We start from the raw sequence: 56253 nt of genomic DNA on the forward strand, positions 1-56253 counted from the left end.
GTCTACAGCCCGGACGGCTCCACGCTGGTCAGCGGCAGCGACGACGACACGGTCCGGCTGTGGAAGGTCGCCGACCCCCGCGAGGCGACCGAGGTCGGCGCCCCCTTGACCGGTCACACCGAAGCGGTCATGTCGCTCACCCTCAGCCTGGACGGCCGCACCCTGGCCAGCGGCGGCAACGACAACACCGTCCGCCTCTGGAACGTGGCCAACCCCTCCGAGGCCGCCCCCATCGGGCAGTCCATGAGCCCCAACGCCAAGACCGGCAACTTCCTGTCGTTCAGCCCCAGGAGCCATCTGCTGGGGGTGTCGAGCGGCTCCGACACCGTGCGGCTGTGGAACCTGGACACGGACGACGCGATCCGGCACATCTGCTCGACCACACAGGGCGTGCTGACACCGGAGAAATGGCACGAATATCTGCCACGTCTCTCGTACAAACCTCCGTGCGGCCCCTAGTGCGACCCGGTGGAAGCCCTGGTGGCACCCCCTGGTCAATGGGGCCGACCCAGTGATCCCGGCCACATCCCGGCGACGCGGCAGAACAGTCGACTCCCGTCGGGCCCTCGGCCTTGTTACGCTTGGCCACAGCCCGATCGCTGGTGCATCCCCCGTCGCCAGCGGTCGGGCATTCTCATGCCCTCCCGGCGGTCAGCCACTGGGCGACCTTGCGCACCGTGGTCTCGTCGAGCCGCTCGACGAGGGCCTGTACGGCTGCGTGGTCGTCGGGTGCGAGGTCGTAGAGCCCTGCCTTGCTCAGCCCGGCCATGAGCACCTGCTGCCGCCGGCCGCTCATCCGTTCCGTCAGCGTCGTCGGCTCCTCGGGGCCGGCGGACGGCGGCCCCGCCACAGTGGCGTTCGTGGCCGCGGCCGACACGTCGAACCGCTGCCACGCCCCGTCCTTCGGACCCCACAGGCTGACCGCGAAGTCGCCGCCGCGCGCCCGCACGGTGTGGGCCATCTCGCCGAGCGCGTACTGCACGGGAGCACGGTGCGGGGCCTCGGCACACACCTCCCAGGAGGCCGTGGAGGGCCGGTAGAACTGCGCGACCCAGCGGGGAGCCCCGGTCGGCTGCGGACTGGCGGGACGTGTCGTGGTCTCCACTGCGCTCACCCCTTCATTCACCCGTTTCCCTCACCTGCTGTCACGCTGCACAGCAGGCGACGGTAACTGACTGACCGTCAGATATCCAGGGCCGGTTGTTCGGGGTCAGTTGTTCGGGGTCAGTTGTTCCAGGACTCGTCGTACGGATCCTTCGGCGTCGGCACGGGTGTCGCCGCCGTGACGCGGAAGTACGGTATGGGGCCGTTGTTGACGGGGTCCTTGGTCTGCTTGGCGGTGTAAGTGCCGGTCACCTGGAGCCACTTGTCCGGCTGCAGGACCGGCGGGATCGTGCCGGTCAGGGCGATCTTCACGGGCTGGGCGTCCGCGGCACAGCAGTTGAGGGCCATGCGCACGAGGTAGGGGGCGCCGGTGCGGTCGAGAGCGACGAAGCCGGTGATCCTGATCGGGCGGCCCGCAATGTGCCGGCCGCGGTCGTAGACGGCGCGGGTCGCGTAGTCGACCACGTTGAGGTCGAGCGGACCGGAGGCGGGCAGCTTGTTGAAGCCGTACGGCTGCTGCAGGGCCGTACCCGTGCGCATCGCGCTGTAGGAGCCGAGGGCGGGCGGGGCCACCAGGATCAGGGCGAGGAGGGGGAGGACGAGGAGCCAGGAGATACGGGGTTCGCGGTGGACGTGACCCTCTCCATGGTCATGGGCCTCGCGGCCGTGCTCGTGGGTTTCGCCGCTCTTGCGGCTGCGCCACTCGTACCAGACCGTCGCCAGCGCCGTCACGATCAGTACCGCGCCCGAGGCCAGCAGCAGCGGTTGCAGTCCCGCCTTGACGTAGCGCAGGTAGAGGTTGGTGAAGCCCGCGTGCAGCAGGGCCGCGCCGGTCAGGAACAGGATCGCCGCCTGTGCCTGCCGGTTCACAGGAGCACCGCCCCGGTCAGGACCGCGCCCGTGATGGCGAGGGCGAAGGTGGCGGGGGCGAAGCGCAGGGCGAAGCCTCGGCCGAAGGTGCCGGCCTGCATCGCGAACAGCTTGAGGTCGATCATGGGGCCCACCACCAGGAACGTTAGCTTGGCCGTGAGCGAGAACTGGGTCAGCGACGCCGCCACGAACGCGTCCGCCTCCGAGCAGATGGACAGCAGGACGGCGAGGATCGCCAGGGCCAGGATCGCGACCAGCGGGTTGGCCGCCGCCGTGCGCAGCCAGCTCGCCGGGGCCACGGCCTTGAGCGTCGCGGCGGCCATCGCGCCCAGCACCAGGAAGCCGCCCGCGTGCATCACGTCGTGCCGGACCGAGTTCCAGAAGGCGGCGCCTTTGCTCGGGCCCTCGTAGTGGGAGCGTTCCGGTGTGCGCAGCCAGTCCGTGCGGCCGAGACGCTGCCACAGCCAGCCCATCACGCACGACACCAGCAGACTGGCGACGAAACGGCCCACGACCATCTCGGGGTTGCGGGGGAAGGCCACCGCGGTCGCCGTCAGCACGATCGGGTTGATCGCCGGGGCGGACAGGAGGAAGGCGAGGGCCGCCGCGGGGGTCACGCCCCGGCGCACCAACGCTCCGGCCACCGGCACCGACGCGCACTCGCAGCCCGGTAGCATCGCGCCCGCCATCCCCGCGACCGGCACCGCGAGGGCGGGCCGGCTGGGCAGGGCACGCGCGAAGAACGCCGGCGGCACGAACACCGCGATCGCCGCCGAGAGCAGCACCCCGAGCACCAGGAAGGGCAGCGCCTGCACGAGCACGGCCACGAACACCGTCATCCAGCTCTGCATGACGGGTGCGGAGAGCGCTCCGCGGATGGGGCCCTGCAGCAGCACCAGCAGGAGCAGCAGCATGGTGAGGACCAGGGGGGACTTCGAGTCCTGGCTGCCGTTGTCCCGGCTGCCGTTGTCCTGGCTGCTGTGGTCCTGCGCGGTCCCGGTCGGCTCTTCCGGCTCCGGGGCGCCGCGCACCGGCTCATGGCTGTCCGCCCCCGTGGGGGCTGCTTTGGTGATGGCCACGGGCGTGGTACCTCCGGTGGTGCGTAAGGGCGCTGGTTTCCCTCCCCATCGATACGGCGGGGAAGGGGCGTTCGTTCAGTGACCGTTCGGTGACTGCGCTCGGTTGCTGCTGGAACCGCCTCTCCCGGTGAGGCACTCTTCTCACTCGTGGGGAGCGTTCCGAATCAAGGTGTGGCGAGTGGTGACGTGTCGGCGCACATGGTGGTGTGCGGTGACGACGGACTGGCGCATCGGCTGGCCGCCGAACTGCGGGGGGTGTACGGCGAACAGGTCACGCTCGTCGTCCCGCCCGCCGACCGCGGGGTGCGCCCGCCGGTGGTCGGGCGCGCGCGGGCGACGACAGCGGCACTCCTCGACCGGGTGGTGAACGCGGCCGTCAACCGGGCGAACGGCGCCGCCGCCGAACCCGTCGCCGCAAACGCCCAGGTCGTGGAGGCCGCCGAGGCGACCGAGGAGGTGCTCGGCGCGGCGGGCGTGGAGCGGGCCGCCGCGCTGGCGCTCGTGTACGACGACGACGAGACCAACATCCGTGCCGCGCTCACCGCCCGCCGGCTCAACCCCCGGCTGCGGCTCGTCCTCAGGCTCTACAACCGTCGGCTCGGCCAGCACATCGAGGAACTCCTCGACCAGGCCGCCGCGTTGGCGACCGGCGACGGCGCATCCCCCGGCAGCGACACCTCCACCACCGTGCTCTCCGACGCCGACACGGCCGCGCCCGCGCTGGCAGCCACCGCCGTCGCCGGCACCAGCAAGGTCGTACAGACCGACGGGCTGCTGCTGCGGGCGGTGGAACGGACGCCGCTCGTAGGACAGTTGGCCCGGCCGGGGCTGGCCACGCTGGCGCTGCTGTCCGCGGACGGCGCCGACAGCGGCGGCGAGCAGGGGCCGGAGCTGCTGCCCGACGCGGCGGCCGTCCGGGCCGCGACCGGCCGCGGGACCGTCGTCCTGGAGCAGGTGTCGTACGCCGGGCCCCAACTGCCCCCGGCCCGCGGGTCCGTGGCGTTCTCCTCGCTGTTCTCGCGGCGGCTGCGGTGGTCGCTGGCAGGCATGGTGGGGTGCGTGGTCGCGCTCGCGGTGGCGTTGTGGCTGGTCACGGGGGTGCATCCACTGAGCGCGTTCTATCTGACACTGCTCGACCTCTTCGCCATCGACAACCCCGCCATCGGGGAGCCCGTTGGGCGGCAGATCCTTCAGCTCCTGTCCGGGCTCACGGGGTTGCTGCTGCTGCCGGTTCTGCTGGCCGCGGTGCTGGAGGCGCTCGGCACCTTCCGGACCACGTCCGCGCTGCGGAAGCCGCCGCGGGGGCTGGGTGGGCATGTGGTCCTCCTCGGGCTCGGCAAGATCGGTACGCGGGTGCTGACCAGGCTGCGGGAACTGCACATCCCCGTGGTGTGCGTCGAGTCCGACCCGGATGCCCGGGGGTTGGCCACGGCGCGGCGGCTGCGGGTTCCTGTGGTGCTCGGGGACGTCACCCAGGAAGGCGTTCTGGAGGCCGCCAAGATCCACCGTGCGCATGCGCTGCTGGCGGTGACCAGCGCGGACACGACGAATCTCGAGGCCGCGCTGTACGCACGGTCCGTGCGGCCCGATCTACGGGTCGTGCTGCGGCTGTACGACGACGACTTCGCGACCGCCGTGTACCGCACGCTGCGGGCTGCTCATCCGCGTGCCTCCACGCGGAGCCGCAGTGTGTCCCACCTGGCGGCGCCCGCTTTCGCCGGGGCGATGATGGGGCGGCAGATTCTGGGGGCGATTCCGGTGGAGCGGCGGGTGCTGCTGTTCGCCGCGATGGATGTGGCCGGGCATCCGCAGCTGGAGGGGAAGACGGTGGCGGAGGCGTTTCGGGCGGGGGCTTGGCGGGTGCTGGCGCTGGATACGGGGGTGTCCTCCGGCGGGCGGCGGGAGGAGCCGGCCGCCGAGGAGGCGTATGACGAGGTGCGGGCGGTCGCGGGGTCGGGGCTGGTGTGGGATCTGCCGGACGGGCGGGTGCTGAAGGGGTCGGATCGGGTGGTGCTGGCTGCTACTCGACGGGGGTTGGCGGAGCTGTTGGGGCGGCGGCCGCGGGAGCGGGCGGGGGCCTGAGCGGCCCCCGGCGCCGGGGCGGAGGCGGGGGCCGGTTCACTTGCCGGCGCTAGCCGGGTGCCGCTCTCTTTGGGTCGGGTGCCGCCCCTGGGGGCACCGCCCAGGCCCTTAAGGCACTGGGGGAGGCACGACTGCCCGCAGGCTACGGCGGCACGACTGTGCGCAGCTACGTCAACTGGGAGGCACCGCCCAAGTGGCGCTCCGCGAACTCCAGTTCAAGCCGGACCTGCTTGATTCTCTCGTCCACCACCAAGGAACCGTGACCCGCGTCGTAGCGGTAGACCTCGTGGGTGGCGCCGCGGGCTTCGAGACGTTTGACGTAGTTCTCGATCTGGCGGATGGGGCAGCGGGGGTCGTTGACGCCGGCCGAGATGTAGACCGGGGCTCTGACCTGGTCGACGTAGGTCAGGGGGGACGAGGCCTCGAAGCGTTCGGGGACCTCCTCGGGGGTGCCGCCGAGGAGGGTGCGGTCCATGGCCTTCAGGGCCTCCATCTCGTCGTGGTACGCCGTGACGTAGTCGGCGACCGGGACCGCCGCGATGCCGAGCGTCCAAGCCGTCGGCTGGATGCCGAGGCCGAGGAGGGTGAGGTAGCCGCCCCAGGAGCCGCCGGTGAGGATGAGGCGGTCGGGGTCCGCGAGGCCGGAGTTCACCGCCCAGGCGCGGACCGCCTCGATGTCCTCCAGTTCGATGAGGCCGACCCGGTGCTTGAGGGCGTCGGTCCAGGCGCGGCCGTAGCCGGTGGACCCGCGGTAGTTGACGCGGATCACCGCGTACCCGTGGTCGACCCAGGCCGCCGGGCCCGCCGCGAACGCGTCGCTGTCGTGCCAGGTGGGGCCGCCGTGGATGTCGAAGACCGTGGGCAGGGGGCCCAGGGCGCCCTGCGGCTTCTGGACCAGGGCGTGGATACGGCCGCCGGGGCCGTCCACCCACACGTCCTCCACCGGAACCGAGCCCGGGGACTTCATGCCCGGCGGGTCGAGGACCACCCCGCCCGTGGTCGAGCGGACCGCCGACGGTTCGGCGGCCGAGGACCAGAGGTACTCCACGCTGCCGTCGGGGCGGGCCGTCGCGCCGGAGACCGTGCCGGTCGGGGTGGGGATCTGCGTCAGGGCGCGGCTCGCCAGGTCGTACCGGAACAGCTCGCTGCGGGCCTCGAAGCTGTGCACGATGAGCAGGCCGGTGCCGTCCGGGTACCACTCGGCGCTCACGTCGCCGGGCAGGTCCAGGGCCAGGTCGGTCTCCTCGCCCGTCGCCACGTCCCAGACCAGGGGCTCCCAGCGGCCGCGGCGCTGGTGGCCGATGAGCAGCCGGGTGTCACCCTCGACGGGGGCGAAGCCCAGGACTTCCAGGCCCAGCTCGGCCGTGCCGCCCTTGGTGTCGTCCAGCTCGGCGACCGCCGTGCCGTCGGGGCGCAGGACGCGCAGTGCGGAGTGCATGGCGTCGCCGTGCTCCGTGTGCTCGATGGCGATCAGCGAACCGTCGTGGGAGAGGTCGCCGACACCCGCCGACTCGCGGTGGCGGTAGATCTCCACCGGGTCCTCGCCGGAGCGTGCGAGATGGATCGTCGTACCGTCCTCGTCCGTGGAGCGGCCGACGATCGCCGTGCCGCCGTCCCGGGCGAGGGCCAGGCCCGCCGGGTAGGAGGCCTCCAGGCCGGGCGCCGCGAGCTCGTTCTCACCGCCTTCGAAGCGCTGTCTGCGCCAGACGCCGAACTCGTCGCCGTCCTTGTCGTCGAACCACCAGATCCATGCGCCGTCGGGGGAGAGCAGGCCCTCCGTCGTGCCGTTCGGACGGTCCGTGACCTGGCGTTGTACGCCTGTGGCCCGGTCCCAGGCGTACAGCTCGTACGTCCCCGTCGCGTTCGACACGAACAGGGAGCGGTCCGGTGCGTCCTCCGCCCAGTCGGGCAGCGACACCCGCGGCGCCCGAAAGCGCTTCTCCCAGTCCGGCATGTCCTCGTTCCGCTCCGGCGCGGCGGAGGCGTTGCTCTCAGTCATGGCCCCATAGTGCCTGCCCCCACAGACAATTCGCTGGCGGGGCCCCCAGCCTGTGGATAACTTCTACCGGGCATTTACCGAACACGCGTCCAAGCAGGTCAGGAAGACCGACGCATGTCCTCCCCCATCCCTTCCTCCGCTTGTGCCGACTGGCCCGAGACGTCGGCGATGTGACCGGCAAGTCGCTGCTGCATCTGGAGTGCCACCTCGGCACCGACACCCTCTCCTGGGCCCGGCACGGCGCCGCCCGCGTCGTAGGCCCGGGCTTCTCCGAACCGGCCGTGGCGGTCGCCCGTGATCTCGCCGCCGCGACCGCTTCGACCGCGAGCCGCAGGTCTACGACCTCCCGGCACATACGCGGCGGAGAGCACCGCCACCGTCCACAACCGGACCGTGGAGTGGACGCACCCGCTCGGCGAGGTCGTCTCCGCGCTCGCGGCGGCGGGGCTGCGCATCGAGTTCCTGCACGAGCACGACGTCTCGCACCCCCGCGGCGAGGCCTCCGTGGCCGCCCCGTACCGTTGACAGCGTGTACCGGTTTCTGCTGACGCCCCGTTGGTGGGGGATCAACGTCTTCGTGCTGCTCGCCATCCCCTTCTGCATCTTCATGGGGTCCTGGCAGCTGAGCCGGTTCGAGGACCGGGTGCAGGCCCACCGGGACGCGACCGAGCAGGTCACGACGGACCGGCACGAGGCGGCGCGGCCGCTGCGGGAGCTGTTGCCGGTGAACAAGGCGACCTCCGGCAGGCAGGCCACCGCGACCGGGCGGTACGGCAAGCAGCTGCTCGTGCCTGACCGGCAGCTCGACGGCAAGCGCGGTTTCTATGTGCTGACGCTGCTGCGCACCGACGGCGGCAAGGCGCTGCCCGTGGTGCGGGGGTGGCTGCCGGGTGCCGCCGACGCGGCGAAAGCGCCCGCCGCGCCGAGCGGTGAGGTCACCGTCACCGGTGCGCTGCAGGCGTCCGAGACGCCGGGGGACAACGGGGTGAGCGCGCAGGGTGGGCTGCCGGGCGGGCAGACCGCGGCGATCAGCTCGGCTTCGCTGGTGAATCTTGTGCCGTACGAGGTGTATGACGCGTGGGTCACGCTGGACAAGGCCGACGGCGGGATGACTGCCGTGCCGGCGACGGCGCCTGCGGACTCCGGGCTGGATCTGAAGGCGTTCCAGAACCTGGGTTACACCGGGGAGTGGTTTGTCTTCGCCGGGTTTGTGGTGTTCATGTGGTTCCGGTTGCTGCGGCGGGAGGCGGAGTTCGCCCGGGACGCCGAGATGGGGTTGGTGGCCGAGGAAGAGGGCGTTGCCGTCTGACCCGGATTCGGCTGCACCGGCGCTGCGGCCTGGGGGGCGGCGTCACTTGCCCGCGCTTGCGGGGTGCCGCCTGTCCTTGGGAAGGGTGCCGCCCTTGGCGGCACGATTGCCCGCAGACTACGGCGGGCGGAGCAGACGACTCTCCCCACAAGCCACAGCGAGGTGACACGGCTGGCCGCAGGCCGAGAGGCTGGAGGGTCTACGCCCCCGTCAGCACTCCGGTGTAGATGACCGTCCCCGCGCACGCGTTGGAGACCGTCGCCGAGACCGTCGGGGAGCCCGCCGCCGTTGTGTGGGACACGATCACGCTGCCGTCTGCCGTACCGTCCGCTGTCATCATCTGGGTGGTGACGCCACTGTCCGTGCCGGTGGAGGTGGTGCCGGAGGAACTGCCGGCGTCGGGGGTCGGGGTCGGGCTGGGGGTGGAGCCGCCGTCGGTGGTGCCGCCCGTGGACCCGCCCGTGGTGGGACAGGTCGCGGAGGGGATCCAGGCGAACTTCACCTCGTAGGCCGCGCCCGGCTGCAGCTGCAGCCCGGTGATCTCGGTCGACGGTGCGGGCAGGCCGGCCGCGGCGTCCCCGACCACATGCCGTGCCGTGGAGATCTTGGTGGCGTCCGCGGCGCCCTGCGCGAGCGCGCTCACGGTGCCCACACCGCCGACGGTACAGGCGGAGCTGGAGATGTTGACGACGCGGAAGGTGCCGTAGACCGCACCCCCGGCGTCGGGCGCGGCGACGGACTCGGTGGACGAGCCGAGCTGGTCGGACGTGCACACGGGGGCGCTGGAGGCGCTGGTGGCCGAGGGGTCGGTGCCGGCGCCGCCCGTGCCCGTACCGGTGCCCTTGCTCTTGCCGTCGCCCTTCGAGTCGCCCCTGCCCTTGCCCTGGGACTTGCCCTGGTTGCCGCCGGCAGTGCTCTCACTGCCGTCCGCGTTTTTTCCCTGGCTCGCCCCGCCCTGGGCCTGCGAGGCCTGGCCGGCGACGGACGGGTTGACGTCGGAGCCGGTGGAGTTGGAGACGTGCAGCAGGGCCGGGACGGCGGTGCCGAGGAACAGCGCGGCGGCCGCCATGCCGACCATCGCCTGCCGCTTGCGGGCGCGCCGTGCGGGCACGGCCCGCCGCAGGTGGTCCAGCGTGCCGTCGCGCGGTTCCACCGTCTGCACCGCCTGGTGCAGCATCCTGCGCAGAGCCAGCTCGTCCGAGTCGAGCCCGTCCTCGGGGCTCTGGTCGTCGGGGCCGTGTTTCACAGTTCCGTTCCCAGCGTGCGATTGCCTGTGCTCTTGCTCTTGCGTTGCCGTCGGCTCGTGCCATGCGAAGGGCTCATGGCGGTCACGGGAATCACGTCCCTCGCCGTACTTGTTCATGCCGGTGTCTCCATCGCGAGGCGCAGGGCCGCGATGCCGCGGGAGCCGTACGCCTTCACCGAGCCCAGCGATATCCCGAGCGTCTCGGCGACCTGCGCCTCGGTCATGTCCGCGAAGTAGCGCAGTACCAGGACCTCGCGCTGGCGACGCTGCAGTCCCTTCATCGCCTTGATCAGGGAGTCGCGCTCCAGCTGGTCGTACGCGCCCTCCTCGGCGCTCGCCATGTCGGGCATCGGCTTGGACAGGAGCTTGAGGCCCAGGATGCGGCGGCGCAAGGCGGAGCGGGAGAGATTGACGACCGTCTGACGCAGATAGGCGAGCGTCTTCTCCGGGTCGCGGACCCGTTTGCGTGCCGAGTGCACGCGGATGAAGGCCTCCTGGACGACGTCCTCGCAGGAGGCGGTGTCGTCGAGCAGGAGGGCGGCGAGCCCCAGCAGCGAGCGGTAGTGCGCACGGTAGGTCTCGGTGAGGTGGTCGACGGTCGTACCGGCCGCCGCCGTGTCCTCGGCGTAGTCGGCGCCGTCACGCTGATTCGGAATGCGGGCGGGCCGCGCTGCGGGCATGGGCGCGATCACCGGCATGCCGCCGGGCGCGCCGGGCATGCGGGGTCGGCCGCGAGTCGCGGCAGGGAAGTCGAGAACCTGAGCCACGCCAGTTGGACACGTTTCCCTCCATGAGGGTTGTACGTGCCGGGCGTCACTTTCGCGTCATGTGCCGCAGCCGGCCGTCTCGCGTCAGGCAGCACAACTGACCGTGCGTCAAACGCCCTCATGCCTACCCGCTCTTCCCCTATATCCGAATGGCCGAGGCGTCCCCACGCCTCGCCGCGCATCCCCGCACCCCGAAGGGCGTTCGCAAAGACGCTCCCCGCCCTTCGCGCGGTTGCGGAGAGCGGGGAGGAAAATCTTCGGATGCCGAGGGGGTCCGCAGCAAGTGGTCCGGACCATCTACCGGCTCACACTTCGTACACCGATCTTACAAAGTCTCCCGGGACGGGCCGACAGCCTTCCTTTGCGTACAACCGCGTACGACTACGTACAACCGTGTACGACGCCTTTGCCCCCGTGGGGTGCGTCACGCGAACTCGGTCGCCACCAGTTCCGCGATCTGTGCGGTGTTGAGGGCCGCGCCCTTGCGGAGGTTGTCGCCGCAGACGAAGAGTTCGAGCGCCGTGGGGTCGTCGAGCGCGCGACGCACCCGGCCCACCCAGGTCGGGTCGGTGCCCACGACGTCGGCGGGTGTGGGGAACTCGCCGGCGGCCGGGTCGTCGAAGAGGACGACGCCGGGGGCGGTGGCGAGGATCTCCCGGGCCCCGTCGACGGTGACCTCGCCCTGGAAGCGGGCGTGGACGGTGAGGGAGTGCGTGGTGACCACCGGTACCCGTACGCAGGTCACGGCGACGGGCAGCCGGGGCAGGCCGAGGATCTTGCGGGACTCGTCCCGCACCTTCATCTCCTCCGAGGACCAGCCGTCCTCGCGCAGCGAACCGGCCCACGGTACGACGTTCAGCGCGACCGGCTCCGGGAACGGCCCGGTGTTGTCGCCGACGGCCCGCCGCACGTCCCCGGGGCTGGTCCCCAGCTCCGTACCGGCGACGAGGGACAGCTGCTGCCGCAGGGTCTCCACCCCGGCCCGGCCCGCCCCGCTGACCGCCTGGTACGAGGAGACCACCAGCTCACGCAGCCCGAACTCGGCGTGCAGCGCGCCCAGGGCCACGATCATGGACAGGGTCGTGCAGTTCGGGTTGGCGATGATCCCGCGGGGCCGGCGGCGGGCGCAGTGCGGATTGACCTCCGGGACCACCAGCGGTACCTCCGGGTCCATCCGGAAGGCGCCCGAGTTGTCCACCACCACCGCGCCCTTGGCCGCGGCGATCGGCGCCCAGTGCGCGGACACCTCGTCGGGTACGTCGAACATGGCGACGTCGACCCCGTCGAAGGCCTCCTCGGTCAGGGCGACCACCTCGACCTCCTGACCGCGCACGGCCAGCTTGCGGCCGGCCGAGCGCGGTGAGGCGATCAGACGGATCTCGCCCCAGATGTCCGCGTGCTGGGACAGGATCTGGAGCATGACCGTGCCGACGGCTCCGGTCGCTCCCACGACCGCGAGCGTCGGGCGTACGGGCCCGGGCATCAGCGTCCGGTGCCGCCGTAGACGACCGCCTCGGCGGTGTCGGAGTCCAGGCCGAAGGCGGAGTGCACGGCACGCACGGCCTCCGGCACGTCGTCGGCGCGGGTGACGACCGAGATACGGATCTCCGAGGTCGAGATCAGCTCGATGTTCACGCCGGCGTCGGACAGCGCCTCGAAGAAGGACGCCGTGACACCCGGGTTGGTCTTCATACCCGCTCCGACCAGCGAAATCTTGCCGATCTGGTCGTCGTAGCGCAGTGAGTCGAACCCGATGGCCGTCTTCGCCCGCTCCAGGGCGTCGATGGCCTTGCGGCCCTCGGTCTTGGGCAGGGTGAAGGAGATGTCCGTCAGCCCGGTGGAGGCGGCGGACACGTTCTGCACGACCATGTCGATGTTGATCTCGGCGTCGGCGATGGCACGGAAGATCGAGGCGGCCTCGCCCGGCTTGTCCGGGACGCCGACGACCGTGACCTTGGCCTCCGAGGTGTCGTGCGCGACACCGGAGATGATGGCCTGCTCCACCTTCTTGTCCCCTTGCTCGATCGGCTCACTGCTGACCCACGTGCCCTGCAGCCCGCTGAAGCTGGAGCGGACGTGGATCGGGATGTTGTAGCGGCGGGCGTACTCCACACAGCGGTGGAGCAGCACCTTGGAGCCGGAGGCGGCGAGCTCCAGCATGTCCTCGAAGGCGATCCAGTCGATCTTCTTCGCCTTCTTCACCACGCGCGGGTCGGCGGTGAACACGCCGTCGACGTCGGTGTAGATCTCGCACACCTCGGCGTCGAGTGCGGCGGCCAGCGCGACGGCCGTCGTGTCGGAACCACCGCGGCCGAGCGTGGTGATGTCCTTCTTGTCCTGGCTGACGCCCTGGAACCCGGCGACGATGGCGATGTTGCCCTCGTCGAGGGCCGTGCGGATACGGCCGGGCGTGACGTCGATGATGCGGGCTTTGTTGTGAACGGAGTCGGTGATGACGCCTGCCTGGCTGCCGGTGAAGCTCTGGGCCTCGTGACCCAGGTTCTTGATCGCCATGGCCAGCAGTGCCATGGAGATCCGCTCTCCGGCGGTCAGCAGCATGTCGAACTCACGCCCGGCCGGCATCGGGGATACCTGCTCGGCGAGATCGATCAGCTCGTCCGTCGTGTCGCCCATCGCGGAAACGACCACGACCACTTGGTGGCCGTTCTTCTTCGCTTCCACGATCCGCTTGGCGACGCGCTTGATGCCCTCGGCATCGGCTACGGAGGAGCCTCCGTACTTCTGCACGACAAGGCCCACGTGCGCTCCTCGCTCAGTCCGTGTCTTTCCGCACGTACGCATGAGTACGGCGGTCGGTTCAGTCTAACGAGCGTCCGAAAACGACCTTGGGGATACCAGATGGTGAGATTCGGGCGCTCCGGGAGGGCATCTGCCCGGTCGCGAGCCCCGTACGCGGGAAGTGGTGCAGGTCACCTCGCCACTCCCTGCACCTTTGGATCGAACGAAATCGAACAAGGCTGGATCTTGGCCGGAAATACACCCGTACTCATGATCGAAAATCTGTATCGTGCGTTGCCGACCACCACTGAACGGGGGAGATCTCCATGATTCGTCGTTTCTCGCTGGCCGTCGCCGCGTCTGCGGCCGTCGGCTTCTCGCTTCTCTCGGTTCCGGCTCACGCAGCCGGCACCCAGGCGCCCAACCCGGTGGCGCAGAGGTCGGGGGACCACGTCAAGTGCACCTCTCTGGACAACGGGCAGCTCTGTATCGTCATGGACAACAGTCCGCAGTCCATCACCACCATCTACACGAAGAAGGACGGCGACTCCATCAAGGCGCACCTGGGGTACCGCATGCGCGGTACGTCGACGTACGACAAGCTGGAGAAGATCGACAAGAACGACCGCGCCACCAGCACCTGGACCATGAGCTGGCCCTGCAACTCGGCCGTCGGCCTGCTCAAGCTCGAGAACGGCAAGGTCTACGAGACCCCGTCGGCGACCTTCCCGGGCTGCTGACGAGGTAACACGGTCGGCCGGGGCCGGCATACGCCGCCCACCACGCCACCCTTGAGGGGCCCGCCCAAAGCGGGCTCCTTTCGCGTCCCCGCACCGGGGCCATGGGCGTGCGCCTCTTGATCGGCAGGAGGCTCCTCCACCATCGTCTTTAAGTTTCAACCACTAGGGTTCGGCTGTGCGCGTACTGCTGGTGGAAGACGACGAACCGGTCGCCGAGTCGCTCCGGCGAGGACTGCTGCGTTACGGCTTCGAGGTGGCGTGGGTCACCACGGGCGGCGACGCGCTGCGCCACAAGGACCCCTACGACGTCGTCCTGCTCGACCTCGGTCTGCCCGACACCGACGGACTGGACGTCTGCAAGGCGCTGCGCGAACGCGGCGACGTGCCGATCATCGTGATCAGCGCGCGCAGCGACGAGACGGACCGGGTGGTGGGCCTGGAGCTCGGCGCGGACGACTACGTGTCCAAGCCGTTCGGGGTCCGGGAGGTCATCGCGCGGATACGGGCGGTGCTGCGACGGGTGCAGGCCCGTACGCCGGAGATGGCCGCGGGCGGTCCGGACCGGTACGGGCCCCGGCTGACGATCGACCGCAAGGCGGCCCGGGTGCACGTGGACGGCGCGGAGGTCGCCCTCGCACCCAAGGAGTACGACCTGCTGGCCTTCCTCACCGAGGAGCCGGGCGCGCTGATGTCCCGGGAGCAGATCATGGAAGCGGTCTGGGACGCGAACTGGTTCGGGCCGACCAAGACGCTCGACGTCCATGTGGCGGCGCTGCGGCGGAAGTTCACCGGGGTCCTCGCCATCGAGGCGGTGCGCGGGGTCGGCTTCCGGCTGGAGATCGTCAAGGAGGCCAGGGACGTCAAGGACGTCAAGGACGCCGGGGCGTCATGAACCGCCGGCTCATCCGCAGTTACATCCTGCTCGTCGCCGTCGCCATCCTGCTGTTCACCGTGCCGGTGGCCTTCACGCTCACCCAGCAGTTGCGCGACGACACCGAGCTGTCCGTGCTGCGCGAGGCCAGGACGATGGCGCTGCTGCTCGGCGGCGGCGACCGGATCTCGTGCGACGCCCTGGAGAAGGTGGCCAGGGCGTACAGCGACGAGACCCCCGGCACCGTCCAGGTGACCCCTACCGGCAGTTGCTCCCCGGACATCCCCAGGCCGACCGCGAACGCGGCGCTGACCCGGGCCGTGGAGCAGAACCGGTCCACGACCGACTGGGGCTCCGACTTCATCTGGGGCAAGCGGCTCGAGGTCACCGTGCCCGCTCAGGGGCGGGCGGCCGTGCGGGTGGTGTACCCGACCTCGCATCTCACCCACAGGCTGTGGACGATCTGGGGCTTCCGGGCGGGGCTCGCGGTGGCGGTGCTCGGGGTGGCGGCGCTGATCGGCGCGGTCGCGGCCCGCCGGATCACCGCCCCGCTGCGCGAACTCAACGACATGGCCAGCAAGTTCGGCGACGGCGACCTCACCGCCCGCTCCCCGGTGACGGGCCCGCCGGAGACCCAGACCCTCGCCCGCACCCTGAACCAGGGCGCGGAACGCCTGGACACGCTGGTCGCCTCGCAGCGGATCTTCGTGGCGGACGCCTCGCACCAACTCCGCACGCCCCTCACGGCGTTGAGGCTCTCGCTGGACAACATCGCGGATTGCGTGGACGACGAGTTCGTACGGGAGGACGTGGAGCAGGCGACCGCCGAGGTGGTCCGGATGAGCCGCATGGTCAACGGCCTGCTGGTGCTCGCACGGGCCGAGGCGAAGGTGACGGCCGCGGAGCCGCTTCCCCTCGGGGAGATCGTGTCCGAACGGCTGTCGGTGTGGAGACCGGCCGCCGACGAGCGCGGAGTCACCATCGCGCTCGGGGGGAGTGGTGTCGACGGCCGGCCGTCTGTGCTGGCCAGCCCCGGTCATCTGGACCAGGTGCTGGACAACGTGCTCTCGAATGCGCTGGAGGTCTCACCGGACGGCGCCACGATCACCGTGCGGGTCGAGGAGAAGGGCGCGGAAGTGGTGCTCTCCGTCCTCGACCAGGGCCCCGGCATGACCGACGCGGAGAAGTCCCGCGCCTTCGACCGCTTCTGGCGCGGCCAGGGTCTGACCGGGCGCTCCGGTTCGGGCCTCGGCCTCGCCGTCGTCAAGCAGCTGGTGACCGACGACGGCGGGACCGTGACCCTGCGGGACGCCCCCGGGGGCGGGCTGGAGGTCAGGATCAGCCTTCGGGCATCTTCGAGGAGTGGTGGTTGACGATCAGCCACTTGCCGTCCCGCTTCTCGTACTCGTACGTGTAGCGGGCCTTGACGACGCTCTTCTTCCCGGTCGTGTGGTCGGTGAGCGTGAACTGGTACACGCCGGTGTCGATGGCGGAGTTGTCGTCGAGGACATTGACGATGGTCCGGATCTTCTTCCCGACCGGCTTGTTCTCCAGGAAGTGCTGGAAGTAGTCGACGATCCCGGCGCGGTCGGTACGCACCTCGTTGGAGACGGTGGGCAGCAGGACCGCGTCGTCCGCGTACAGGTCCGCGACCTTCTCCGGGTCACCGGTCTGCAGCGTCTTGTTCCAGGTGTTGAACAGCCCGGCTATCTGCTTCTTGCTCGCCTTCGGGGCGGGGTCGGAGCCGGCTACACCGACTCCGGCAGCGAAGGTACCGACGGCGGCGAGGGCGGCGGCGACGACGATGGCTACGCGCTTGCTGAGGGAACGACGGGTCATCGCTGTCTCCAGTTTCGGTGCGGTTCCGGGTCTTCGACCTCCCTGCCGGGGAAGTGACTCCAGACTCGCTTTTCACTGGTTAGGGCCCGTGCAACGGTCGTACAGCGCTGATCCAAGACCCACCCAACTCACATGGAGTGACCGCGTGATCACGACGGACCTACTGCTGGCGGGCATCGTGCTGCTCGGATCCTCCGTGCAGTGGCTGACCGGCATGGGGTTCGCGCTGGTCGCCGTGCCCGCGCTGGTGCTGCTGCTGGGGCCCGCCGAGGGTGTCGTGCTCGCCAACTGCGCGGCGGGGGCCATCAGCGTCGTGGGCCTGGCGGGCGGCTGGCGGCGGGTGCGGCCGGGCGCGATGCTGCCGCTGTGCGCGGCGGCGGCGTGCACGGTACCGGCGGGGGCCTGGCTGACCCGTCAACTCCCCCCGCCTGTGCTGCTGTTGGTTATGGGCGGGCTGGTGACGGTCGCGGTGCTGCTGGTGATGCGGGGTGCGCGGGTGCCTGCGTTGCGGGGCACGAGGGGTGCGGTCGTGGCGGGCGCGGTGGGAGGGTTCATGAACTCGGCGGCGGGCGTGGGCGGGCCACCGGTGTCCTTGTACGCCGTCAACGCGGGCTGGACGGTACGGGAGTTCGTACCGAACGCCCAGTTCTACGGGGTGGTGGTGAACGCGTTCTCGGTGGCGGCGAACGGGGTGCCGGAGCTGGGCGGGGCGCGCTGGGGATGGGTCGTCGCCGCGATGGTGGTCGGGGCGGTGATCGGCAGGGGGCTCGCCGAGCGGATACCCGAGAGACGAGCCCGACTGCTGGTGTTGTTGCTGGCGTTGACCGGTGGAGTTACGGCTGTGGGGAAGGGCGTGTGGGGGCTGTGACGGGTGGGCGACTCAGTCCACGAACTCCTTGAGGGGCTCGGTGTCGAGGGTGATGTTCACCGGCTCGGGGAGCTTCAGGGTCGCGCCGAAGGGAAGCTTCTCCTCGTGCCGGTAGCGGCCGTCCTGCGGCTGATTGAACACGATGAGCGAGCAGTCGTCGCGGTCGATGAGGAGGTAGACGGGGATGCCTGCGGCCGCGTAGCCGTCGGGCTTCTCGACTCGGTCACGCTTGTTCGTGTCGGAGTCGTAGGAAGTGACCTCCACAGCCATCAGAGCGGCGCCCGCATCCGACCACTCGCCGTGTCCTTTCAACCCGCCCACGCGCACGAGAACCCCGTCGGCGCGGGCGCGTCCCTTGCGGTAGCGCTCCGTCTTCAGGCCACTCTCCGAGTGAAGCCAGAGGTCAGGGCGATGCTGCATGCACACCCGTTGCAGCCACGCGATCATCTCGCGATGGTTGCCGTCCGCCATGGGCTTGACCACGACCTTTCCGTTGATGAACTCCAGCCACACGGTCTCCGGGGCATGGCGCTCCAGCTCCTCGAACTCCTCGACGGACATCTGCGGCCGGTTCTCGATCCTGGGGGTCATGGCGTCGCCTCCTCGACACCATGGTGCCCTGACCGGCACGTCCTGCACGCTCATACGCTGCTCCCGTCCCGAGCGTCGTGCTGGCCGTCGTCCGCGGTATCGAAGAGCCGGTCGATCCGCGCATCGGCCTCCGCGCGCTCCGCCTCGGTGAAGGCACCGAACTCCGCCTCGTACTCCCGCATGGCCGCGAGCCCGGCGGCACGCAGCTGCTCGTGGTCCGGATGGGCACCGAGGTATTCCTCCACGGCGTCCGCCACCACGGCACAGACCGACCGCCGCGAGCCCTCCACGTATGACCGCAGCCGGGCGGTGAGGTCCTGGCCGAGGTCCACGGACAGGCGCCCGGCCTCTTCGTTCAGCCCGGTCACATCCGCCGCCCGGCCCTCGACCGCAGACCGCCGGCCGCGCGGACCTCCGCGGCCCAGCGCGTGACGTCCACCACGTCGGGTGCCGGGCCGGACAGGAACGTCTCCGGGACCACCGGCATCGGCGCTGCGCCCTGGATCTCCAACTCGATCTCCGCACGGCACTCGCGGCACAGGCCGTCGACGATCTCCGCCGTCCGTTCATCCGCGTCGCAAAGGCCGCACGCCATGATCACGCGGGTGACACGAGCACGAGCCGGGGCGGCCTTCTGGCGCACCTTGGCCTTCTTCGGGGGCATCTTGCTCTCCAATCGGTTGCGGGCGAGTCCGCCCGGGTTGGTGACGGCGGGCGGCAGCCCGTCGGTCAGGGCCTTCGCGAGGTCGTACGTCGTCGCGCCGCACGCCAGCCATTCCGCGGCCAGGGACTCGAGTGCCCGGCAGTCGCGGTCGGACAGGGACATACGGGCGTCGAAAGCGCGGAGTTCGGCGAGGGCGAGATAGGCGGCGCTGGGCTGCTCGGCGGCCTCTTCGTCCGACTCGGGCTGTTCGGGCTGTTCGGGCTGCGGGGCGGGCTCAGGTTCGTCCTCAGCGGCGCCGGGGAGTTCCTCGACCCGGGCCAGCCCCGGCTGGTAGTGCGCGGTCACGTCCTTGCCGTCGCGCGCCCGTGCGAAGTCGGCCCACCACTGCGGCGACCTGCGGGTACGCGACCAGTACGTCCGCGTCACCCACCGCATCGAGCCGTCCTCGGCGGTGATGTGCTCCTTGATCCAGCGCAGGTGGCCGACGACGACGAGGACTCCCAGGGAGACGCGGGTCGCCTGCTGGCCGTAGCGCGGATGCTCGGCGGCGATGACTTTGTAGCCCATCGCGTGGCCGTCTTCGAGATGGTCGACGAAGACGGCGATCTCACGGTCCCGCTGGCTCAGATGTGCGAAGTCCGGGTCGGCGTGCGGGTCTTCGTCACCCACGGCGCGTTTTCCGTAGCCCGATTTGGCCATGGGGTGCGACGGGGACGGCAGGGCAGGACTAGGCTGGGCGTAAGCCACGGTCGAAGCTCGCATTCGATCGGTGGGTCAGGCCCCGGAGCCGGTGTTGGCGCACCGACCGGGGCCGAACTATTTGCTTGTTTGCCGTGAACCTAGAGCGGCTTTACGTTCCGAAGCAAGCCGATCACGGAACGTCACTCATTCGAGGTACGACGCCCCAACTCACGTACAGACTTGGTTGGTTGGGTTGGATTTCAACCAAACCAGAACCCAGAAAACCCATTGGAGGAGCTCGAAGCCCGAGGCTCAAGCTCCGGGCTGAACTGCGGAAACGAACGCCGCCCAGGCGGAGGCCGTGACGTGGAGCTCGGGGCTCGCGGGGAGCTTGGAGTCACGAACGTGGATGGCGGTGGCGAACGCTACTTCGACGCAGGCGCCGCCCTCGCTGTCGCTGTAACTCGACTTGAACCAGGCGAGCGCGACCTCAACGCAGTTGCCACCTTCGCTGTCGCTGTAGCTCGACTTGAACCACTTCAGGGGGTCGCTCACGGCTGATCCACCATCCGTTCGATGAAGCGGGCCGACTCATCGGGGTCGAGAGCCTGCGTGCGGATCATGCTAAGCCGCTCGGTCACACGGCTGACAACCCCCGGATCGGCCGAAAGCTCGCTGGCGAACGACCCCTCCGTGAAGGCGCATCGCTCGTGGTCCCGGGTCTCCAGCAGCACCATCGGTCCCATGAGGGCCGCAGGAATGGCCCGTTCGAAGGGAAGTACCTGCACGACGACATTCCGGGGGCGCGCCACCTCCAAGAGACGGCGCAGCTGCTCGTCGTCCACCTGCGGGCTGCGCAGAACCGCCTCGTAGAGAACGAAGCTCAGCCCCACCGGCGGCTTCCGGTCCGTGAGGATGGCCTGTCGCTCCATCCGAGCCGCGACCCGCTCCTCCACCGTCTCGTCGTCCAGAGGCGGAACGTGGTTGTCGATGAGTGCGCGCGCGTACCCCTTCGTCTGCAACAGACCAGGGATGTACGTGACTTCGTACCACCAGATACTGGTCGCCTCCTTCTCCCGCTCCATGAAGTCCTGCGCACGCGCAGGGAACCGCTCCCGGTTCATGAACTCCTTGGCGGCGCTCAACATCCCCCGCGCATCGCACAGTTCGTCCGCCACGTCCAGCACACGGGAGGTCGGCCTGCGGACGCCGCGCTCCATCGACGTGATGGTGTCCGGGGAGTAGTTGGCTGCGGAGGCGAGTGTCTCGCGCGTGACGTCCGCCTTCGCACGCCACCGCTTCAGCTGGTCGCCGGCATACCGCCACGCAACAGGCGGTTGGGAGCTCGAGTTGCTGGACTGGCCCGCCACTGCACGCACCTCCGACCGGTACACCCCGGCGTGTATCACCTCAGCCACTACCGAGCGTAGCTCCGTGAGCGCCGCCGCGTGACCGGGACGAACGCGATTCACCGCTCGATTCGATTCCGGCCTTGGGCAACCAACTCCGCGTGGTCGGCACGCCCTTCGAAGCCGTACGGATCGAAGGCAAACGCCAGGACGCGTCGCCGCCCGTCTCATCAAAGTGGCCGAGGGGAAATCGGCCGCGAAACAGTGGTCGGCTTCCGGTGGATGTACTTCCTGCCAGCAGTCGCCTTGATCGAGCCTGATTGGTCCAGAAGACTGCCAGGCCGCGACCGGAAGACACCTCCTCGTACTCCTGCTGACCCTCACGGGAGGGTCCACCCTCAGAAAGGAGCTTTGGCAACGTGCCCGAAGGCTTAGGCCCTGGGTTCGACGCCTGGTGGCAGGACATGGGCCAGGGTCTTGCGCATGAGGCCGACCGCGTGTGTCTCCGCGAAACCGCGTTCCCAGTCGGTGAGCAGCAGATCTGCCAGAATGCGGGCACGATCGGTCTCGCCGAACTCGTGCAGCATCTTGACCTGGACGGTCCGGTAGAACAGTGAGGTCAGGCTCAGAGGCCCATGCGCCTCCGTGGCCGCCTCGATGCCCACCTCCACCACCTTCAACGCGTCCTCGGGTTCTCCCATTTCAGCCCTGAGCCGTATCAGCCCCAGCATGAGAGCGACGAACTTTTCGCTCAGCGGTCCCTCGGCACGCTCAGCGATCTGATCGTGGCGACGCATGAGTTCCGCGACAGCGTCCGGCCCGTACCGGGTAAAATCCGAGGCCGCCAACTCCGTCAACATCGCGGCCAGCGTGACGCCGGCCTCCAGTGCCGCGGGATGGCCGGACCCCAGCACCCGATCGGCCCGCCGCGCGTTCTTGCGCGCCAGGCTCACCGCGGCGGTGACGTCACTGCACCGCCGTAACTCGTAGGCGAGATGAGCACGGATCTCGAATGTCTGCGGATTACGCCTCCCATACACACGCGCGGTCGTGGACCAGTCCTCTCGAAGGAGCCTGGTCGCCTCGCCCTCTACACCCACCGCCAGAAGTGCCTGTACGAGCAGCATGCGTGCGTGAAGGGTGATCTCGTGGCGTCGGCCGCAGGCCGCCTCCGCGGCCCGTACTGCCTGCCAAGATCTGGCGACCGCCTCCTCGTCGTCGATCCCCATGTGCCAGTTGGCGACGTGGACGAGCAGCAGCGCCGACTCGGGCGTCTTCGGTTCCGTACCGATGTGTCCGCACAGTGCCTCCGCATGCGCGAACCAGCCGCTGTGGACGCTGCTCTCAAAGTTCTCGGCCGCTCTGTTCAAGAGGTCTGCCGCGGTCTCGCGTGCTGCCGCAACCGCCTCCGTCGTGCGGTGCGGATTATCCGGATCGCCGGTCCGCGAGACCGCCTGGACCAGGCGGTGCACCGAGATGGTGTCGTCGTGCAGGGTGATCATGCTGTGCGCGGCGAGCAGCCGTAGTGCCTCTGTCACCTCCGTCGGCCCGCCGAGCGGTTCGAGGTACGAGCGGGGTATGCCGTCCGGCGCCCACCAGGCGATCACACGAAGGATCTCAACCGTGAACGGTGCATCCACCAGCCGGTCCAGCGTGACCTGCCAAACCCGGGCGATGGTCCGCCCGCCCTCCGGGACGTAGCTGAGGAGGTACTCGGGATTGGCTGTCCGCAGCTCCAGGTAGTCCTGGGGCGTCAGGCTCGCCTCCCGGCAATAGGCGCCCGCCTGCTCCACCGCCAGCGGAAGGCAGCCAAGTTCACGGCACAACTCCTCCGTACTGGATGTGGATTGCCCGTATACCTGCTCGAACAGTGTCACTGCCTCCGGCAGTTCGAGCACATTCAGCGAAAGCGTCTCCGCGATGCGCTGCCAGCCCGCCGCCTGCCGGGTGGTGATCAGGAACCGTCCGCCCGTCGCCCGCGCCAGAATCGGCTTCACGTCCGCGGGGTCGGAGACGTTGTCCAGTACAAGCAGCCAGCCCTCGTTGTCCGACAGCCATCTTACGGCCAGATCGCGCAGCACTTTCCGGGACAGCAGGTCGGCCAGGGCCGGCTGGAGAGCCAGCGCGAGGTCTGCGAGCCCCGCGTCCAGGTCGTCCCCCGTCTCCGCACTAATCCACCAGACCGGGTTGCATACACCAGCCTGGGCCGACGCCCAACGCGCTGTCAGCGTGGACTTTCCGATGCCGCCCAGACCGTGCACCGCATGGACAACAACTCCGCCCGTCTGCCTGAAAGCCGCGTCCAGCATGGCCAATTCATCTTCGCGACCCACGAACAGCCGTGCTCGCTCCGGCAGGCTGACCACCGGCGATGTGGCCGCGGGCAGGTCGAAGGCCTCATCGGGCAGCGGAGGCAGCATTCTGCCGACAAAACGTCGGCGCAGCGCGGTCTCCGGTGAAGGCCATGCCGATCGACTGACCCGCGGCAACCGACCGCTCCCCCGAGGCCTTGATCCGATCGGTCATCAGGGGCCGGTGGACGCCGAACCGATGTCGCCGCCGGCTGCGATGGAGCCGGGGCCGGAGGCGGACACGCTGCCCGGCGCCGTCGTGCCGCCCGACGGTGGCGGTGGTGTGGGCGCGGGCGGAGCCGTCGTACCGCCCGTGGACGCCATACCGATGGTGCCGCCCGCGGCGATCGCGCCCGCGCCGGAAGCGGTGACACTCGGCTGCGGGGCCGACGGGGTAGTGGTGCCGCCGAACTGTGCGACGAGAGCCAGCGCGAGACCGACGAGGCCGACAACTCCTCCTGTCACGCTCGCCACTTGATCCGCCTTGCCGAGGTCCACGACAGCCACCGCGACCAGCGTCGCCGCGCCCGCCCCGAAGAGACCGACTCCAGCCCATGCCCAAGGTTTCAGCGCCATGCCCCGCATTGTGGCGGACAGCTGGTCAGGGGTTCTCGTCTTCTGTGGATTCCGGCGGTGCTTCCAACGGCAGCTTCAGCGAGTCAGGGGCCAGTTCGACCAGCGTCTGCATCGCCCGGTTCAGCATTTCTGCCATGTCCGAACGCTTCAGGGTCCCGTTCAGGGCCGACTCGCGGAGACTCTCGAAGTAGGTCAAGACCGGCTCGATGTCCTCCGCCGTCGACGCGACCGACCCCGGGGAGGAAGGCGGCTCCATCTGCCGTGCCCTGGCGGCGAGTTCCTCCAGCCCGCCCGGCAGGTTGGTCTGGAAGAGCGGGAACTGTTTGAGCATGTCTCGCAAGCCGCGGAACGTCGCGACGATCGAGTCATCGGTGCCGAGCATCCTCGACGCGTCCGACACCACCTGGTCCACCGCCTCGGACAAGTTGCCACCCTGTCCCACGAACGCGTACGCACCAGCGAGTGTGATCCGCGCGGTCAAGGTCCTGGGATGTTCCCTCCCGTACACACGCTCACACGCGGCGGCATACCGCTCGGCTTCCTCCGAATAGGTCGCAGAGCCCAGCATGTTGCGCGTTCCCGAGGGGCCGAGGGCCTTCACGGCCGCGACCATGTCGGGCATCACGTCGGGGGAGGGTGCGGCGGAGTCGTAGAAGCCGAACTTTTCGAACAGCTCCCCCAGGCCGTTCTTCATGAGATGCACTCCCGGAGCCAGCATCAGCCGCTCCCCTTGGATCGAGAGAGTCACGGGATGGTCCGCTCCCAGAGCCGTCCGGCACTCCTCGAACAGCTTGTCCAGCAGGTCCATTGCGGAGTGGGCGTCCGGGTGCGAGAGGTGGCCCGAGGCATTCAGGACAAGCAGCTTGCGCGCCTGGAAGGTCCGCGGGTGGTGTTCCCCCAGAACCCGCGCACGCCTCGCCACCACGTCCTCCAGCAACGCAGCGGCCCGCTCGTTGCCCCGCGCGGGCCGGAGCATCCGTGCCAGTCTCAGGCGGGCGGTGAGCGTCGCAGCGTGGTCATCCCCGAGCGCTCTCACGCAGTCGGCGAGGACCCGCTCGGCGAGCGGGACCGCGCGCTCGTGGTCGTCCGCCCGATACAGCGCATCTGCAAGTGCCGCGCGCGTTTCCAGCGTCTCGGCGGACTCGGCGCCGAAGAGCCGGATCCGGGCGGCCTCGGCGCGTTCGAGCAGAGCGACGGCCTTCGGCGCCAGCCCTGGTCCGGTGAAAATCAGCTGGTCGGCCGTCCATGCCAGCAGACGCGCCATCGTCTCCGTGTCCGTATCCGGCCCCGCGTGCTCGATCAGGGCCTCGACATGCGGGAGCAGCAGGCGCATGGTCGACCAGGCGCTCGGGTCGTACGGGTCCTCGGGAATCGCCGCCGCCAGTGTCCGCACCGCACTCTCGCGCGCGGACTCGACGGCGGCCGTGTGGCGGTGGTCGTCCCCATCTGCCGGGGTCCGGGACACCGCCTGCACCAGCCGGTGCACGGACAGGGTGTCGTCGTACAGCGTGATCATGCTGTGGGCGGCGAGGCGGCCCAGCGCGCCCCTTACGGCGGGTGGTTTGCCGAGGGACGCGAAGAGGAAGCGCGGGATGACCTCGGGGGCGTACCAGCCGAGCATCAGCAGCAGCCGCACCGCCAGGGGATCGTCGGCTAGGCGGTCGAGGGTGAGGTGCCAGATGCGGGCGATGGTGCGTTCACTGTCGCCGCCCTCGTCGGTGGCCGCGTACATGTCCGCCGGATAGGCGGCCAGGTCGTCCAGGTACTCCCGGGGCGTGCAGTGCGTCTGGGCGCAGTAGGCCGCGGCCTGGGCGACCGCCAGCGGGAGGCAGCCCAGTTCCGTGCAGAGCGCGGCCACGTCCACGGGCTCCGCGCCGCCGCGGATCTGGTCGAAGAGGTCCACCGCCTCTTCATTCGTCAGCACGTCCAGCTCGATGCGTTCCGCGATGCCCTGCCAGCCCGTCGAGCGCCGGCTCGTGATCAGAAAGCGGCCCGAAGTAGCCTGGGAGAGAAGGGAATCGACGTCTGCCGGGTGGGAGACGTTGTCGAGGACGAGCAGCCAGTCGGAGTGGGACGCGAGCCACTGCCGGGCCCACTCGGCGAGCTGCTCCTGGGCAAGGAGGGTGACCAGGGACGGGCAGAGGGCAGCGGCCAGTCTGGCCAGGCCGGCGTCGACCGACTCCCGGCTGTCCGCAGTGATCCACCAGACCGGGAGATTCTTCCCGACGCGGCCCGAGGCCCAGCGGGCGGCGAGAGTGGACTTGCCGATACCGCCGAGGCCGTGCATGGCATGCACAAGCGCCTGCCCCGGAGCGGCCAACGCCTCGTCCAGCAGCGCCAGTTCAGGGTGGCGGCCCACGAACAGGGCGGCCCGGGTGGGGAGGTGGAACAAGCCCGCCGGGCAGGCAACGTCGGCCGCAGGAGGACAGGCGTCCGGCGACAACAGCGTGGCGTTCTCGACGTGCATGCCCACTGCGCCGGGGGCCGTGATCGCCTGCCCGATGTCCCGTCCGGCAGCGACCGCGGAAGCGGCGGAGGCCTCGACGGAGGCGTCTACCGCGGGACGGCGGTCGAACAAGGCACTCATACGTCACATGATGACCACGTTGTCCGCCGGCTGTCAGGAAAGTGCGGGGAATCGGCCGTCCAGGCGGCTCCGGGGAGCCCGCTACCCCCGCTTGATTCCCAGCGGCCCCCCGATCTCCTCCTGCATCACCTTGCCCGCCTCGAACTCCAGCGTCTCGTCGCCCATCGGCGTCTGGTCCGTGTCCAGGCCGTCCAGTTCCTCCAGGGGCTGGTTCAGGCGGACGTGGGCCACCACCGACTGCAGGGCGCGCAGGGTGGCCGAGGCCGTCGAGCCCCAGTTGGAGAAGTAGGAGAACTGCCACCACCACAGGGCCTCCGTGGTGCGGCCCGCGCGGTAGTGGGCCATGCCGTGGCGGAGGTCGGTGATGACGTCGGTGAGGTCGTCGGAGATACGGGCCGGGACCGGGGCCTTGCGCGGCTCGTAGGGGTCGAAGACCTCCGAGTAGACGTCGATCGGGTCCAGGAGGCGGGCGAGGTTCTCGCGGAGTTCGTCCACGTCGACGTCCGGGCCCGTGTCGGGCTCGTAGCGCTCGTCGGGGACGATGTCCTCGTGCGCGCCGAGGCGGCCGCCGGCCAGCAGCAGCTGGGAGACCTCAAGGAGGAGGAAGGGCACGGCGGAGTCGGGCTCGTCACCCTTCGCCACCTCCGTCACCGCCACCAGGAAACTCTCCACCTGGTCCGCGATCTGGACCGCGAAGTCGTCCGGGTCCTGCGTCGCGTCATGCAGCGTGGCGTCAGACATCTAGGAGTCGTCTCCCCTCGAAGGCGCGGCCGAGGGTCACCTCGTCCGCGTATTCCAGGTCTCCGCCCACCGGGAGGCCGCTGGCCAGGCGGGTGACCTTGAGGCCCATGGGCTTGATCATGCGGGCGAGGTACGTCGCTGTGGCCTCGCCCTCCAGGTTCGGGTCCGTGGCCAGGATCAGTTCCGTGACCGTCCCGTCGGCCAACCGCGCGAGAAGTTCCCGTATACGCAGGTCGTCGGGACCCACGCCCTCGATGGGGCTGATCGCCCCGCCCAGGACGTGGTAACGGCCGCGGAACTCGCGGGTGCGCTCGATGGCCACGACGTCCTTGGGTTCCTCGACCACGCAGATCACCGACGGGTCGCGGCGGCTGTCACGGCAGATGTTGCACAGCTCTTCCTGTGCGACATTGCCGCAAATCGCGCAGAAGCGGACCTTCGCCTTGACCTCCATCAGGGCCTGCGCAAGCCGCCGTACGTCCGTCGGTTCCGCCTGCAGGATGTGGAAGGCGATCCGCTGGGCGCTCTTGGGACCGACGCCGGGCAGCCGCCCCAGCTCGTCGATCAGGTCCTGCACCACGCCTTCGTACACGGACTGCCGTCCTTCCCGGGGTTCCTTGCAAGTACGTACGGTAGTTGGCGGACGCCTCTCTTAGAAAGGCAGGCCCGGGATACCGCTGCCGCCGCCCAGGCCCTGGGCCAGCGGGCCCAGCTTCTGCTGCTGGAGGTTCTGGGCGTTCTCGTTGGCCGCCTGGACCGCCGCGACGATCAGGTCCGCGAGGGTCTCGGTGTCCTCCGGGTCCACCGCCTTCGGGTCGATCTTCAGCGCGCGCAGCTCGCCGGAGCCGGTGACGGTGGCCTTCACCAGGCCGCCGCCCGCCTGCCCGTCGACCTCCGTCTGCGCCAGCTCCTCCTGCGCCCGCTGCAGGTCCTGCTGCATCTTCTGGGCCTGCTGGAGCAGCTGCTGCATGTTGGGCTGGCCACCACCGGGAATCACGATCAGCTCCTGGTTTCGTACGGCTGTATGGGCGAGGTTTTCCCGCCTGGCACGAGCCTACGTGGTCCAGCCAGGCATCGCCCCAGCACTCTTTCGAGTGAGGTGTTGCCGAGTCCTATACCTGATCAAGACCCTCTTCCGGGCGGAATAGAGGTGAATTCCGGGGCCGAGCCACCCATTGGGCGGTAGGAAGGTCGGGCACATCAGGATCGGGTGTCACGCAACGTGTTCGGTCGTGGTCAGCCTCGTGATCAGTCTCGTGATCAGCGTCATGATCAGTAGGGAGTGCCGTGTGGGTCAGCCGGAGATGCAGCCCGAGGGGCCGGCTCAGGACGGGTGGGGCGAGGGTGCGGCCGGGCTGCGGCCGGGCGATCTGATCGGGCGCTCGTTCCCGCTCGGGGACTGGGGTCAGCCGGCCGAGCGGCTGCACGAGCTGTATCTGTGGGTGGAGCGCGGGGCGCTGCAGACGGCGGCCTGGTATCTCGCGGACCGGGTGTGGAAGCGGCGGGGTGCGCGGGCTCTGCGCACGGGGGCCGCACTGGGGGCGGTGACCGGGGCCGCACTGCCGCTGCTCGATCTGACCGGGGTGATCGCCGGGATGGCCGCCTGGGGGTATCTGGCGCTGCTGTTCGCGGTGGCGTGTGTGGCCGTCGACCGGTTCTTCGGTGTGACCTCGGGCTGGATAAGGGATGTGGCGACCGCGCAGGCGGTGCAGCGGCGGCTGCAGGTGCTGCAGTTCGACTGGGCCTCGGAGAGTGTGCGGGAGGTGCTGGGCCCCGCGGAGGGCACGGCGAGCGAGGCCGCCGAGCGGTGCCTTGCGGTACTGCGGCGCTTCTCGGAGGACGTGACGGAGCTGGTGCGGGCGGAGACGGCCGACTGGATGGTGGAGTTCCGCACCGGAGGCTCGGCGCCGATGGGGGTCCAGGCCGCGTCGGCCGGGGCGGCGCGGCAGGAGACGGGCAGTGCGCAGGGGCGCTTCCCGCTGCCTCCGGGGGCGGGCTCACGGCCGAACATGCCGCGTCAGCGACCGCCCGAGCCGCGGTGACCCGGCAGGCGCCCCGCACTCGGTGACGGTACGGGGGTGAGCCTGGCGGGCTAGGACTGCGGGGCCGGGAACGCGACCGGGCTTCTGTTGCCCGCCCGGTTCACGGCCCGTACGCCGAAGAACACGTTGTCCTTCGAGAGGTCCACCTCGTACGTGGTGACGTCCCCGGCGGGGATCACATGCGTCCACTCCGGTGCCGTGGTCTCGCGCCAGACGATCTCGTAGCCCGCCAGGTCGGGTTCCGTGCCCCGTGTCCACACCAGCCGGGTGGAGTTGGTCAGGGCGGAGGTCACGATCTTGGCTCCGCGTGGCGTGCCCGGTGCCTGGGCGAGGGTCCACAGGGCGGCCGCGTTGACCCTGGCGACCCGCTCGACGAAGTCGAAGTCGCAGAACTCGGGCAGGTCGCCGTACTGCTTGCCGGTCTCGTCGACGCGGACGTCCTGATGCTGGTGGGCGAAGTCCTCGGCCGGTTCGGTGAAGCGGGCGGCGGGATAGCCGCGTTCGAGGAAGGGGATGTGGTCGCCGCCGCGGAGGTAGCGGTCGCGGCGGTAGACGACCCGGACGTGCATGCCGGTCGCGTCGTTGTCGGCGACGTCCCGCACGAAGCGGGCGAGCTGGCGGGACGGGGAGTCGTTCTCGCCGCCCACCGACCTGCGGATCGCGGCCTGTTCCGCCGTCTCCGAGGTCGGGACGCCCTCCGCGAACAGCCGGACGGTGTACGGGTCCTCGGTGCCGTCGTCCGCCGTGGAGCTGCCGACGATGTCGTTGGTGAACATCCCCTGCACGTCCGTGCCGGCCGCCTTCAACTGCTGGGCCAGGTACGTCGATCCGTACAGCCCCTGCTCCTCCCCCGCCACCGCCGCGAACACGATCGTCGAGGCCGGCCGGCGGGTCGCCATCACCCGCGCCAGCTCCAGTACGACGGCCACCCCGGACGCGTCGTCGTCCGCGCCCGGCGCGTCGGAGGTGGCGTTCATGACGTCCGTGACCCGGGAGTCGTAGTGCCCGGAGACGACGTACACGCGCTCCGGGGTGACCGATCCGCGCAGGGTCGCGAGCACGTTGGTGATCTTCGTGGGGGCCGGGATGCGGGAGGCCGGTTCCTGGACGTACGACTGGAGTTCGGCCGTCATCCGCCCGCCCGAGGTGGCGGCACAGGAGCGCAGCTCGGCGAGGAGCCAGTCGCGGGCGGCGCCGATGCCGCGGTCCGGGTCGTCCTGGGCGGAGAGGGTGTGGCGGGTGCCGAAGGAGACGAGCTTGCGGACGGTCGTTTCGATGCGTGCGGCATCCAACTCCCTTAGCAGCGCGCGGAGTTCGCGGCTCGGGGGCTGTGCGGTGGCGGGCGCGTGGTGGCCCCGCGTGGCCGCTTCGGCGGGGTTCGCCGCCGCCCCGAGCGCCGCGGCGCCGGCCGCCGTCGCGGTCAGGACCGTTCTCCTGGTGGGGCTGGGACGCATGTGTCCTCCCGGGGCTGCCGATGCCGACGCTCCCCTCATCGTCATGGACACGCCACTACGACACAAGGGCGCCCGTCAGCCCCTCGCCCGCCTCATTGCCTGGTGTACTTCAGCTTCTCGCCGTTGCTGGTGTTCTCGCGCTGCAGACTGCCGTCCGGCAGCAGGCTGAGCTCGGTGGCGTCGCCCGGCTTGCAGTAACCGGGGTCGCCGGAGGTCACCGTGGACGGGCCGATCTCCAGGGGGCCGCCGCTGCCCGGTGCCGCGGTCAGGTCGGCCTGGAACACGCAGTGGTAGGTGCCGCTGCTGGTGGGGCCGTCGGCGACCAGGGAGAGGACCGAGTCGCCCACCTTGCCCTGCTGGATGGTCAGTTCGCGGGTGTTCTGGCCGTCGGCGTTGGTGATGGTGGCCGTCCAGGTGCCCAGATAGCCGGTGGGGATCGCGCCGTCCGCGGGTGCGGAGGTGGTGGGCTGCGCGGTCGTCGGGGCCGTGGGACTCGGCTCCGGCTGTGAGGGTGCGCTGCTGGTCGGGGTCGGGCTCGGCTTGTTGTCGGCCTTGTCGCTGCCGCCGTTCATCAGGGCGTAGACCGAGCCGCCGGCGCCGAGCGCGACGACCAGGGCGACCACGATCAGCGCCGCGGTGGAACGGCCGCTCCGGCGGGGCGGCTCCTGCGGGGCCTGCGGGACCGGGCCGGTGTAGGACGGGCCGTAGGGCGGGGTGGAGCCGAGGCCGCCGGGTTGCTGGGGGTAGCCGTAGGCGCCGGGCTGCTGCGGCGGGTAGCCGTAGGCGGGCTGCTGCTGGGGGTGCTGCTGCGGATAGCCGTAGGCCGGGGGTGTCTGCGCGTGGGCGGGCGGGGGTGTCGGTGGGGCCTGGCCCGCGACCATGGTGGGGAGGTGGTTCAGCGGGGCGGCGCCGCCCGGCTGCCCCGGCGGGGGCGGCCCGGCGGGGGTGCCGGCTTCCGGTGCGGAGTCGTCGGCGGCGGGGGCGTGCTCGGGCGGGGCCTCGGGTGCCGCCTTCCGCAACGAAGGCCCGCCGGGTGCCGCCGCGCCCTCCGCCCCCTCCTCGGGATCCTCCGCGTCCAGCAACTGCACGGCGTGACGGCCGAGTTGGGCGACGAGCGCGCTCGGCAGCCAGGGGTCGCGCGAGCGGCCGCCGAGCACGGTGTCCTCGGCGCCCGTGCGCTCCAGCACCTGGTCCAGCGTCGGCCGCGCGCCCGGGTCCTTCTTCAGGCAGTCCCGTACGAGGTCGGCGATGCCCTCGGGCACCCCCTCCAGGTCGGGTTCCTCCTGGGCGATGCGGAACATCAGGGCGTGCACACCGCTGTTGGCGCTGCCGAAGGGGAGCCGTCCGGTGGCGGCGTAGGCCAGCACGGAGCCCAGGCAGAAGACGTCGCAGGCGGGCGTGATGCGGTCGCCGCGCACCTGCTCGGGGGCCATGAAGCCGGGCGAGCCGACGAGCGCGCCGGTCCGCGTCAGGCCGCCGTCCGTCACCGTCTCCAGCGCCCGCGCGATGCCGAAGTCGATGACCCGCGGCCCGTCGATGGTGACGAGCACATTGGACGGCTTCAGATCCCGGTGGATGATCCCGGCGGCGTGGATGTCCTGCAGCGCGTGCGCGAGCCCGGCCGCGAGGATGTTCACCGAGCGCTCGGGCAGCGCCCCGTGGTCGTGCCCGACGACCTGCTGCAGGCTGGGCCCGGCGACGTACCCGGTGGCCACCCACGGCACCGCGGCCTCCGTGTCGGCGTCGAGGACGGGCGCCGTCCAGTGCCCGCCGACCTGCCGCGCGGACTGCACCTCCTGCCGGAACCGCGCCCGGAACTCCTCCTGTGCGGCCAGCTCCTCCCGCACCAGCTTCACGGCGACGGTACGGCCCCGGTCCGAGCGGGCGAGGTACACATGCCCCATGCCCCCGGCACCGAGCCGGGCCAGCAGCCGGTAGGCCCCGATGCGCTGCGGGTCCCCCGCTCCGAGCTTCTCCATGGCCGCGCCGCCTTCCCCCCGTGTGTGCAACAGACCGAGAATAGTGCGGTCGCGGGAGTAGTCGCCCGGAGCGGTGTCTACGGTTCCGTAACGCCGCGGGCGGCACCCCCGCCGAGCCGTCCGGCCCGACAACCTGTCGCAGAAACCGCCACATGCCCGACAGGAAGCCGATACCGAGCGGGCGCCGCGGGCTCCTACGCTCGCCGCCATGACCCCTCAGCCAAACCCCCAGGCCGGCGCCGCCGTGAAGGCCGCGGACCGTGCTCATGTGTTCCACTCCTGGTCCGCGCAGGAGCTCATCGACCCGCTCGCCGTCGCCGGTGCGGAGGGGTCGTACTTCTGGGACTACGACGGCAGGCGGTACCTGGACTTCACCAGCGGGCTCGTCTACACCAACATCGGCTACCAGCACCCGAAGGTCGTCGCCGCGATACAGGAGCAGGCCGCACACCTGACGACGTTCGCGCCCGCCTTCGCGATCGAGGCCCGCTCCGAGGCGGCCCGGCTGATCGCCGAGCGGACACCGGGCGACCTCGACAAGATCTTCTTCACCAACGGCGGCGCGGACGCCGTGGAGCACGCCGTACGGATGGCGCGGCTGCACACCGGGCGGCCGAAGGTCCTGTCCGCCTACCGCTCCTACCACGGCGGCACCCAGCAGGCGATCAACCTCACCGGGGATCCGCGCCGCTGGGCCTCCGACGGCGCGGCCGCCGGTGTCGTGCACTTCTGGGCGCCGTACCTCTACCGCTCCCGGTTCTACGCCGAGACCGAGGAGCAGGAGTGCGCGCGGGCGCTGGAGCACCTCGAGACCACGATCGCCTTCGAGGGACCGGCCACCATCGCCGCGATCATCCTGGAGACCATTCCGGGCACCGCCGGGATCATGGTGCCGCCGCCCGGCTACCTCGCCGGTGTGCGGGAGCTCTGCGACAAGTACGGCATCGTCTTCATCCTGGACGAGGTCATGGCCGGGTTCGGGCGGACCGGTGAGTGGTTCGCCGCCGACCTGTTCGGTGTCGTGCCCGACCTCATGACCTTCGCCAAGGGCGTGAACAGCGGATATGTGCCGCTCGGCGGTGTCGCCATCTCCGGCGCGATCGCGGAGACCTTCGGCAAGCGGGCCTACCCGGGCGGTCTGACGTACTCCGGGCACCCGCTGGCCTGCGCCGCCGCCGTCGCGACGATCAACGTCATGGCGGAGGAGGGCGTCGTCGAGAACGCCGGGCAGCTGGGCGAGACCGTCCTCGGTCCTGCGCTGCGGGAGCTCGCCGGGCGGCACCCGAGCGTCGGCGAGGTGCGCGGTGTCGGCATGTTCTGGGCACTGGACCTGGTGAAGAACAGGGAGACGCGCGAGCCGCTGGTGCCGTACAACCCGGCCGGCGAGGCGAACGCGGCGATGGCCGCCTTCGGCGCCGCCGCGAAGAAGCACGGCATCTGGCCCTTCATCAACATGAACCGCACCCATGTCGTGCCGCCGTGCAACGTGAGCGAGGCCGAGCTGAAGGAGGGTCTCGCGGCACTGGACGCGGCGCTGTCCGTGGCGGACGAGTACACCGAGTAGCGATCTGCGGCCGCTCAGGTGCCGCACCGGATCACCACAGCTACGCGGGTAAACAGCGGGAGGTCGAACGCGTAAGGTGGCGTGCTCGTAGATATACGTGCACGCCACCCGAACGCGACGAGGAGACGCCCGACACATGCCCGGCAGCAGCGGCAACGGCTCCGTGACCCGCAGCACCCTGCGGCAGCAGATCGCCGACGCGCTACGCGACGAGGTCCTCGCGGGGCGGCTCCAGCCGGGTCAGGAGTTCACGGTGAAGGAGATCGCCGAGCAGTACGGGGTCTCCGCGACGCCCGTGCGCGAGGCGCTCGTCGACCTGTCCGCGCAGGGCCTCCTCGACGCCGACCAGCACCGCGGCTTCCACGTCCACGAGTACTCGGTCGCCGACTACCGCGGCATCATCGAGGCCCGCAGCCTGGTCACCGACGGCATGTTCATCGCCCTGGACCGGGACCAGGAGCGTTTCCCGCCGCACGACGAGCCCCGTGCCGTCGCCGCACTCGCCGGGGTCCGGCGCCGCGGCGAGGAGGCGCAGCGGGCCTCGCTGGCCGGCGACCTCACCGTGCTGATCGGCTACGACCTGCGCTTCTGGCACGAGCTCGGCACCCTCTTCGGCAACCCCTATCTGGCCGACTTCCTGCACCGGCTGCGCGTCCAGTCCTGGGTGTGCGCGGTGCAGCATCTGCGCCGGCTGTCCGATCTGCGCGGCGCCCTGTGGTCCGGCCACACCGAGCTGGTCGACGCCCTGGCCAAGCGGGACACCAGGACGGCGCGGGCGATCGTCGCCTCGTACAACGAGCACTCGCTGGCCCTCATCGAGCGGCTGGCGGACGCATGAGCAAGCCGGCCAGGGGCACGCCTGCCTGGGCCGTGGACCTCAGCGTCGTCATCCCCGCCTTCAACGAGGAGCAGCGCCTCGGCCCCACCCTGGACGCCGTCACCCGCTATCTGCGCGACAACGAGGGCCGCTGGGGCGAGTGGGAGGTCGTCGTCGCCGACGACGGGTCGACGGACGGCACCCGGGACGTCGTCGCGGGCCTGAAGGAGCCCCGCGTCCGGCTCGTCACCGGCCCGCACCACCGCGGCAAGGGCAACGCCCTGCGCCTGGGCGTCGCCGCCTCCCGCGGGCGGCGCGTGCTGGTCACGGACGCCGATCTCGCGGCCCCGATCGAGGAGCTGGAGCAGCTCGACAAGGCGCTCAGCGAGGGGAACGCGGCGGCGATCGGCTCCCGTTCCGTGCCCGGCGCGGTGATCGGGGACCGTCAGCACCCGGTGCGCGAGCTGCTGGGCCGCGCAGGGAACTTACTCATACGCCGCACCACCGTGCCGGGCATACGGGACACCCAGTGCGGCTTCAAGCTCTTCGAGGGCGAGAAGGCCCGCGAGGCCTTCGCCGCCTCCCGGATCAACGGCTGGGGCATCGACGTCGAGGTGCTGCGGCACTTCCACCGCGCCGACTGGCAGGTCGCCGAGGTCCCCGTCCGCTGGTCCCACCGGCCCGGTTCGAAACTGCGCCACCTCGACTACGTCCGCGTCCTCGCGGAACTGGCCCGCCTGCGGGCCCGCTCCCTGCGCCCCGCCGACGTCTTCGCCGTCACCCTCTTCCTCCTCATGTCGATGGCCCTGTACTCGGGCCGCCTCTTCGACCCGGACCACCGCTACCTGCCCGACTCCCTCCAGGACCAGAACCAGTGGGAGTGGTTCTTCGACGTCACCGCCCACAACGTCGCCCACCTGCACAATCCCCTCTTCTCCGACCTGCAGGGCTTCCCCGACGGCGTGAACCTGATGGCCAACACGGTCATGCTGGGCCTCACCGTCCCCTTCGCCCCGCTCACGCTCCTCGCAGGCCCGGCGGTCTCCCTCAGCGTCGTGATGACGCTGGGCCTCGCCGCCACCGCGGCCGCCTGGTACCGGCTGATCGTGAAGCGCGTCGTACGGCGGCGGCCGGCAGCCTTCGTCGGCGCGGCGCTCGCGGCGTTCGCGCCGCCCATGGTCAGCCATGCCAACGCGCACCCCAACTTCGTGGTGCTGTTCATGATCCCGCTGATCATCGACCGGGCCCTCCGCCTGTGCACGGGCGCCCGGGTCGTCCGGGACGGGGTGGTCCTGGGCCTGATGGCGGCGTACCAGGTCTTCCTCGGCGAGGAGCCGCTGCTGCTCGCGGCGATCGGCCTGGTGCTGTTCGCGGGCGCCTACGGCGTGGTCCGCAGGGATGTGGCCGGGCAGGCCTGGCGGCCGCTGCTGCGAGGGCTGGCCGTCGCGGCCGCGGTCTGCCTGCCGCTCGTCGTGTACCCGCTGGTCTGGCAGTTCGCCGGGCCGCAGAGCTACGCGCACATGCCGCACGGCGACAACTCGGGCAACAGCCCCCTCGCGCTGCTCTCCTTCGCCGAGCGCTCCCTGATCGCGGGCAACGCCCGGCGCGCCAATGCCCTCTCGCCCAACCCCACCGAGCAGAACGCCTTCTACGGCTGGCCGCTGGTCCTGCTCGCCTTCGCGATCGTCGTACGGCTGTGGGAGCGGGCCCTGGTCAAGGCGCTGGCGGTCACCGCGGCCGGCGCGGCGCTGCTCTCGCTCGGCCCCGAGTTCCGCATACCGATGACGGACAGGGTCTACCCGGGCCCCTGGGCGCTCCTCGCCAGGCTGCCGCTGTTCGAGTCGGTCATCGAGGGCCGGGTCGCGATGATCTGCGCCCCCGCGCTCGGCATGCTGCTCGCCCTCGCCCTGGACCGGCTGACGGCAACCCGCACCCTGGGCACCCAGTACCTCGGCCTGCTCGGCGTCTGCCTGGCCCTGCTCCCGCTGGTCCCGGCGCCGCTGAAGACGGTCGAACGCCCCGCGACGCCGACGTTCTTCACCACCGGGGCCTGGCAGCCGTACGTCCGCGAGGGCGAGTCGCTCGTCACGGTGCCGCTGCCCGACGCCGGCGACGCGGAGGCCCTGCACTGGCAGCAGCAGGCCGGCCTCGGCTTCAGGCTCCCCGGCGGCTACTTCAACGGCCCCTACGGCGACGACCGGATCGGTATCTACGGCGCCTCCCCCCGCTACACCTCCGACCTGCTGAGTGACATCCGCGACACGGGCGTGGTCCCGAGGCTCGACGCGACCTGGCGGGCACAGGCCCGGCGCGACTTCGCCTACTGGAGGGCGGGAGCCCTGGTGGTGGCCCCCGGACCGCACGAGGAGGCCCTGCGCAGGGCCGTTACCGAACTGGTGGGCCGACCCGGGAAGTGGGTGGCCGGCGTGTGGGTATGGGACCTGCACCAGGCGCTCCGCTAGGTGGGCCGCGATGGGTGGCTTTTCGTCTGCGGGTCCGTTGTGGCTTGTCGCGCCCACGCGGCGGAGCCGCAAATGAATACAGCCCCGCGCCCCTTTGGGGGCGCGGCCGAACCGCCGCCGGCTTCGCGCGGGCCGCTTGGTGCCTGTTCCGAATTACCCGTCGCCCGCGCGGAGCGCCGGCGCAGCCGTACCGATTACCCTGCCTTGACCGACTTGCCGTGTGAGGAGCCTTCTTTGGCCTGTGACCTGTGGCTGGTACCGCTCGTCGACGTGTTGTGCCACACGCCCGACAATCCGTTCGCCGAGGAACTCGCGCAGTACAACAACGTGCTCGCCGCCGCCGGGCTGCCGCCGGTGCCGGTGTACCAGTACATGCCGGGCCTGTCCGGCGAGGTCGCCCCGGTGGCCGGCTTCGACTACGACGCGCTGCACTTCCTGCGCCGGGTCTACCTGCTCCAGGTGTGCGGGCTGCCGGTGACCCCGGTCGACGAACTGGGCGGCGACTACGAGCAGTTGCTGGAGATGTTCGAGGCGACGGCCCAGCAGTCGCACCTCGTCTGGCACTACGACCACGCGGGCGCCTACGTCCCCGTGGACTTCCCCCAGCCCCTGTCGAACGACGAACTCCTCGCCGGCGGCGGCCCGCTGGGCTCCGCCCAGGCGCTGCTGCGCGAACTGGAGTACGTGGCCCCGTCGATCGGCATAGATCCGGCCAACCCTCCGGCGGCGCCGGAACCCCCGCGCGCCCCCACGGAGCTGGAGGAGCCCGCCGTCCCCGCGCCGTACGACCCCAGCCCCTTCGCCCGCGAACGCCATGTGTGGCTGGGCCTGCACGCGGCGGCGACGCGGAGCCTGGCGCAGGGGTCGATGATCGTCTTCAGCTAGTGCACCTGGGAGAGGCCCTTCTCGACGTCTTCCAGGTTCATCAACGGGGTGTAATCGATCCTGGCCCCCAAGTTGAGGAAGAACGGCTCGCTGATGACGGGTATCTGGGAGACGTCCTGTAGGTCGAAGACGAGGAAGGCGGTGCGTTCGCCCTCGTCGGCGGTGAAGTAGGCAGCTTCGGGCTTGATCTGCTCCACCGACGACTGGATCATCTTCGCGAGGGTGCCGTTCCGGATGGCCTCGTTCGACTTCTCCGTGTCGAAGTGCGCCCTGAGCAGTACACGCATCGCTCTCACCTTCTTCTGGTCGCCGCGCACGTGCGCACCTTCACCGTATGCCCGACTTGCACAGAATGCCGGGTTGTGCACTGTTGGTGCTCACCCGTACTCCCTGGGGAGCAGGACGGCTGCCTCCACGCGTGCGACGCGGCGGGCGGCCGGTGCGCACAGGCTGGGGGCACGACGAGAGGGGACCGCGATGATCCTGGTGACCGGGGCGACGGGCCATGTGGGCGGGGAGCTGGTACGACGGCTGGCGGCCGCCGGCCACCCGGTACGGGCGATGACCCGCCGCCCGGCTGAGGCACGGCTCCCGGCCGGCGTCGAGGCGGTGTACGGCGACGCGGACGACCCGGCGAGCCTGGACGCGGCGTTCGCCGGGGCGAGCGGGGCCTTCCTGATGTCGGCGCAGGGCGTCGGCACGGCCCCCGGCCCGACCCACGATGTCGCCCTCGCCGAGGCGGCGGCGAGGGCAAGGATCCGGCGCGTGGTGAAGCTGTCCGTCCTGGACGCGGGAGCGGGCTCCGACGTGATCGCCCGCTGGCACGCCGAGGCGGAGGCCGCGGTGACGGCCCCGTCCCGGGAGTGGGCGTGGACCCTGCTCCGCCCCGGCCGCTTCATGTCGAACGCCCTGCAGTGGGCGGGCCGGCTCCGCGCGGGCGACGAGGTGGCCGTGCCCTTCGCCGACCGCCCGGCGGCAAGCATCGACCCGGCGGACCTGGCAGAGGTGGCGGCCCTGGCCCTGACGTCGACGCAGGCCGGCGAACACGCGGCCGCCACCTATGAATTGAGCGGCCCTCAATCCCTGACCCCCGCCGAGGAACTGTCGGTCCTCGCCCGCGTCCTCGACCGCGACCTGCGCATCCGCCCCCTCCCTGACGACGCGGCCCGCGCGGGGATGTCCGCCTACGGCTTCCCGCCGGAGGTCGTCGAAGCGATCATGCAGCGCACCCGGGCGAGCGACCGCGGTGCGGAGGTCCTGCCGACGGTGGAGAAGCTACTGGGCCGGCCGCCACGGACGTTCGCCGAGTGGGCGGGAGCGCATGCGGGGGCGTTCTCGGAATGACACGGTTGAGGGGGCGCCCGGCGAACGGGCGCCCCCTCAAGCAGGGTTCGGGGAGACCTAGGAGAACACGGCCGTCCCGTCCTGCGTCAGCTTCCAGTTGGTGACCGCGAAGTCCTTCGGGTCCAGCGTGCCCTTGGACGTCACGTAGTCGATCATCAGCTGGCGGATCTCGTTGGTCGAGCTGTAGGCGATGTCGGCGGTGGCGATGTGCGGGTAGCCGGAGCCGCCGTTCGCGCGGTAGTTGTTGACGGCGACGACGAAGACCTGGTCGTCGGCGACCGGGGCGCCGTTGTACGTGAGGTTCTTGATCCGCGAACCCTCCGCCTGCGCGATGTCGATGTCGTACGAGACGCCGGCGGCCGTGTCGTACATGTAGTCCCAGAAGTTGTTGGCGTTGGTCAGCGTCGCGGTGTCGACCTTCGTGCCCGACGGGACCTGGTGGTAGTACTTCGCCGCGAACTCCAGGTAGTCCTTCAGCTGGGCGCCCGTGAGCTTCTTGCCGTACAGCGTGTTGTCGTAGATGTAGAGCCCGGCGATGTCCTTGATGGTCACGCTCCCGGCCGGGATGTCGGCCGTGCGGCTGAACGGCGCGGCGACCGAGATCAGCGGCAGCGCGGCATCGCTCGCCGACAGGCCCGCCTTCACCGACTGCATCTGGACCTCGTGGATGAAGTCCATGATGGGGACGTCCTTCCAGCAGGACTCCGCCGCCGGGAGGTCCTGGGTGCAGGTGCCCACGGCCGTGTTGACGTACTTGACGACGAGGTCGTGGTCGGCCTTGAGGAGCTTGGTGATCTCCGGGTCCTCCTCGACGCCCTTCGGGTCGAGGGTCTGGGCCGCCTTCTTCGTCACCTTCCACTGACCGTGGTGCAGTTCGAGCTCGAAGTCGAAGACGGTGAGGCGGTAGCCCCAGCAGTACGGCTCGGAGAGCAGGACGTCCTCGCCGGTCTCCTCGTTCTTGACGGTGTACGAGGAGACCTCTTTGTGCGTGTGGCCGACGAGGATCGCGTCGATGCCGGGGACCTGCTCGGCGACGAGGTTGGAGGCGTTCTCGACATACGGGAGCGCGTCGCCCCAGGAGGTCGATCCGTCGAGCCCGGAGTGGTCGGTCAGGAAGACGACGTCACACCCCAGCGCGCGCAGCCGCGGCACGTACTTCTTCGCCTGCTCGACGAGCCCCGGGAAGACCATCTTCCCGCTGACGTTGTCCTTGTCCCACAGCGCGATACCGGGGTTGGTCAGGCCGAGGATGCCGACCTTGATGTCGGGGGCGCCGGGCACACAGATGCGCTTGACGGTGTACGGGTGGAAGGCCGGCCGCAGGGTCTTCGCGTCGAGGGCGTTCGCGCCGAGCAGCGGGAAGTGACACTGCTTCTCGAACTTGCGCAGCGTCTCGATGCCGTAGTTGAACTCGTGGTTGCCGAGGGCGGCGGCGTCGTAGCGCATGTGGTTCATGGCGACGGCCATGGGGTGCTTGGGCCCCCTCTTGCCGTCCTTGCCGGTGATCGGGTCGACCCGCGCGAAGTAGTACGCGAGCGAGGTCCCCTGGATGATGTCACCGGCGTCGACGAGCAGGACGTGCTCCTCGCCCTTGGCCTCGCGCTGCTGCTTGATGAGGGTGGCGACCCGCGCGACACCGACGGAGTTGCCGGCCTTGTCGCTGTAGGCGGCGTCCTTGTAGTAGTCCCAGTCGAAGACGTGGCTGTGCAGGTCGGTGGTGCCCAGGATGGAGAACGTCCACGTCCTGGGGGCCTTGGAGGCCTTCTCGGGCGTACGGTCGGCGGCCTGCGCAGGGCCTGCCGCGACGGTCCCGGCCGCGGCGACGGCCGCCCCGGTGACGGCCGACTTCTTCACGAATTCCCGGCGGTTCAGGGGACTGGCGGGCATACGGGGCTCCTGGTCATGGAGGGGAACTGGAGGAGGGCGCGGCGGGACTACCCGCGTAGATAGTTGCGTCCTCTAGTTACATCCGGAACCAGGAACAAGCCATGGACCGGTCAAGGAAGTCCATGACCGGTCCAACAGCTGGCGGACATAAGGGATTTACAGGAACGAGTTGATCTCGATCGTCTCGTCCCGGCCGGGGCCCACGCCGATCGCGGAGATCGGGGCGCCCGACATCTCCTCGAGCGCCTTGACGTAGTTCTGCGCGTTCTTCGGGAGGTCGGAGAACGACTTCGCCTTGGTGATGTCCTCGGACCAGCCGGGCAGGGTCTCGTAGACCGGCTTCGCGTGGTGGAAGTCGGACTGCGAGTACGGGAGTTCCTCGACGCGCTTGCCGTCGATCTCGTACGCCACGCAGACCGGGATCTCCTCCCAGCCGGTCAGGACGTCCAGCTTGGTGAGGAAGAAGTCGGTCAGGCCGTTCACACGGGTCGCGTAGCGGGCGATGACGGCGTCGAACCAGCCGCAGCGGCGGTCACGGCCGGTCGTCACGCCCCGCTCGCCGCCGATGCGGCGCAGCGCCTCGCCGTCCTCGTCGAAGAGCTCGGTCGGGAAGGGGCCGGAGCCGACGCGGGTCGTGTAGGCCTTGAGGATGCCGATGACCCGGCTGATCTTGGTCGGGCCGACACCGGCGCCGGTGCAGGCGCCGCCCGCGGTGGGGTTCGACGAGGTCACGAACGGATACGTGCCGTGGTCGATGTCGAGCAGCGTGCCCTGGCCGCCCTCGAAGAGGACCACCTTGTCCTGCTCCAGCGCCTGGTTGAGGACGAGGACGGTGTCGGCGACGTACGGGGCGAGCTTGTCGGCGTAGCCCAGCAGCTCCTCGACCACCTGGTCGATGGCGATCGCGCGGCGGTTGTAGAGCTTGGTGAGGATCTGGTTCTTGACGTCGAGGGCCGCCTCCACCTTCTGGGTGAGGATGGACTCGTCGTAGAGATCCTGTACACGAATGCCGACGCGGTTGATCTTGTCCGCGTAGGTCGGGCCGATGCCGCGCCCGGTGGTCCCGATCTTGCGCTTTCCGAGGAAGCGCTCGGTCACCTTGTCCACCGTCACGTTGTACGGCGTGATGATGTGGGCGTTACCGCTGATCAGGAGCTTGGACGTGTCGACGCCGCGCTCGTTCAGCCCGTTCAGCTCGGAGAACAGGACCGACGGGTCGACGACGACACCGTTGCCGATGACCGGCGTGCAGCCGGGGGAGAGAATCCCGGAAGGGAGCAGGTGAAGGGCGTACTTCTGGTCGCCCACGACTACCGTGTGGCCGGCGTTGTTGCCGCCCTGGTAGCGCACCACGTAGTCGACGGATCCGCCTAGCAGGTCCGTCGCCTTTCCCTTGCCTTCGTCACCCCACTGAGCACCGAGCAGCACAAGTGCGGGCACGCGCGTACACCCCTTCCGGGCGGGGCATGTCCAAGGTCAGGGGCGTACGCGTAAGGTTCACCGCCGCGTGCACCGCGACCGTCGTTGGCCGCAAACCGTCGGACCGGATGCCCCGGAATAGACGAAGCCCCTGGCGCAATAGCGCAAGGGGCTCTTGCACAAAGATGCTACCCGAGGAAGCGAGGCAGGACCGAGGTGGTGACTTCCGCGACTTCCGATCAGCTGTTGGTGGTCATCGATCCGGTCGCCCGGCGGACGGACGGGGAGTCGGTACGCATCGCAAAAGACGTGCTCAGCGCGGGTGCGCACGCCAAGGTGTGCCTGCCGGAGGGCCCGGAGGAGTTCGCCCGGGCGCTGGCCCGCCGGGGGGCGAGACGGCCGGTGGTGGTGGGCGACGACCGTGCTCTGGTCCGGGCGGTGTCCGTTTTGCACCGGCGGCGGGAGCTGGCCGGATGTGCCCTGTCGGTGGTGCCGGTGGGCAGCCTGCTGTCGGTGGCTCGTTCCCTGGGGGTGCCCACGGGGACGGTGGCGGCGGCGCGGGCGGTCCTGGACGGGGCCGAGCGGCGCCTGGACCTGCTGGTGGACGACAGCGACGGCGTGGTGCTGGGGGCGCTGCACATCCCTCCGGTGACCGGGCACACCCCGTCGGTGGAGGCGGGCCGTCCCTGGCTGCGCACGGCCCAGTCCCTCGTACGCACCCTGGTCCCCACCCGCGAGACCACGGTCCCGGCGCCCCGGCCCGCCCGTCTGCGGGTGGAGGTCGACGGGGTCACCGTGCTGGACCTGGACCAGCCGGTGGAGGCGGTGTCGGTGACGCCGGGTGACGCGGGGGTGGCCGAGGTCGAGGTACGCCCCCTGTCGGTGGGCGCGGAGGCCTCGCCGGTACGGGCGCGGGGCCGGACGGTGAGCGTGTCCGGGGCGGACTTCCGGTACCGGGCGGATGCGGGGGTGTGGGGGCCGGTGCGGAGGCGGACGTGGACGGTTTGGGAGGGGGCTTGGGGGCTTACGGTGCCGGCTTCTTCGTAGCGGGGCCTTCGGGGGCCTGGAAGCCGGTGGTGTCAAGCGTGCAGTCGAAGGGCTTGGGGATGTGGAGTGCCTCGCCGAACGGCTGGGTGCAGTGTGCCTCGTAGCCCGCGGCCGAAGGGGTCCAGAACACGGTCGACTGCTGCTCCTGCATGTCGAGGAGCAGGTAGATCGGCACGCCAGCCCTGCCGTAGACCGCAACCTTGTCGGTCAAGTCGTCAGTGCGAGTCGCCGGAGAGGTCAGTTCTGCGACGAACAGCAGGGCTTCGCCGTCCAGGTGATTACTCACCGTCTCGAACGCCTGCTGGTGGGCCGCGTGGATATCCGGCCCGTACGCACTTTCGTCGCCGGGGAAGACGTACAGGAACGGGCCGATGCTGAGGCGATGGTCCTCAGGAAGGCAGGGCTTCAGCTGATCGCAGACCTGCTCCATCACGCGGTGGTAGTAGCCCTTCGACCACGGCGACCCGACGATTTTCCCCCTGTAGATCTCGGCCTTGAAGCCGTCACGCAGGTTCAGCTCGTCGAGGATGTCCAGCAGCTCCTCGAAGCTCTCGGGCTCGACGCCGCTTATCGTCGGTCGCTCAGTCATCAACGTCATGATGCGCCCTCCCGCGGATGCAGACCAGCCGCAACTCAGCGTAGCTGATCGCTCACGCGCTCGTGATCGGATTCATCCTTCAACGCCACCCCCGTAACCCCCAACTCCCGCCCCCTCCCCATCAACCCCGCCAGCTTCCCCGCCGCCACCTCGTACGACAGCCCCAGCGGCGGCCGGATGTTGCTCAGGCAGTTGCGGTCGGCGTCCGTGGTCACGCCCGGGACCGGCCGGTACGTCAGATACGCCCCCAGGGAGTCCGCCGCCGACATCCCCGGGCGCTCCCCGACCAGGACGACCACCATCGTCGCGCCCGTCGCGGACGCGATGTCGTCACCGAGAGCGACCCGCGCCTGTTCGGCCAGCACCACCGGTGCGACGCTCCACCCCGCCAGCCGCGCCACCGTCTCCCGCACCACCGCCGCCGCGTGCTCGTGCACCGCCCGGCTGGACAGCCCGTCCGCCACCACGAACACCACGTCCCAGTCGCCGGCCGGCAGATGCGCGCGGTCCGTCGCGTCCAGCCGCCGCCCCAGGTCGGGCCGTTGCAGATACGTCAGCCGGTCACGCGCCGCACTCCGCACCCGTACCGTCGGCATCCCGCCCAGCCCCGCCGCGACCGCCTCCGGCTCGAACGGCGAGTGCACCGCGTCCCGCGCCGCCGCGTGCGCGGTCTGGAGTTCGAGGCGGTGGCGGGTCGGAAGTGCCGAGCCCGCGCGGCCGAGGCCGATACGGGCCTGGGTGTGCCGGCGCATGGCGACCCACAAGTCACCTGCCGGTACCGCGATGTGAGTTTCCGTCATGCCGCCAGTTCCCTTCCGATCGCCGTCAGCGGATGGGACGCCACCTCGCGGATCCCGCCCCGCTCGTCCAGCAGCCCGCTCGACTCCAGCCAGGCCTCGAACTCCGGTGCCGGGCGCAGCCCGAGGACCTCGCGGAGGTACAACGCGTCGTGGTACGAGGCCGACTGGTAGTTCAGCATGATGTCGTCGCCGCCCGGCGTGCAGATCACGAAGGACGCGCCCGCGACGCCGAGCATCGTCAGCATGGTCGCGACGTCGTCGTCATCGGCGTCCGCGTGGTTCGTGTAGCAGATGTCCAGGCCCATGGGCAGGCCGAGCAGCTTGCCGCAGAAGTGGTCCTCCAGGGCCGCCCGGAGGATCTGGCGGCCGTCGTACAGGTACTCCGGGCCGATGAAGCCCACCACCGTGTTCACCAGCAGCGGGTCGTAGCGGCGCGCCACCGCGTACGCCCGTGCCTCCACCGTCTGCTGGTCCACGCCGTGGTGCGCGTCCGCCGACAGCGCGCTGCCCTGGCCGGTCTCGAAGTACATGACGTTGCGGCCGACCGTCCCGCGGTCCAGGGCGAGCGCCGCCTCGTACGCCTCGTCGAGCAGGCCCAGCGTCACACCGAAGGACGCGTTCGCCGCCTGCGTGCCCGCGATGGACTGGAAGACCAGGTCCACCGGGGCGCCCCGCTCCATCAGGTCCACGCTCGTCGTGACATGGCACAGGACGCAGGACTGAGTGGGGATCGAGTAGCGGCTGATCACACCGTCCAGCAACTCCAGCAGGTCCCGTACCGCCTTCGGGCTGTCCGTCGCCGGGTTGATGCCGATCACCGCGTCGCCCGAGCCCAGCAGCAGCCCGTCGAGCAGCGCCGCCGCCACTCCCGCCGGGTCGTCGGTCGGATGGTTCGGCTGCAGGCGCGTCGCGAGCCGCCCCGGCAGCCCGATCGTCGAGCGGAAGGCGGTGACCACCCGTACCTTCCGGGCCACGGCCACCAGATCCGCGTTCCCCATCAGCTTGGACACCGCCGCGGCCATCTCCGGCGTCAGCCCGGGGGCCAGCGCCGTCAGGGCCTGGCCGTCCGCCGCCAGCAGCCACTCCCGCAGTTCTCCGACCGTCAGCCCGGCCACCGGCGCGAAGGCGGCCGCGTCATGCGTGTCGAGGATCAGCCGGGTCACGTCGTCGCTCTCGTACGGGATCACCGGCTCGGTCAGGAAGGTCGCGAGCGGCACCTCCGCGAGGGCCCAGCGCGCGGCCACCCGCTCCCGGGCGCTGCCGGCGGCGAGCCCGGCGAGTCGGTCGCCGGAGCGCTCGGGACTCGCGGCGGCGAGCAGGCGCGCGAGGGAGTCGAAGCGGTGGCGCTCGCCGCCGAGAGTGGCCGTGTATGTGCTCATGACGGCGACCGTACGAGGACGTTGTTGCCGCCAGATTTCTAAAGGTCTGGTTGACAAACATTTAACGCGCCGACACCCTTGACCGACTCATTCGGGCTACAGAGTTCCGGTCCAGTACAGCAACGGACCACCCAGGAGAGGGGCCACCCGATGGCAGTGGATGAGGGCGTCGCCCCGGCGACGAAGACGGACGGCGACGGCACAGTTCACCGGCTCAAGCCCAATGCGGTCGGTCTGCTCGGCGTGGTCTTCATGGCCGTCGCGACCGCCGCCCCGATCACGGCGATGACGGGCAACGTGCCCTTCATGGTGTCGTCCGGCAACGGCATCGGCGCCCCGGCGAGCTATCTCGTCGCAATGGTCGTCCTGGCAATCTTTTCCATCGGCTTCACCTCGATGGCGAAGCACATCACGTCGACGGGCGCCTTCTACGGCTTCATCTCCTACGGCCTCGGACGCACCGCGGGCCTGGCGTCGGGCCTCCTCGCGACCTTCGCGTACGCCGTGTTCGAGCCCGCGCTGATCGGCATCTTCTCGACCTTCGCCACCGGAACCCTCAAGGACCAGACGGGACTCGACATCCCGTGGTGGGCCTTCGCGCTGCTGATGCTCGCCGTCAACGCGACGGGCACCTGGTTCGGCATCTCGGTCGCCGAGAAGCTCCTGGTGGTCCTGCTCGGCACCGAGGTGACGGTCCTCGCGGCGATGGCGATCTCGGTCGCCCTGCACGGCGGCGGCCCGCACGGCTTCACCTTCGGCCCGGTCAACCCCGTCAACGCCTTCAAGGGCACGTCCGCCGGCCTCGGCCTCTTCTTCGCCTTCTGGTCCTGGGTCGGCTTCGAGTCGACGGCGATGTACGGCGAGGAGTCCCGCGACCCGAAGCGGATCATCCCCAAGGCCACGATGATCAGCGTCCTGGGCGTCGGTGTCTTCTACGTCTTCGTCTCCTGGATGGCCATCATCGGCAACGGCGAGACCGAGGCCGTCAAGGTCGCCTCGTCGGCGAATCCCCTCGCCCTGTTCTTCAACCCCACCGAGCACTACGTCGGCCACTGGGCGGTCGACCTCATGCAGTGGCTGATGATCACCGGCTCGCTCGCCTGCGGCATGGCCTTCCACAACTGCGCCGCCCGCTACATGTACGCGCTGGGCCGCGAGGGAGTCCTCCCCTCCCTGCAGAACACCATCGGCCGCACCCACCCCCGGCACGGCTCCCCGCACATCGCGGGCCTGGTGCAGACGGTGGTGAGCGCCGTACTGATCCTCGCGTTCTGGGCCACGAGCAAGGACCCGGCGAACGCCCTCTACGTCCTGCTCGCCATCCTCGGCACGATGGCGATCCTGATCGTGCAGGCGGTCTGCTCCTTCGCGGTCCTCGTCTACTTCCGCAAGAACCACCCCGAGAGCCGGCACTGGTTCAAGACGTTCACCGCCCCGCTCGTCGGCGGCATCGCGATGCTCGCCGTGGTGCTGCTCCTGGTGTCCAACATGAGCGTCGCGGCCGGCTCGGAGTCCGGCTCGCTGCTGCTGAAGGCGACACCGTGGCTGGTGGCTCTGGTCGCGGCGACGGGCATCGGGTACGCGCAGTACCTCAAGCGCCGGTCGCCCGAGCGGTACGCGCTGCTGGGGCGGACGGTCCTCGAGGAGACGAAGGAGCGGTAACTACCCGTCCCCGAACACCTGTCGGCGGTGCACCCGCCACCGCTCCATCATGGCCGCGACCTCGCCCTCGACGAACTCGAAGAAGGCGAGCGTCTCGGCCATGCGGCGTCCTGCGGGCGTCTCGGCCCCCAGGCTGCTCACGCCGTCGCGCAGGGCGACCTCCCACCGCTTGATGATGGCCTCGCGGTTGGTGAGTGCCTCGTACCACTGGTCGCCGTGCACCCGGTAGCGCTCCCGGCGCGAGCCGGGCTCACGCTCCCGCGAGACCATGTGCGTCATGGTCAGATAGCGCACCGCGCCGGAGACCGCGGCGGGGCTGATCTGCAGCTGCTCCCCGAGCTCGGCGGAGGTCATCGAGCCCTCGTCGGAGGAGAGCAGGGCGGCGAAGACTCGGGCGGGCATCCGCTGCATCCCGGCCTCGACCAGCTGCGCCGCGAAGCTCTCCACGAACTTGGAGACCGCACCCGGATCCCGCCCCACCGCCTTCGACTCCGTCATGGTCACCACCCTATCCGGGGCTTCATAGGCTTTATACGCTTCCTTAACTTCACAAATTTCTGAAAGAAGCGTACGTTCTGAAGCATGACGAAGGCAATCAGCGTCTTTGGCCTCCACAAGTCGTTCGGCCGCACCCGGGCCCTGGACGGCCTCGACCTGGAGGTGGAGTCCGGCGAGGTCCATGGCTTCCTCGGCCCGAACGGCGCCGGCAAGTCCACCACCATCCGCGTCCTGCTCGGCCTGCTGCGTGCCGACTCCGGGGCCGCGCAGGTGCTGGGCCGCGACCCGTGGCAGGACGCGGTGGAGGTGCACCGCCGGATCGCGTACGTCCCCGGGGACGTCACCCTGTGGCGGAACCTGTCGGGCGGCGAGGTCATCGACCTGTACGGCCGGCTGCGCGGCGGGCTGGATCCGTCCCGCCGGTCCGAGCTGATCGAGCGCTTCGAGCTGGACCCCACCAAGAAGGGCCGCACGTACTCGAAGGGCAACCGCCAGAAGGTCGCCCTGGTGGCCGCGTTCGCCTCCGACGTGGACCTGCTGATCCTGGACGAGCCGACCTCGGGCCTGGACCCGCTGATGGAGGAGGTCTTCCAGCGCTGCGTGGAGGAGGAGCGGGAGCGCGGTCGTACGGTGCTGCTGTCCTCGCACATCCTCAGCGAGGTCGAGGAGCTCTGCGACCGCGTGAGCATCATCCGCAGGGGCCGGACGGTGGAGAGCGGTTCGCTGGCCGATCTGCGCCATCTGACGCGGACGAGCGTGACGGCCGAACTCGCCGGTCCCCCCAACGGGTTGGCGCACCTGCCCGGCGTCCACGACCTCGACGTACGGGGAAGGCGGGTGCGGCTGCAGGTCGACACGGACCAACTGGACGCCGTGCTGCGGCAGTTGAGCGAGTCGGGCGTACGGTCGCTGACCTCGACCCCGCCCACGCTGGAGGAGCTGTTCCTGCGCCACTACCAGGACGAGGAGGCGGCGGCGCGATGACGTCGTTCGTGGGCACGGGTGTGCTGCTGCGCTTCTCGCTCCGCCGCGACCGGCTGATGATCCCGGTCTGGGTCGGCGTGAACGCGCTGATGGTCCTCTCCATGCCGAACACCCTCAAGAGCCTCTACGGCACCCCCGCCGAACGCGCCGACCTGATCCACCAGGTGGCGACCAACGCCTCCTTCCGCGCACTGATCGGCCCCGTCTTCGACACCTCCGTCGGCGCGCTGACGGCGTGGCGCGTCGGGGTGTACGCGGGTGCGCTGGCCGCCGCGATGAGCCTGGTGATCGTCGTACGGCACACCCGGGACGAGGAGGAGAGCGGGCGGCAGGAACTGGTGGCGTCCGGGATGGTGGGCCGCCGGGCCTCCCTGACGGCGGCCCTGCTGGCGGCGGGAGTCGCAAACGCCGTACTGGCCCTGCTGGTTGCGGCCGGTCTGGCGGGCCAGGGGGCCGTGGGAGCGGTCGCCTTCGGCCTCGGACTCGCGGCGGTCGGCATGGTCTTCGCGACGATGGCGGCGATCGTCGCCCAGCTGACGGAGAGCGCGCGGCTGGCCCGCGGGCTGACCGCGGGCGCCCTGGGCGCGGCCTTCGTGCTGCGCGCGGCGGGCGACGCGGCGACGGACGACGGCTCCTCGGCCCTGACCTGGCTCTCCCCGCTCGGCTGGCTGGAGAACCTGCGCCCGTACGCCGACGAGCGCTGGTGGGTGCTGGTGCTGTTCGCGGCGGCGGTGGCGCTCCAGGCCGGGGTGGCCTACGCGTTGGCGGGCCGCAGGGATGTCGGCATGAGTTTCCTGCCGACGCGGCCCGGACCGGCGTCCGGCCGCCTGGGCTCGGCGGGCGCGCTGGCCTGGCGGCTGCAACGGGGCAGCGTCCTCGGCTGGTCGATCGCCTTCTTCGTCGTGGGCGTCGTCTACGGCGGCCTGACGGACGGGGTGACGGACCTGGTCGGCAAGAACGAGAACGCCCGGAAGATCTTCGAGCGGATGGGCGGACAGAGGGGCCTGACGGACGCCTTCCTGGCCTCCATGGTGGGGATGATGGGCCTGATCGCGGCGCTGTACGTCGTGTCGAGCGTGCTGAGGCTGTACGGCGAGGAGACCTCGGGGCGGGCGGAGCCGGTGCTGGCGAATGCGGTGGGGCGTCTGCGCTGGGCCTGCGGCCACTTGACGGTCGCGTTCGGCGGGGCCGTGCTGATCATGCTCCTGACCGGCCTGGGCTTCGTCGTCGGCTACGGCAAGGAGGCGGGGCCGATCCTCGGGGCGTGCCTGGTGCAGGTGGCCGCGGTGTGGGTGATCGGCGGAGTGGCGGTCCTGCTCTACGGCGTGTTCCCGCGGGCGGCGACGGCGGCGTGGGGCGTCGCGGGGGCGGTCCTGCTGATCGGCTGGGTGGGCCCGGCGCTGAACGCTCCGCGGGTGGTGCTGGATCTGTCGCCGTTCGGGCATCTGCCGAAGCTGCCGGGTGGGGGGATGGAGTGGGGGTCGGTGGCGCTGCTGACCGTGCTGGCGGTGCTGCTGGTGGGTGCCGGACTTACGGGACTGCGGCGGCGGGACATGACGACCTGACCGGTTCAGTCGACGTACTGCTTCAGTTCTTCGGTGTCGAGTTCGATGCCGACCGGATCGGGAAGGCTGACCTTGTCGCCGAGCCGGGACACGTGGATGTCGCGGTATCCGACCTCCGGATGTGGGTTGCTGTGTACGAGAACCGAAAGGTTGTCACGGTCGATCAGCAAGTAGACGGGGATACCCGCCTCCGCATACGCCCGGGGCTTCTCCACGCGGTCGCGGTTGTGAGTGTCCGAGTCGTACGACGTGATCTCGACCGCCATCAGAACGCCGTGAGGTTCAGCCCAGTCACCCTGCCCCACGAAGTGGTCGACTGGTGCCAGCACACCGTCGGGCCGCGCCCGGCCCTTGCGGTAAGCCTCCACCTTCAGGCCCTGCAACGGATTGAGATCGAGCTCGGGCCGGGCACGCATGCACTGCCGGATCAGCCACATCGTGATCGTCCCGTGGTTGCCGTTCGTCACCTTCTTGAGTCCGATCCGTCCGTCGATGAATTCGAACCTGACGGTCTCGTCCTCCCGCTCGGCGAATTCGGCGATCCGCTCGAACATGTCGACCGACAACTGAGACGACGCGCGTTCTGCCATAACCGTCATGGTGCCTCCCTTCGCAGGCGGGCACCAGCTTGACGAGTCGCTCACGACCATCGCCCGGATTCGGTCGGTGATCAGCCGAACGGGTGATCACCTCGCCGCGACACTCAGCCCCTCCAACCCCCGGATCACAAAGTTCGGCTTCCTCTTCGGCTCGGCCGCCAGGCCGAGTGCCGGGGCCTTCTCCAGCAACGCCGTCATCGATGCCGCCAGTTCGATACGGGCCAGCGGGGCGCCGATGCAGTAGTGGATGCCTGCGGAGAAGGAGATGTGCGGGTTGTCCGTGCGGGTCAGGTCGAGCCGCTCGGGGTCCCGGAAGACCTCCGGGTCGTGGTTGGCGGAGCCGAAGAGCATGGCGATCTCGGCGCCGCGCGGGATGACGGTCCCGTCGATCTCGATCTCGTCCAGCACCCAGCGCTCGAAGAGCTGGAGCGGAGTGTCGTACCGCATGAGCTCCTCCACGGCGGTGGGGACGAGGGAGTGGTCCGCGCGCAGGGCGGCCAGCTGCTCCGGGTTCCGGAAGAGGGCGTACCAGCCGTTCACCGTGGCGTTGACGGTCGCCTCGTGGCCCGCGTTGAGGAGCAGGACGGCGGTGGAGATCATCTCCTGCTCGGTGAGGCGGTCGCCCTCGTCATGGGCGGCGATGAGCCCGGAGATGAGGTCGTCACCGGGGGTGCGGCGACGCTCGGCGATCAGCTCGCGCAGGTAGTCGGAGAACTCGACCGAGGCCTGTACGGCCTTGCGAGCCGTGTCCTCGGAGGGGTTCAGCTCGTACATCCCGCAGATGTCGGCCGACCAGGGGCGCAGCGGGGCGCGATCGGCCTCCGGGATACCCAGCATCTCGGCGATGACGGCGACGGGCAGCGGCTCGGCGACGTCGCTGAGCAGGTCGCCGCCGCCCTTCTCGACGAGGCGGTCCACGAGTTCCCCGGCGAGATTGCCGACGTACGGCTTCAGCTGCTCGACCGTCCGTGGCGTGAACGCCTTCGACACCAGCCGCCGGATCCTGGTGTGGTCCGGCGGTTCCAGGTCGAGCATGCCGTGGTCGTTGAGGGTGTGGAACGGTTCGTGTTCGGCGGGCGGGGCGGTCCGCCCGAAGTCCTCGTGCGTGAACCGGTGCTGGTACGTCCGCCCGAGCCGCCGGTCGCGCAGCAGCGCGGAGACGTCCGCGTGGTGCGGGACGAGCCACTGGTTCGTGGGCTCGTAGAAGTGCACGCGGCCCTTGGCGCGCAGGGCGGCGTAGGCGGGGTAGGGGTCGGCGAGGAAGGCCGGGTCCCAGGGGTCGAAGGCGGTCATGGACGGACGCTAACCCGGTATCCACCCGCCTGACCAGGGATGTCTCACGTCCCCTTCGCGAAGGAAGGCACGAGGTCGCGCTGGTACCAGATGCCCGGCTTGCCGCCGATGTGGGCCGGGTCGGCCGGGCCGACCGGGACGAAACCGGCCTTGGTCAGCACTCTCTGGGACGCCACGTTCCGGTGGGCGGTGGCCGCCCGCAGGGTGCGCAGCCCGTGCCGGTCCGCCGCCAGCCGGCACAGTTCCAGCACGGTCGCGGTCGCCAAGCCCCGGCCTGCGGCATGCTGCGCGACCCGGTAGCCGAGCTCCGCGCTGTGGTCCTCGATGTCGACCAGATTGAACCGGCCGAGGACGGAACCGTCCTCCGCGACGAGCACATGGAAGGCGCAGATGCCGGCCTCCTGCTCGGCCAGCAAGGCGTCGTACCGCTCGGTGAAGTGCTCGAAGTAGTCGTCACCGCGGTCGGTGATCGAAGCGGCGAAGTAGGCGCGGTTCGCCAGCTCGAACGCCAGGACCGCCGGGGCATGACCGGCCTGCAGCCGTTTCAGTTCGGGCATCTGCCCGACCCTACTCAGGTGGCGCGCCGGGGCCACCGGGTTTTCCAGCGGCGGCCCACGACGGCACCGTGCGACGTCTGAGACAGCTCCGACGGCCTCAGCTGACGGCGTACGCCCGGTACACCGTCTCCACCGAGCGGTCCCCGGCGGAGTCGGTCACCTCGGAGCGCAGGGCGACGGCGCCGGAGGCGGGGTTGTGCACGGACGCCTGCCAGGCCGAGCCGACGTGCTTGACGGCCGCCGCCTGCCAGGTCCTGCCGCCGTCGGCGGACGACCAGACCCGGACGGACTTGGCGGTCACCTCGGTGAACTTCACATCGGGGCCCTGGGAGCCGCGCCCGGCGCTCACGTCGACCGTCGTGGTGCTGTTCGCCGCGGCCTGGTTGCTGCTGTTCAGCCCGGTGGGCAGGAAGCGGGTCAGGAAGACGGGGGCGACGATCGCCTTGTTCGGGTCGGCCACCTTGAAGTGCCAGTCGAGGGTGGCGCGCGACGACAGCATGCCGGCGGGGAAGGTGATGCCCGGACGGTAGCGCTGGGCGTCGACCGTCAGGCGGTACCAGCCGGCCGAGCGGATACCGGCGGAGAACTCGGCGTCGCTGCTGCCCCAGTTGGTCAGGGTCTGCTTCTTGACGGTGGTGCTTCCCTTGGACAGGACCACCGTCTCCTTCGTCGGGTCGGACCCGTCGGCGCCGACGTCGGGATCACCGATCAGCGCCTCCGGGATGAAGACGACGGCCTTCCGCCCGAGCAGCGGCAGATAGTGCATCGGACTCCACACGGCCCGCCCGAAGGACTGGGTGAAGCTCTGCCCCGCCTTCAGCGTCCTGAGCTTCGGGAAGCCGCCGCCGACGTCGTCGCCGTTGCTCGCCATGATGTCGTCACGCGGCTGCCAGGTCCCGGGCGTCACATGGACGGTGGCGCTGTACGGCGCGTCGTCGTCGCGGACCGTGGCCATCAGGTCCGTCGTGCAGTCGTCGGTCTTCGGCTGCGCCTGGAGCGCGGTGTCGTGCTGACGGGCCATCTCCGTACCGCTGCGTACCGAGAAGCGCACCGTCGCCAGGTTCGACCGCTTGAAGGACCCACCGGGCGCGGCCGGAATGCCCGTGGTGTTCTTCACGGCGACATAGCTGTCGTTGCCCGACCACTGCGCCAGATACCCGAACTGCAGCAGCCCGGACGAGTTCGGGATGGCGTACAGGGCGCCCTCGTCGTTCCAGCCGCCCGTGCTGAAGGCGGAGGGCATGTTGCTGACGGTGGCGGCGCACACCTGCGCGCTGATCTTCGGCGGCCCGGTCACGTCGGCGGGGGTGTCGAGCGACACCTTGACCGCCTTGCCCTTGCGCGCGTCGAGCGTCACCGACTTGCTGCCCGAGACCTGTACGACCTGAGCGCCGATGGTGTCGGTGCCCAGACCGTCGGTCGCGCTCTCGTAGATGTCGGTCATCGCGATGTAGCGCCCCGCCGGCAGGCTGAGCCGCTTGCCGGACGTCACGCTGTACCTCTGCCCGGACGCCACGGCGACGACGTTGACCGTCGTGGAGACCTTGGCGCCGTGCCGCCCCAGCGTGTTGACGACCAGCGAGGCCGACGCAGCCTGCGCGGAAGCGGCGAAAGCACCGGAAGCAACCAGCGGCACCAGCGCGGCCACACCAACGAAGCCGAGCGATCTCCGTCGCACCATCATCCTCAACTCCCCCTCCAACCCCAAAAGTCGGCCAATCGTAGCCGTGTCGCGGACATGGCAGCTCCCCTTGAGGAAAGACGCCTGCTCAAGCCGTGCCGAAGAAAGGTGCGAAGGAGAAGCAAGCTGCGGCCTGGGCGGGCGTGACCCCTTGAGGGCGTCCGGGGACGTCGTGGACGGCGTCCGCACCCTCGGAGCGCAGTCGGTCGGCCCCGGCGTGCCGGACCATGACGGCGGCGTAGGCGCGGACGTCAGCGGCGGTGATGTCCGTACGGTCCCGCTCGGCGTGCTGCTGGAGGAGGACACCGAGGTCGGGGGTGAATCGCAGCATGGTCACCGGTGCGTCGAAACGTCTGGCGATGGTGATCAGGCGAGTGCGGGCCTGTGGGGTGACGTTCGTGGATTCGGCAATCGTGGTCTGTCCGGCGGCGAGCCGGGCGCCGATCCTGCGGTCGCGTTCCTCGAAGATCCGAGCGTCCGCCGCTTCGGTGGGTGGGGTGCCGACGAGTTCGGCGCGGATCTCGTCGCTGGAGACCACGGCGTCCCGGTCTATCTGCCGACGCGCGATGAGCGCTCGTACGAAGCTGGTCTTGCCGGAGGCAGGCGGGCCGACCAGAACCACGAGCCCCGGGGCCACGCGGGCAAGGATCTTCGCCACGCGTCACACCTGACCGAAGTCCTCGG

The 56253-nt window shown here is 70.2% G+C and carries 52 protein-coding genes and 1 pseudogene (2 of these 53 cut by a window edge); 18 read left to right on the top strand and 35 right to left on the bottom strand.

Annotated features, from left to right (window positions below; genetic code table 11):
• On the top strand, nt 1-459 hold the final stretch of the coding sequence (locus ACFY1U_RS15335; protein ID WP_390694628.1) for an AAA family ATPase. The gene continues 3555 nt to the left of window position 1, outside the view; only the last 459 of its 4014 coding nucleotides appear in the window; its start codon lies beyond the left edge, outside the window; its stop codon occupies nt 457-459.
• Between the two features lie 175 nt (nt 460-634).
• Here the strand turns inward: ACFY1U_RS15335 and ACFY1U_RS15340 are convergent, their stop codons facing one another.
• From ACFY1U_RS15340 to ACFY1U_RS15350, 3 genes are all read right to left on the bottom strand, one after another.
• Nucleotides 635-1105 carry a hypothetical protein gene (locus ACFY1U_RS15340; protein WP_390694629.1) on the bottom strand — a complete coding sequence of 157 codons (471 nt, stop codon included), beginning with the start codon at nt 1103-1105 and terminating at the stop codon, nt 635-637.
• A 119-nt stretch (nt 1106-1224) separates the two neighbouring features.
• Complete coding sequence (locus ACFY1U_RS15345; protein WP_390694630.1) at nt 1225-1974, bottom strand: TIGR03943 family putative permease subunit; 750 nt, start codon at nt 1972-1974, stop codon at nt 1225-1227.
• On the bottom strand, nt 1971-3053 hold the full coding sequence (locus ACFY1U_RS15350; RefSeq protein ID WP_390694631.1) for a permease: 1083 nt from the start codon (nt 3051-3053) through the stop codon (nt 1971-1973). Before ACFY1U_RS15350 ends, ACFY1U_RS15345 begins: the two co-directional genes overlap by 4 nt.
• Before the next feature lie 198 nt (nt 3054-3251).
• On the opposite strand from ACFY1U_RS15350, the gene ACFY1U_RS15355 reads away from it, so the two are divergent.
• Entirely contained in the window at nt 3252-5135 is a 1884-nt protein-coding gene (locus tag ACFY1U_RS15355; RefSeq protein ID WP_390695208.1) for an NAD-binding protein, read from the top strand.
• Between the two features lie 166 nt (nt 5136-5301).
• On the opposite strand, the gene ACFY1U_RS15360 is transcribed toward ACFY1U_RS15355, so the two are convergent.
• A complete protein-coding gene (locus ACFY1U_RS15360; protein WP_390694632.1) occupies nt 5302-7134 on the bottom strand; it encodes a prolyl oligopeptidase family serine peptidase in 1833 nt (610 codons plus the stop codon).
• Nucleotides 7135-7274: 140 nt separating this feature from the next.
• Between ACFY1U_RS15360 and ACFY1U_RS15365 the strand changes: the two are divergent.
• Nucleotides 7275-7617: pseudogene (locus tag ACFY1U_RS15365) on the top strand (hypothetical protein); the annotation flags it as partial.
• 46 nt (nt 7618-7663) lie between these two features.
• The gene (locus tag ACFY1U_RS15370; RefSeq protein WP_390694633.1) at nt 7664-8443 is read left to right on the top strand and encodes an SURF1 family protein; all 780 of its coding nucleotides are present in this window, start codon (nt 7664-7666) and stop codon (nt 8441-8443) included.
• Between the two features lie 199 nt (nt 8444-8642).
• On the opposite strand, the gene ACFY1U_RS15375 is transcribed toward ACFY1U_RS15370, so the two are convergent.
• From ACFY1U_RS15375 to ACFY1U_RS15390, 4 genes are all read right to left on the bottom strand, one after another.
• A complete protein-coding gene (locus ACFY1U_RS15375; protein WP_390694634.1) occupies nt 8643-9689 on the bottom strand; it encodes a hypothetical protein in 1047 nt (348 codons plus the stop codon).
• 113 nt (nt 9690-9802) lie between these two features.
• Complete coding sequence (locus tag ACFY1U_RS15380; RefSeq protein ID WP_389073336.1) at nt 9803-10408, bottom strand: SigE family RNA polymerase sigma factor; 606 nt, start codon at nt 10406-10408, stop codon at nt 9803-9805.
• A 472-nt stretch (nt 10409-10880) separates the two neighbouring features.
• On the bottom strand, nt 10881-11939 hold the full coding sequence (locus tag ACFY1U_RS15385) for an aspartate-semialdehyde dehydrogenase (RefSeq protein ID WP_390694635.1): 1059 nt from the start codon (nt 11937-11939) through the stop codon (nt 10881-10883).
• The gene (locus ACFY1U_RS15390; RefSeq protein ID WP_344405972.1) at nt 11939-13216 is read right to left on the bottom strand and encodes an aspartate kinase; all 1278 of its coding nucleotides are present in this window, start codon (nt 13214-13216) and stop codon (nt 11939-11941) included. The genes ACFY1U_RS15385 and ACFY1U_RS15390 overlap by 1 nt, the downstream gene beginning before the upstream one ends.
• A gap of 305 nt (nt 13217-13521) precedes the next feature.
• On the opposite strand from ACFY1U_RS15390, the gene ACFY1U_RS15395 reads away from it, so the two are divergent.
• The 3 genes from ACFY1U_RS15395 to ACFY1U_RS15405 all read left to right on the top strand — a co-directional run bounded on the left by ACFY1U_RS15395 (nt 13522) and on the right by ACFY1U_RS15405 (nt 16179).
• A complete protein-coding gene (locus tag ACFY1U_RS15395) occupies nt 13522-13935 on the top strand; it encodes a hypothetical protein (protein ID WP_390694636.1) in 414 nt (137 codons plus the stop codon).
• Between the two features lie 175 nt (nt 13936-14110).
• Nucleotides 14111-14827, top strand: coding sequence for a response regulator transcription factor (locus ACFY1U_RS15400; RefSeq protein ID WP_390694637.1), 717 nt, complete (start codon nt 14111-14113; stop codon nt 14825-14827).
• Complete coding sequence (locus ACFY1U_RS15405) at nt 14824-16179, top strand: sensor histidine kinase (protein ID WP_390694638.1); 1356 nt, start codon at nt 14824-14826, stop codon at nt 16177-16179. Before ACFY1U_RS15400 ends, ACFY1U_RS15405 begins: the two co-directional genes overlap by 4 nt.
• On the opposite strand, the gene ACFY1U_RS15410 is transcribed toward ACFY1U_RS15405, so the two are convergent.
• The gene (locus ACFY1U_RS15410) at nt 16145-16645 is read right to left on the bottom strand and encodes an SgcJ/EcaC family oxidoreductase (RefSeq protein ID WP_390694639.1); all 501 of its coding nucleotides are present in this window, start codon (nt 16643-16645) and stop codon (nt 16145-16147) included. The genes ACFY1U_RS15405 and ACFY1U_RS15410 overlap by 35 nt on opposite strands.
• A gap of 148 nt (nt 16646-16793) precedes the next feature.
• Between ACFY1U_RS15410 and ACFY1U_RS15415 the strand changes: the two genes are divergently transcribed.
• Complete coding sequence (locus ACFY1U_RS15415; RefSeq protein ID WP_390695209.1) at nt 16794-17513, top strand: TSUP family transporter; 720 nt, start codon at nt 16794-16796, stop codon at nt 17511-17513.
• A gap of 12 nt (nt 17514-17525) precedes the next feature.
• On the opposite strand, the gene ACFY1U_RS15420 is transcribed toward ACFY1U_RS15415, so the two are convergent.
• The 11 genes from ACFY1U_RS15420 to ACFY1U_RS15470 all read right to left on the bottom strand — a co-directional run bounded on the left by ACFY1U_RS15420 (nt 17526) and on the right by ACFY1U_RS15470 (nt 28050).
• On the bottom strand, nt 17526-18104 hold the full coding sequence (locus ACFY1U_RS15420) for a Uma2 family endonuclease (protein ID WP_390694640.1): 579 nt from the start codon (nt 18102-18104) through the stop codon (nt 17526-17528).
• Nucleotides 18105-18154: 50 nt separating this feature from the next.
• Entirely contained in the window at nt 18155-18472 is a 318-nt protein-coding gene (locus ACFY1U_RS15425; protein WP_390694641.1) for a hypothetical protein, read from the bottom strand.
• Nucleotides 18469-19467 (bottom strand): hypothetical protein, encoded by a 999-nt coding sequence (locus ACFY1U_RS15430; protein ID WP_390694642.1) that lies wholly within the window; start codon nt 19465-19467, stop codon nt 18469-18471. Before ACFY1U_RS15430 ends, ACFY1U_RS15425 begins: the two co-directional genes overlap by 4 nt.
• Nucleotides 19468-19761: 294 nt before the next feature.
• Complete coding sequence (locus tag ACFY1U_RS15435; RefSeq protein ID WP_390694643.1) at nt 19762-20004, bottom strand: DUF397 domain-containing protein; 243 nt, start codon at nt 20002-20004, stop codon at nt 19762-19764.
• Nucleotides 20001-20828, bottom strand: a complete 828-nt coding sequence (locus tag ACFY1U_RS15440; protein ID WP_390695210.1) for a helix-turn-helix domain-containing protein — start codon at nt 20826-20828, stop codon at nt 20001-20003. The genes ACFY1U_RS15435 and ACFY1U_RS15440 overlap by 4 nt, the downstream gene beginning before the upstream one ends.
• Before the next feature lie 401 nt (nt 20829-21229).
• Entirely contained in the window at nt 21230-23218 is a 1989-nt protein-coding gene (locus tag ACFY1U_RS15445; RefSeq protein WP_390694644.1) for an NB-ARC domain-containing protein, read from the bottom strand.
• A 105-nt stretch (nt 23219-23323) separates the two neighbouring features.
• The gene (locus tag ACFY1U_RS15450) at nt 23324-23725 is read right to left on the bottom strand and encodes a hypothetical protein (RefSeq protein ID WP_390694645.1); all 402 of its coding nucleotides are present in this window, start codon (nt 23723-23725) and stop codon (nt 23324-23326) included.
• Between the two features lie 25 nt (nt 23726-23750).
• Nucleotides 23751-26312, bottom strand: a complete 2562-nt coding sequence (locus tag ACFY1U_RS15455) for a tetratricopeptide repeat protein (RefSeq protein WP_390694646.1) — start codon at nt 26310-26312, stop codon at nt 23751-23753.
• Nucleotides 26313-26393: 81 nt separating this feature from the next.
• Nucleotides 26394-27053 (bottom strand): DUF5063 domain-containing protein, encoded by a 660-nt coding sequence (locus tag ACFY1U_RS15460; protein WP_390694647.1) that lies wholly within the window; start codon nt 27051-27053, stop codon nt 26394-26396.
• Nucleotides 27046-27645 (bottom strand): recombination mediator RecR, encoded by a 600-nt coding sequence (recR, locus tag ACFY1U_RS15465; protein WP_390694648.1) that lies wholly within the window; start codon nt 27643-27645, stop codon nt 27046-27048. Before recR ends, ACFY1U_RS15460 begins: the two co-directional genes overlap by 8 nt.
• Before the next feature lie 60 nt (nt 27646-27705).
• Nucleotides 27706-28050: a YbaB/EbfC family nucleoid-associated protein gene (locus tag ACFY1U_RS15470; protein ID WP_030942250.1), complete on the bottom strand. Its 345-nt coding sequence runs from the start codon at nt 28048-28050 to the stop codon at nt 27706-27708.
• Between the two features lie 292 nt (nt 28051-28342).
• Here ACFY1U_RS15470 and ACFY1U_RS15475 point away from each other — a divergent pair, with 292 nt between their 5' ends.
• On the top strand, nt 28343-29095 hold the full coding sequence (locus ACFY1U_RS15475) for an SLATT domain-containing protein (protein WP_390694649.1): 753 nt from the start codon (nt 28343-28345) through the stop codon (nt 29093-29095).
• Nucleotides 29096-29145: 50 nt separating this feature from the next.
• On the opposite strand, the gene ACFY1U_RS15480 is transcribed toward ACFY1U_RS15475, so the two are convergent.
• Entirely contained in the window at nt 29146-30549 is a 1404-nt protein-coding gene (locus ACFY1U_RS15480) for a M20/M25/M40 family metallo-hydrolase (protein WP_390694650.1), read from the bottom strand.
• Between the two features lie 92 nt (nt 30550-30641).
• On the bottom strand, nt 30642-32528 hold the full coding sequence (locus ACFY1U_RS15485) for a protein kinase (protein ID WP_390694651.1): 1887 nt from the start codon (nt 32526-32528) through the stop codon (nt 30642-30644).
• Nucleotides 32529-32736: 208 nt separating this feature from the next.
• Between ACFY1U_RS15485 and ACFY1U_RS15490 the strand changes: the two genes are divergently transcribed.
• From ACFY1U_RS15490 to ACFY1U_RS15505, 4 genes are all read left to right on the top strand, one after another.
• Nucleotides 32737-34092, top strand: coding sequence for an aspartate aminotransferase family protein (locus tag ACFY1U_RS15490; protein WP_390694652.1), 1356 nt, complete (start codon nt 32737-32739; stop codon nt 34090-34092).
• Between the two features lie 136 nt (nt 34093-34228).
• The gene (locus ACFY1U_RS15495; protein ID WP_390694653.1) at nt 34229-34930 is read left to right on the top strand and encodes a GntR family transcriptional regulator; all 702 of its coding nucleotides are present in this window, start codon (nt 34229-34231) and stop codon (nt 34928-34930) included.
• Nucleotides 34927-37371 (top strand): dolichyl-phosphate beta-glucosyltransferase, encoded by a 2445-nt coding sequence (locus ACFY1U_RS15500; RefSeq protein WP_390694654.1) that lies wholly within the window; start codon nt 34927-34929, stop codon nt 37369-37371. Before ACFY1U_RS15495 ends, ACFY1U_RS15500 begins: the two co-directional genes overlap by 4 nt.
• A 234-nt stretch (nt 37372-37605) precedes the next feature.
• Entirely contained in the window at nt 37606-38256 is a 651-nt protein-coding gene (locus tag ACFY1U_RS15505; RefSeq protein WP_351472506.1) for a hypothetical protein, read from the top strand.
• On the opposite strand, the gene ACFY1U_RS15510 is transcribed toward ACFY1U_RS15505, so the two are convergent.
• Nucleotides 38253-38543, bottom strand: a complete 291-nt coding sequence (locus ACFY1U_RS15510; RefSeq protein ID WP_390695211.1) for a hypothetical protein — start codon at nt 38541-38543, stop codon at nt 38253-38255. The two genes, ACFY1U_RS15505 and ACFY1U_RS15510, sit on opposite strands and share 4 nt — an antisense overlap.
• A 190-nt stretch (nt 38544-38733) precedes the next feature.
• Between ACFY1U_RS15510 and ACFY1U_RS15515 the strand changes: the two genes are divergently transcribed.
• Nucleotides 38734-39600 carry an NAD(P)H-binding protein gene (locus ACFY1U_RS15515; protein WP_390694655.1) on the top strand — a complete coding sequence of 289 codons (867 nt, stop codon included), beginning with the start codon at nt 38734-38736 and terminating at the stop codon, nt 39598-39600.
• Nucleotides 39601-39657: 57 nt separating this feature from the next.
• On the opposite strand, the gene ACFY1U_RS15520 is transcribed toward ACFY1U_RS15515, so the two are convergent.
• Nucleotides 39658-41487 carry a bifunctional metallophosphatase/5'-nucleotidase gene (locus ACFY1U_RS15520; protein ID WP_390694656.1) on the bottom strand — a complete coding sequence of 610 codons (1830 nt, stop codon included), beginning with the start codon at nt 41485-41487 and terminating at the stop codon, nt 39658-39660.
• A gap of 156 nt (nt 41488-41643) precedes the next feature.
• On the bottom strand, nt 41644-42927 hold the full coding sequence (locus tag ACFY1U_RS15525; RefSeq protein ID WP_389072110.1) for an adenylosuccinate synthase: 1284 nt from the start codon (nt 42925-42927) through the stop codon (nt 41644-41646).
• 195 nt (nt 42928-43122) lie between these two features.
• On the opposite strand from ACFY1U_RS15525, the gene ACFY1U_RS15530 reads away from it, so the two are divergent.
• Nucleotides 43123-43953 (top strand): diacylglycerol kinase family protein, encoded by an 831-nt coding sequence (locus tag ACFY1U_RS15530; protein WP_390694657.1) that lies wholly within the window; start codon nt 43123-43125, stop codon nt 43951-43953.
• On the opposite strand, the gene ACFY1U_RS15535 is transcribed toward ACFY1U_RS15530, so the two are convergent.
• From ACFY1U_RS15535 to ACFY1U_RS15545, 3 genes are read right to left on the bottom strand one after another with little or no spacing between them, the layout of a single operon-like run.
• Nucleotides 43931-44551: a Uma2 family endonuclease gene (locus ACFY1U_RS15535; protein ID WP_390694658.1), complete on the bottom strand. Its 621-nt coding sequence runs from the start codon at nt 44549-44551 to the stop codon at nt 43931-43933. The two genes, ACFY1U_RS15530 and ACFY1U_RS15535, sit on opposite strands and share 23 nt — an antisense overlap.
• A 35-nt stretch (nt 44552-44586) precedes the next feature.
• Nucleotides 44587-45351, bottom strand: coding sequence for an ethanolamine ammonia-lyase subunit EutC (gene eutC, locus ACFY1U_RS15540; RefSeq protein WP_390694659.1), 765 nt, complete (start codon nt 45349-45351; stop codon nt 44587-44589).
• The gene (locus ACFY1U_RS15545) at nt 45348-46730 is read right to left on the bottom strand and encodes an ethanolamine ammonia-lyase subunit EutB (protein WP_390694660.1); all 1383 of its coding nucleotides are present in this window, start codon (nt 46728-46730) and stop codon (nt 45348-45350) included. The genes eutC and ACFY1U_RS15545 overlap by 4 nt, the downstream gene beginning before the upstream one ends.
• Before the next feature lie 150 nt (nt 46731-46880).
• On the opposite strand from ACFY1U_RS15545, the gene ACFY1U_RS15550 reads away from it, so the two are divergent.
• Complete coding sequence (locus ACFY1U_RS15550; RefSeq protein WP_115906824.1) at nt 46881-48392, top strand: APC family permease; 1512 nt, start codon at nt 46881-46883, stop codon at nt 48390-48392.
• Here the strand turns inward: ACFY1U_RS15550 and ACFY1U_RS15555 are convergent, their stop codons facing one another.
• A complete protein-coding gene (locus ACFY1U_RS15555) occupies nt 48393-48890 on the bottom strand; it encodes a GbsR/MarR family transcriptional regulator (protein ID WP_390694661.1) in 498 nt (165 codons plus the stop codon).
• An 84-nt stretch (nt 48891-48974) separates the two neighbouring features.
• On the opposite strand from ACFY1U_RS15555, the gene ACFY1U_RS15560 reads away from it, so the two are divergent.
• Together ACFY1U_RS15560 and ACFY1U_RS15565 are read left to right on the top strand one after the other, a co-directional pair.
• Nucleotides 48975-49874 carry an ATP-binding cassette domain-containing protein gene (locus ACFY1U_RS15560; RefSeq protein ID WP_390694662.1) on the top strand — a complete coding sequence of 300 codons (900 nt, stop codon included), beginning with the start codon at nt 48975-48977 and terminating at the stop codon, nt 49872-49874.
• Nucleotides 49871-51439 carry an ABC transporter permease gene (locus ACFY1U_RS15565; RefSeq protein WP_390694663.1) on the top strand — a complete coding sequence of 523 codons (1569 nt, stop codon included), beginning with the start codon at nt 49871-49873 and terminating at the stop codon, nt 51437-51439. Before ACFY1U_RS15560 ends, ACFY1U_RS15565 begins: the two co-directional genes overlap by 4 nt.
• 5 nt (nt 51440-51444) lie before the next feature.
• Here the strand turns inward: ACFY1U_RS15565 and ACFY1U_RS15570 are convergent, their stop codons facing one another.
• The 6 genes from ACFY1U_RS15570 to ACFY1U_RS15595 form a co-directional block, all read right to left on the bottom strand.
• Nucleotides 51445-52038 (bottom strand): Uma2 family endonuclease, encoded by a 594-nt coding sequence (locus ACFY1U_RS15570; protein WP_390695212.1) that lies wholly within the window; start codon nt 52036-52038, stop codon nt 51445-51447.
• A gap of 87 nt (nt 52039-52125) precedes the next feature.
• On the bottom strand, nt 52126-53331 hold the full coding sequence (locus ACFY1U_RS15575; RefSeq protein WP_390694664.1) for a cytochrome P450: 1206 nt from the start codon (nt 53329-53331) through the stop codon (nt 52126-52128).
• A 44-nt stretch (nt 53332-53375) separates the two neighbouring features.
• The gene (locus tag ACFY1U_RS15580; protein ID WP_390694665.1) at nt 53376-53888 is read right to left on the bottom strand and encodes a GNAT family N-acetyltransferase; all 513 of its coding nucleotides are present in this window, start codon (nt 53886-53888) and stop codon (nt 53376-53378) included.
• Nucleotides 53889-53985: 97 nt separating this feature from the next.
• Nucleotides 53986-55572: a hypothetical protein gene (locus ACFY1U_RS15585; RefSeq protein ID WP_390694666.1), complete on the bottom strand. Its 1587-nt coding sequence runs from the start codon at nt 55570-55572 to the stop codon at nt 53986-53988.
• 85 nt (nt 55573-55657) lie between these two features.
• The gene (locus tag ACFY1U_RS15590; protein WP_390694667.1) at nt 55658-56227 is read right to left on the bottom strand and encodes an AAA family ATPase; all 570 of its coding nucleotides are present in this window, start codon (nt 56225-56227) and stop codon (nt 55658-55660) included.
• A gap of 3 nt (nt 56228-56230) precedes the next feature.
• On the bottom strand, nt 56231-56253 hold the 3' portion of the coding sequence (locus ACFY1U_RS15595) for a DUF397 domain-containing protein (RefSeq protein ID WP_390694668.1). It continues 172 nt past the right edge of the window; only the last 23 of its 195 coding nucleotides appear in the window; the start codon falls outside the window, past its right edge; it ends in the stop codon at nt 56231-56233.

Origin of the sequence: Streptomyces sp. NPDC001351, from assembly GCF_042896045.1 — a bacterium.
In the GTDB taxonomy this organism is placed as follows: domain Bacteria; phylum Actinomycetota; class Actinomycetes; order Streptomycetales; family Streptomycetaceae; genus Streptomyces.

Coding starts and splice junctions, on each gene's coding strand:
- ACFY1U_RS15355 (WP_390695208.1), top strand. CDS start 3,252: ATGGTGGTGTGCGGTGACGACGGACTGGCGCATCGGCTGGCCGCCGAA.
- ACFY1U_RS15360 (WP_390694632.1), bottom strand. CDS start 7,134: ATGACTGAGAGCAACGCCTCCGCCGCGCCGGAGCGGAACGAGGACATG.
- ACFY1U_RS15380 (WP_389073336.1), bottom strand. CDS start 10,408: ATGCCCGGCGCGCCCGGCGGCATGCCGGTGATCGCGCCCATGCCCGCA.
- ACFY1U_RS15385 (WP_390694635.1), bottom strand. CDS start 11,939: ATGCCCGGGCCCGTACGCCCGACGCTCGCGGTCGTGGGAGCGACCGGA.
- ACFY1U_RS15395 (WP_390694636.1), top strand. CDS start 13,522: ATGATTCGTCGTTTCTCGCTGGCCGTCGCCGCGTCTGCGGCCGTCGGC.
- ACFY1U_RS15405 (WP_390694638.1), top strand. CDS start 14,824: ATGAACCGCCGGCTCATCCGCAGTTACATCCTGCTCGTCGCCGTCGCC.
- ACFY1U_RS15410 (WP_390694639.1), bottom strand. CDS start 16,645: ATGACCCGTCGTTCCCTCAGCAAGCGCGTAGCCATCGTCGTCGCCGCC.
- ACFY1U_RS15420 (WP_390694640.1), bottom strand. CDS start 18,104: ATGACCCCCAGGATCGAGAACCGGCCGCAGATGTCCGTCGAGGAGTTC.
- ACFY1U_RS15430 (WP_390694642.1), bottom strand. CDS start 19,467: ATGGCCAAATCGGGCTACGGAAAACGCGCCGTGGGTGACGAAGACCCG.
- ACFY1U_RS15445 (WP_390694644.1), bottom strand. CDS start 23,218: ATGCTGCCTCCGCTGCCCGATGAGGCCTTCGACCTGCCCGCGGCCACA.
- ACFY1U_RS15450 (WP_390694645.1), bottom strand. CDS start 23,725: ATGGCGCTGAAACCTTGGGCATGGGCTGGAGTCGGTCTCTTCGGGGCG.
- ACFY1U_RS15455 (WP_390694646.1), bottom strand. CDS start 26,312: ATGAGTGCCTTGTTCGACCGCCGTCCCGCGGTAGACGCCTCCGTCGAG.
- ACFY1U_RS15460 (WP_390694647.1), bottom strand. CDS start 27,053: ATGTCTGACGCCACGCTGCATGACGCGACGCAGGACCCGGACGACTTC.
- ACFY1U_RS15480 (WP_390694650.1), bottom strand. CDS start 30,549: ATGCGTCCCAGCCCCACCAGGAGAACGGTCCTGACCGCGACGGCGGCC.
- ACFY1U_RS15485 (WP_390694651.1), bottom strand. CDS start 32,528: ATGGAGAAGCTCGGAGCGGGGGACCCGCAGCGCATCGGGGCCTACCGG.
- ACFY1U_RS15490 (WP_390694652.1), top strand. CDS start 32,737: ATGACCCCTCAGCCAAACCCCCAGGCCGGCGCCGCCGTGAAGGCCGCG.
- ACFY1U_RS15495 (WP_390694653.1), top strand. CDS start 34,229: ATGCCCGGCAGCAGCGGCAACGGCTCCGTGACCCGCAGCACCCTGCGG.
- ACFY1U_RS15500 (WP_390694654.1), top strand. CDS start 34,927: ATGAGCAAGCCGGCCAGGGGCACGCCTGCCTGGGCCGTGGACCTCAGC.
- ACFY1U_RS15510 (WP_390695211.1), bottom strand. CDS start 38,543: ATGCGTGTACTGCTCAGGGCGCACTTCGACACGGAGAAGTCGAACGAG.
- ACFY1U_RS15515 (WP_390694655.1), top strand. CDS start 38,734: ATGATCCTGGTGACCGGGGCGACGGGCCATGTGGGCGGGGAGCTGGTA.
- ACFY1U_RS15520 (WP_390694656.1), bottom strand. CDS start 41,487: ATGCCCGCCAGTCCCCTGAACCGCCGGGAATTCGTGAAGAAGTCGGCC.
- ACFY1U_RS15535 (WP_390694658.1), bottom strand. CDS start 44,551: ATGACGTTGATGACTGAGCGACCGACGATAAGCGGCGTCGAGCCCGAG.
- eutC (WP_390694659.1), bottom strand. CDS start 45,351: ATGACGGAAACTCACATCGCGGTACCGGCAGGTGACTTGTGGGTCGCC.
- ACFY1U_RS15545 (WP_390694660.1), bottom strand. CDS start 46,730: ATGAGCACATACACGGCCACTCTCGGCGGCGAGCGCCACCGCTTCGAC.
- ACFY1U_RS15550 (WP_115906824.1), top strand. CDS start 46,881: ATGGCAGTGGATGAGGGCGTCGCCCCGGCGACGAAGACGGACGGCGAC.
- ACFY1U_RS15555 (WP_390694661.1), bottom strand. CDS start 48,890: ATGACGGAGTCGAAGGCGGTGGGGCGGGATCCGGGTGCGGTCTCCAAG.
- ACFY1U_RS15560 (WP_390694662.1), top strand. CDS start 48,975: ATGACGAAGGCAATCAGCGTCTTTGGCCTCCACAAGTCGTTCGGCCGC.
- ACFY1U_RS15565 (WP_390694663.1), top strand. CDS start 49,871: ATGACGTCGTTCGTGGGCACGGGTGTGCTGCTGCGCTTCTCGCTCCGC.
- ACFY1U_RS15570 (WP_390695212.1), bottom strand. CDS start 52,038: ATGACGGTTATGGCAGAACGCGCGTCGTCTCAGTTGTCGGTCGACATG.
- ACFY1U_RS15575 (WP_390694664.1), bottom strand. CDS start 53,331: ATGACCGCCTTCGACCCCTGGGACCCGGCCTTCCTCGCCGACCCCTAC.
- ACFY1U_RS15580 (WP_390694665.1), bottom strand. CDS start 53,888: ATGCCCGAACTGAAACGGCTGCAGGCCGGTCATGCCCCGGCGGTCCTG.
- ACFY1U_RS15585 (WP_390694666.1), bottom strand. CDS start 55,572: ATGATGGTGCGACGGAGATCGCTCGGCTTCGTTGGTGTGGCCGCGCTG.